Origin of the sequence: Streptomyces sp. A0958, assembly GCF_004795035.1 — a bacterium.
GTDB lineage: Bacteria > Actinomycetota > Actinomycetes > Streptomycetales > Streptomycetaceae > Streptomyces.
The window spans coordinates 1-56837 of record NZ_SSBK01000027.1; the positions used below are offsets into that span (position 1 = coordinate 1).

51 protein-coding genes (1 of these 51 running past the window's edge) are annotated in these 56837 nt (G+C 72.5%); 31 read left to right on the forward strand and 20 right to left on the reverse strand.

The annotated features are described in order from the left end of the window. From E6P78_RS23615 to E6P78_RS23635, 5 genes are all read left to right on the forward strand, one after another. On the forward strand, nucleotides 1-1405 hold a 1405-nt coding region (locus E6P78_RS23615), incomplete at its 5' end, for a radical SAM protein (RefSeq protein WP_240799350.1). After that, entirely contained in the window at nucleotides 1405-1998 is a 594-nt protein-coding gene (locus tag E6P78_RS23620; protein WP_136205637.1) for a flavoprotein, read from the forward strand. The genes E6P78_RS23615 and E6P78_RS23620, both read left to right, overlap by 1 nt. A 26-nt stretch (nucleotides 1999-2024) precedes the next feature. Beyond that, nucleotides 2025-3401 (forward strand): MFS transporter, encoded by a 1377-nt coding sequence (locus E6P78_RS23625; protein ID WP_240799351.1) that lies wholly within the window; start codon nucleotides 2025-2027, stop codon nucleotides 3399-3401. Next, nucleotides 3398-5602 carry a radical SAM protein gene (locus E6P78_RS23630; protein WP_168712688.1) on the forward strand — a complete coding sequence of 735 codons (2205 nt, stop codon included), beginning with the start codon at nucleotides 3398-3400 and terminating at the stop codon, nucleotides 5600-5602. Before E6P78_RS23625 ends, E6P78_RS23630 begins: the two co-directional genes overlap by 4 nt. 150 nt (nucleotides 5603-5752) lie before the next feature. Continuing rightward, nucleotides 5753-6979: an acetyl-CoA C-acetyltransferase gene (locus E6P78_RS23635; RefSeq protein WP_136205638.1), complete on the forward strand. Its 1227-nt coding sequence runs from the start codon at nucleotides 5753-5755 to the stop codon at nucleotides 6977-6979. 56 nt (nucleotides 6980-7035) lie between these two features. Here the strand turns inward: E6P78_RS23635 and E6P78_RS23640 are convergent, their stop codons facing one another. Genes E6P78_RS23640 through E6P78_RS23655 form a run of 4 tightly spaced genes read right to left on the reverse strand, consistent with a single transcriptional unit; the run spans nucleotide 7036 to nucleotide 11137 of the window. Beyond that, the gene (locus E6P78_RS23640; RefSeq protein WP_136205639.1) at nucleotides 7036-8493 is read right to left on the reverse strand and encodes a sialate:H+ symport family MFS transporter; all 1458 of its coding nucleotides are present in this window, start codon (nucleotides 8491-8493) and stop codon (nucleotides 7036-7038) included. 60 nt (nucleotides 8494-8553) lie between these two features. Then, complete coding sequence (locus tag E6P78_RS23645; RefSeq protein ID WP_136205640.1) at nucleotides 8554-9234, reverse strand: putative N-acetylmannosamine-6-phosphate 2-epimerase; 681 nt, start codon at nucleotides 9232-9234, stop codon at nucleotides 8554-8556. Further along, nucleotides 9231-10181: an ROK family protein gene (locus E6P78_RS23650; protein ID WP_136205641.1), complete on the reverse strand. Its 951-nt coding sequence runs from the start codon at nucleotides 10179-10181 to the stop codon at nucleotides 9231-9233. The genes E6P78_RS23645 and E6P78_RS23650 overlap by 4 nt, the downstream gene beginning before the upstream one ends. Further along, entirely contained in the window at nucleotides 10178-11137 is a 960-nt protein-coding gene (locus tag E6P78_RS23655) for a dihydrodipicolinate synthase family protein (protein WP_136205642.1), read from the reverse strand. Before E6P78_RS23655 ends, E6P78_RS23650 begins: the two co-directional genes overlap by 4 nt. Before the next feature lie 150 nt (nucleotides 11138-11287). Here E6P78_RS23655 and E6P78_RS23660 point away from each other — a divergent pair, with 150 nt between their 5' ends. Next, on the forward strand, nucleotides 11288-11974 hold the full coding sequence (locus E6P78_RS23660; RefSeq protein WP_136205643.1) for a FadR/GntR family transcriptional regulator: 687 nt from the start codon (nucleotides 11288-11290) through the stop codon (nucleotides 11972-11974). A gap of 124 nt (nucleotides 11975-12098) precedes the next feature. Here E6P78_RS23660 and E6P78_RS23665 read toward each other — a convergent pair whose 3' ends face one another. The 4 genes from E6P78_RS23665 to E6P78_RS23680 all read right to left on the reverse strand — a co-directional run bounded on the left by E6P78_RS23665 (nucleotide 12099) and on the right by E6P78_RS23680 (nucleotide 16826). Next, nucleotides 12099-13535 (reverse strand): sialidase family protein, encoded by a 1437-nt coding sequence (locus E6P78_RS23665; protein ID WP_136205644.1) that lies wholly within the window; start codon nucleotides 13533-13535, stop codon nucleotides 12099-12101. A gap of 72 nt (nucleotides 13536-13607) precedes the next feature. Next, the gene (locus E6P78_RS23670; RefSeq protein WP_240799352.1) at nucleotides 13608-14906 is read right to left on the reverse strand and encodes a GDSL-type esterase/lipase family protein; all 1299 of its coding nucleotides are present in this window, start codon (nucleotides 14904-14906) and stop codon (nucleotides 13608-13610) included. Nucleotides 14907-14921: 15 nt separating this feature from the next. Then, nucleotides 14922-15923 carry an acetylxylan esterase gene (locus E6P78_RS23675; protein WP_136205708.1) on the reverse strand — a complete coding sequence of 334 codons (1002 nt, stop codon included), beginning with the start codon at nucleotides 15921-15923 and terminating at the stop codon, nucleotides 14922-14924. Nucleotides 15924-16106: 183 nt separating this feature from the next. Further along, nucleotides 16107-16826, reverse strand: a complete 720-nt coding sequence (locus E6P78_RS23680; RefSeq protein WP_136205645.1) for a FadR/GntR family transcriptional regulator — start codon at nucleotides 16824-16826, stop codon at nucleotides 16107-16109. Between the two features lie 168 nt (nucleotides 16827-16994). Here E6P78_RS23680 and E6P78_RS23685 point away from each other — a divergent pair, with 168 nt between their 5' ends. The 5 genes from E6P78_RS23685 to E6P78_RS23710 all read left to right on the forward strand — a co-directional run bounded on the left by E6P78_RS23685 (nucleotide 16995) and on the right by E6P78_RS23710 (nucleotide 23589). After that, nucleotides 16995-18590, forward strand: coding sequence for an ABC transporter substrate-binding protein (locus E6P78_RS23685; protein ID WP_136205646.1), 1596 nt, complete (start codon nucleotides 16995-16997; stop codon nucleotides 18588-18590). 137 nt (nucleotides 18591-18727) lie between these two features. Continuing rightward, nucleotides 18728-19678, forward strand: a complete 951-nt coding sequence (locus E6P78_RS23695; protein ID WP_136205647.1) for an ABC transporter permease — start codon at nucleotides 18728-18730, stop codon at nucleotides 19676-19678. Nucleotide 19679: 1 nt separating this feature from the next. Beyond that, complete coding sequence (locus tag E6P78_RS23700; RefSeq protein WP_136205648.1) at nucleotides 19680-21653, forward strand: dipeptide/oligopeptide/nickel ABC transporter permease/ATP-binding protein; 1974 nt, start codon at nucleotides 19680-19682, stop codon at nucleotides 21651-21653. After that, nucleotides 21650-22657, forward strand: a complete 1008-nt coding sequence (locus E6P78_RS23705) for an ABC transporter ATP-binding protein (RefSeq protein WP_136205649.1) — start codon at nucleotides 21650-21652, stop codon at nucleotides 22655-22657. The genes E6P78_RS23700 and E6P78_RS23705 overlap by 4 nt, the downstream gene beginning before the upstream one ends. Next, nucleotides 22654-23589 carry a dihydrodipicolinate synthase family protein gene (locus tag E6P78_RS23710; RefSeq protein WP_136205650.1) on the forward strand — a complete coding sequence of 312 codons (936 nt, stop codon included), beginning with the start codon at nucleotides 22654-22656 and terminating at the stop codon, nucleotides 23587-23589. The genes E6P78_RS23705 and E6P78_RS23710 overlap by 4 nt, the downstream gene beginning before the upstream one ends. 85 nt (nucleotides 23590-23674) lie before the next feature. Here E6P78_RS23710 and E6P78_RS23715 read toward each other — a convergent pair whose 3' ends face one another. Then, nucleotides 23675-24484 carry a chaplin gene (locus E6P78_RS23715; protein WP_136205709.1) on the reverse strand — a complete coding sequence of 270 codons (810 nt, stop codon included), beginning with the start codon at nucleotides 24482-24484 and terminating at the stop codon, nucleotides 23675-23677. Nucleotides 24485-24865: 381 nt separating this feature from the next. Between E6P78_RS23715 and E6P78_RS23720 the strand changes: the two genes are divergently transcribed. The 6 genes from E6P78_RS23720 (at nucleotide 24866) to E6P78_RS23745 (ending at nucleotide 27833) form a co-directional block, all read left to right on the forward strand. Continuing rightward, entirely contained in the window at nucleotides 24866-25267 is a 402-nt protein-coding gene (locus E6P78_RS23720) for a rodlin (RefSeq protein WP_136205651.1), read from the forward strand. Nucleotides 25268-25597: 330 nt separating this feature from the next. Beyond that, nucleotides 25598-25789 carry a chaplin gene (locus E6P78_RS23725; protein ID WP_276607230.1) on the forward strand — a complete coding sequence of 64 codons (192 nt, stop codon included), beginning with the start codon at nucleotides 25598-25600 and terminating at the stop codon, nucleotides 25787-25789. 233 nt (nucleotides 25790-26022) lie between these two features. Beyond that, on the forward strand, nucleotides 26023-26313 hold the full coding sequence (locus E6P78_RS23730; protein WP_136205653.1) for a hypothetical protein: 291 nt from the start codon (nucleotides 26023-26025) through the stop codon (nucleotides 26311-26313). Nucleotides 26314-26476: 163 nt separating this feature from the next. Next, a complete protein-coding gene (locus E6P78_RS23735; RefSeq protein WP_136205654.1) occupies nucleotides 26477-26887 on the forward strand; it encodes a rodlin in 411 nt (136 codons plus the stop codon). A 235-nt stretch (nucleotides 26888-27122) separates the two neighbouring features. Beyond that, nucleotides 27123-27302, forward strand: coding sequence for a hypothetical protein (locus E6P78_RS23740; protein ID WP_136205655.1), 180 nt, complete (start codon nucleotides 27123-27125; stop codon nucleotides 27300-27302). 123 nt (nucleotides 27303-27425) lie between these two features. Continuing rightward, entirely contained in the window at nucleotides 27426-27833 is a 408-nt protein-coding gene (locus E6P78_RS23745; RefSeq protein WP_136205656.1) for a rodlin, read from the forward strand. A 142-nt stretch (nucleotides 27834-27975) separates the two neighbouring features. Here the strand turns inward: E6P78_RS23745 and E6P78_RS23750 are convergent, their stop codons facing one another. Beyond that, nucleotides 27976-28476: a DUF5949 family protein gene (locus E6P78_RS23750; RefSeq protein ID WP_136205657.1), complete on the reverse strand. Its 501-nt coding sequence runs from the start codon at nucleotides 28474-28476 to the stop codon at nucleotides 27976-27978. A 332-nt stretch (nucleotides 28477-28808) separates the two neighbouring features. Between E6P78_RS23750 and rsgA the strand changes: the two genes are divergently transcribed. Together rsgA and E6P78_RS23760 are read left to right on the forward strand one after the other, a co-directional pair. Then, a complete protein-coding gene (gene rsgA / locus E6P78_RS23755) occupies nucleotides 28809-29981 on the forward strand; it encodes a ribosome small subunit-dependent GTPase A (RefSeq protein ID WP_136205658.1) in 1173 nt (390 codons plus the stop codon). Between the two features lie 81 nt (nucleotides 29982-30062). Continuing rightward, nucleotides 30063-31493 (forward strand): DNA-3-methyladenine glycosylase 2 family protein, encoded by a 1431-nt coding sequence (locus tag E6P78_RS23760; RefSeq protein ID WP_136205711.1) that lies wholly within the window; start codon nucleotides 30063-30065, stop codon nucleotides 31491-31493. Here the strand turns inward: E6P78_RS23760 and E6P78_RS23765 are convergent. Then, nucleotides 31418-31900: a DUF456 domain-containing protein gene (locus tag E6P78_RS23765; protein ID WP_168712689.1), complete on the reverse strand. Its 483-nt coding sequence runs from the start codon at nucleotides 31898-31900 to the stop codon at nucleotides 31418-31420. The two genes, E6P78_RS23760 and E6P78_RS23765, sit on opposite strands and share 76 nt — an antisense overlap. Nucleotides 31901-31980: 80 nt before the next feature. Then, nucleotides 31981-32982, reverse strand: a complete 1002-nt coding sequence (locus E6P78_RS23770) for a LuxR family transcriptional regulator (RefSeq protein WP_136205659.1) — start codon at nucleotides 32980-32982, stop codon at nucleotides 31981-31983. A gap of 367 nt (nucleotides 32983-33349) precedes the next feature. On the opposite strand from E6P78_RS23770, the gene E6P78_RS23775 reads away from it, so the two are divergent. Together E6P78_RS23775 and E6P78_RS23780 are read left to right on the forward strand one after the other, a co-directional pair. Continuing rightward, entirely contained in the window at nucleotides 33350-34996 is a 1647-nt protein-coding gene (locus E6P78_RS23775) for a protein phosphatase 2C domain-containing protein (protein ID WP_136205660.1), read from the forward strand. A 111-nt stretch (nucleotides 34997-35107) separates the two neighbouring features. After that, complete coding sequence (locus E6P78_RS23780; RefSeq protein WP_136205661.1) at nucleotides 35108-36850, forward strand: pyruvate dehydrogenase; 1743 nt, start codon at nucleotides 35108-35110, stop codon at nucleotides 36848-36850. Nucleotides 36851-36862: 12 nt separating this feature from the next. Here the strand turns inward: E6P78_RS23780 and E6P78_RS23785 are convergent, their stop codons facing one another. Beyond that, on the reverse strand, nucleotides 36863-38389 hold the full coding sequence (locus E6P78_RS23785) for an immunity 49 family protein (protein ID WP_136205662.1): 1527 nt from the start codon (nucleotides 38387-38389) through the stop codon (nucleotides 36863-36865). A 93-nt stretch (nucleotides 38390-38482) separates the two neighbouring features. Between E6P78_RS23785 and E6P78_RS23790 the strand changes: the two genes are divergently transcribed. The 7 genes from E6P78_RS23790 to E6P78_RS23820 all read left to right on the forward strand — a co-directional run bounded on the left by E6P78_RS23790 (nucleotide 38483) and on the right by E6P78_RS23820 (nucleotide 47453). Then, nucleotides 38483-39745: an FAD-binding oxidoreductase gene (locus E6P78_RS23790; protein ID WP_240799353.1), complete on the forward strand. Its 1263-nt coding sequence runs from the start codon at nucleotides 38483-38485 to the stop codon at nucleotides 39743-39745. A gap of 143 nt (nucleotides 39746-39888) precedes the next feature. Continuing rightward, nucleotides 39889-40227: a (2Fe-2S)-binding protein gene (locus E6P78_RS23795; protein WP_136205663.1), complete on the forward strand. Its 339-nt coding sequence runs from the start codon at nucleotides 39889-39891 to the stop codon at nucleotides 40225-40227. Then, nucleotides 40208-41647: an NAD(P)/FAD-dependent oxidoreductase gene (locus E6P78_RS23800; RefSeq protein WP_136205664.1), complete on the forward strand. Its 1440-nt coding sequence runs from the start codon at nucleotides 40208-40210 to the stop codon at nucleotides 41645-41647. The genes E6P78_RS23795 and E6P78_RS23800 overlap by 20 nt, the downstream gene beginning before the upstream one ends. Before the next feature lie 149 nt (nucleotides 41648-41796). Then, the gene (locus E6P78_RS23805) at nucleotides 41797-42705 is read left to right on the forward strand and encodes a dihydrodipicolinate synthase family protein (RefSeq protein ID WP_136205665.1); all 909 of its coding nucleotides are present in this window, start codon (nucleotides 41797-41799) and stop codon (nucleotides 42703-42705) included. Between the two features lie 36 nt (nucleotides 42706-42741). Next, nucleotides 42742-43746, forward strand: coding sequence for a proline racemase family protein (locus E6P78_RS23810; protein ID WP_136205666.1), 1005 nt, complete (start codon nucleotides 42742-42744; stop codon nucleotides 43744-43746). A gap of 69 nt (nucleotides 43747-43815) precedes the next feature. Continuing rightward, the gene (locus E6P78_RS23815) at nucleotides 43816-44538 is read left to right on the forward strand and encodes a GntR family transcriptional regulator (protein ID WP_136205667.1); all 723 of its coding nucleotides are present in this window, start codon (nucleotides 43816-43818) and stop codon (nucleotides 44536-44538) included. A gap of 473 nt (nucleotides 44539-45011) precedes the next feature. After that, nucleotides 45012-47453 carry a M9 family metallopeptidase gene (locus E6P78_RS23820; protein ID WP_136205668.1) on the forward strand — a complete coding sequence of 814 codons (2442 nt, stop codon included), beginning with the start codon at nucleotides 45012-45014 and terminating at the stop codon, nucleotides 47451-47453. 76 nt (nucleotides 47454-47529) lie between these two features. On the opposite strand, the gene E6P78_RS23825 is transcribed toward E6P78_RS23820, so the two are convergent. The 3 genes from E6P78_RS23825 to E6P78_RS23835 form a co-directional block, all read right to left on the reverse strand. Beyond that, on the reverse strand, nucleotides 47530-47919 hold the full coding sequence (locus E6P78_RS23825; protein WP_136205669.1) for a barstar family protein: 390 nt from the start codon (nucleotides 47917-47919) through the stop codon (nucleotides 47530-47532). Between the two features lie 82 nt (nucleotides 47920-48001). Then, the gene (locus E6P78_RS23830; protein ID WP_136205670.1) at nucleotides 48002-48394 is read right to left on the reverse strand and encodes a ribonuclease domain-containing protein; all 393 of its coding nucleotides are present in this window, start codon (nucleotides 48392-48394) and stop codon (nucleotides 48002-48004) included. 153 nt (nucleotides 48395-48547) lie between these two features. Continuing rightward, entirely contained in the window at nucleotides 48548-49138 is a 591-nt protein-coding gene (locus E6P78_RS23835) for a TetR/AcrR family transcriptional regulator (RefSeq protein WP_136205671.1), read from the reverse strand. A gap of 221 nt (nucleotides 49139-49359) precedes the next feature. On the opposite strand from E6P78_RS23835, the gene E6P78_RS23840 reads away from it, so the two are divergent. Both E6P78_RS23840 and E6P78_RS23845 read left to right on the forward strand, forming a co-directional pair. Continuing rightward, nucleotides 49360-51420, forward strand: a complete 2061-nt coding sequence (locus E6P78_RS23840; RefSeq protein WP_136205672.1) for a serine/threonine-protein kinase — start codon at nucleotides 49360-49362, stop codon at nucleotides 51418-51420. Between the two features lie 156 nt (nucleotides 51421-51576). After that, complete coding sequence (locus tag E6P78_RS23845) at nucleotides 51577-51942, forward strand: ATP-binding protein (RefSeq protein ID WP_136205712.1); 366 nt, start codon at nucleotides 51577-51579, stop codon at nucleotides 51940-51942. Nucleotides 51943-51994: 52 nt separating this feature from the next. Here E6P78_RS23845 and E6P78_RS23850 read toward each other — a convergent pair whose 3' ends face one another. Both E6P78_RS23850 and E6P78_RS23855 read right to left on the reverse strand, forming a co-directional pair. Next, a complete protein-coding gene (locus E6P78_RS23850) occupies nucleotides 51995-53074 on the reverse strand; it encodes a DUF2637 domain-containing protein (protein WP_136205673.1) in 1080 nt (359 codons plus the stop codon). A 192-nt stretch (nucleotides 53075-53266) separates the two neighbouring features. Then, entirely contained in the window at nucleotides 53267-54115 is an 849-nt protein-coding gene (locus E6P78_RS23855) for a (2Fe-2S)-binding protein (protein ID WP_136205674.1), read from the reverse strand. A gap of 145 nt (nucleotides 54116-54260) precedes the next feature. Between E6P78_RS23855 and E6P78_RS23860 the strand changes: the two genes are divergently transcribed. Beyond that, complete coding sequence (locus E6P78_RS23860) at nucleotides 54261-55031, forward strand: GntR family transcriptional regulator (RefSeq protein ID WP_136205675.1); 771 nt, start codon at nucleotides 54261-54263, stop codon at nucleotides 55029-55031. 31 nt (nucleotides 55032-55062) lie between these two features. On the opposite strand, the gene E6P78_RS23865 is transcribed toward E6P78_RS23860, so the two are convergent. Further along, nucleotides 55063-55848, reverse strand: a complete 786-nt coding sequence (locus tag E6P78_RS23865) for a hypothetical protein (RefSeq protein ID WP_136205676.1) — start codon at nucleotides 55846-55848, stop codon at nucleotides 55063-55065. A gap of 244 nt (nucleotides 55849-56092) precedes the next feature. Beyond that, a protein-coding gene (locus tag E6P78_RS23870; protein WP_136205677.1) for a PucR family transcriptional regulator ligand-binding domain-containing protein crosses the window boundary here: on the reverse strand, nucleotides 56093-56837 show its 3' end. Its footprint extends 989 nt past the window's final position; the window shows 745 of its 1734 coding nt (coding positions 990-1734); the start codon falls outside the window, past its right edge; its stop codon occupies nucleotides 56093-56095.

A 56837-nucleotide genomic window follows, 5' to 3' on the forward strand; every position in this document is an offset into this window, starting at 1 on the left:
CGGACCGCCGTCCGCCCGGACACCCAGTGGGAGCGTGATGATGGACCAAGTCAGCAGATACCTGGTGCTGAGCGACCGTGCGTACGCCGACACCACCGGCGTACCGGTACGGCTCGCCTACAGCACCCGCACCGCGAGCACCGTCGCGGTGGACCTCCCCACCGCCCGGGCACTGGAGGCCGGCGACGCCGCCGCGCTCACCCCGGCCTGGACCGGCGCCCTGCGCACGGCCCAGCTGCTCGTACCGGCCGGCGAGGACGAGCTGTCCGCCGTACTCGACCGCAACCGGCGCGCGTCGGCGGACCGTTCGGCGGTGCACATCGCCCTGTTGCCGACCTCCTACTGCAACATGGGCTGCGCCTACTGCGGCCAGGAGCACACCCGAGGCGGCCTGTCCCACACCCACCGCAGCCGGGTCCGCGACCGCGTGCTGCGCGCCGTGACCGCCCCGGAGACCCGCAGCGCCCGCATCGACTGGTTCGGGGCCGAACCGATGATGGGCTACGCGGTCATCCGCGACCTGGCCCCCCGGTTCGTCGCCGCCGCCGCCGAGCACGGGGTCGCCTATTCCTCGGTGATCGTCACCAACGGCTCCCTCCTCACCCCCGCGAAAATCAACACGCTCATCCGCTCCTGCGGGGTCACCCATTTCGAGATCACGATCGACGGGCCGCCGGAAATACACAATGAACACCGGCCACTGAAAAGCGGCCGCGGATCTTTCTGGAACATCGTGCGCGCCGTGCGTTCCGTACTCGACGAACCGGATCTCGGCACCACCCATTTCGCGCTCCGAACGAATGTCGATGTGCACAACCAGGACGCCGTCCCCCGCTATGTCGAGCTGATGGCGGAGCTGGGTTTCAGCCATCCCCGCGTCTCCTTCTCGATCCTTCCCGTCCACTCGTGGGGAAACGACGTATCGGCGATCGAGGTGTCCAAGCACGCGTTCGCCGAACGCGAGACGGGGTGGCTCAGGCTGCTCGCCGAGCACGGGCTGCACACGCAGCTGCTGCCGACCACCGTGCGGAAGGTCCTCTGCCCCGCCACGACCCGCTCGTCCGAGATCATCAGCAGCACCGGCAACATCTTCTCGTGCAGCGAGTACCCCCTCGTCCCCGAGGCCGAGCGCACCCTCGCGCTGACGCACATCGACCGGGCGGGCACCGAACCGATCCGGCCGCTGGGCCCCTTCGACGGCTGGAACGACGAGATCGCCGAGGGCACCACCTGGTGCAAGAGCTGTGTCTTCATGCCCACCTGCGGCGGCTCCTGCCCCAAGGCCTGGCAGGAGGGTCATCCGCCCTGCCCCGGCTACAAGTACAACGTCCAGGACAGACTCGATCTCATCGCCGCCCAATGCGGCCTGCGCGACGTGGCCGGTGAACCCGCCGGAGCCCGGTGATGACGGCGCAGACCGGCCCGGACACCCCGCGCCGGCTGCTCATCGGGGTGTGCGGCTCCGGCAACGTACTCGCGGTTCCGCAGTACCTCATGGCCCTGCGCACCGGCCTCGGACCCGGCGTCGAGATCCGTATGGCCATGACCCGCTCCGCCGCCGCGCTCGTCCCGGCCGCGACCATGCGGCTGCTGTGCCGGGACGTCTACTGCGACGGCGAGGACGAACTGACGACCGGCCATGTCGCCCCCGCCGTCTGGGCGGACCGGTTCGTCGTCCTGCCCGCCACCGCCAACATGCTCGGCCAGGCCGCCAACGGACTCGCCTCCGGACTCCTCAGCTCCGCACTGCTCGCCCATGAGCGCCCGGTGGTGTTCTTCCCGAGCATGAACAGCCTGATGTGGGAGCGCCCCGCCGTCCGCCGCAACGTGGACCGGCTGCGCGCTGACGGCCACGCCGTCGTGGACCCGGTGCTCGCCCCCGCCTGGCAGATCGCCGCGGGCGACGTACGCAAGAACCTCGGGCTGCCGCCGCCCACCACCGTGACCGCGGTGATCGGCGAGTTCCTGGACATGCCGGTCGGCCCGCTCGGCGGCTGAGCACCCACCCAGCAGAAGGAGGAGACGTGGCAGCAGCCGGACACAGGCTCCGTACGGCACTGGCGAGCGGACCGATGTCGGTGCGCGGCTTCCGGCTGCTGCTCGCCGGGCAGCTCTCCTCGACGGTCGGCGACTACTGCTACGCCGTCGCGCTGCCGTGGCTGATCCTCTCCGGCGACGGCGGCCCGGTCCTGCTCGGCACGGTCCTGGCCTGCTACGGCATCCCCCGCGTCGTCACGATTCCGCTGGGCGGCGTGGTGGCCGACCGGATCGGCGGCCGGCGGGTCATGCTCATGGCCGACCTGGTCCGGGCCATAGCCGTCGGCACCCTCGCCGTGCTCGCCTCGACCGGGACACCGACACTGGGCCAGCTCGCCCCCATCGCCGTCGTCCTGGGTGCCTGCTCCGGCATGTTCATCCCCGCCTCGTACACCCTCCTGCCGGCCCTGCTGCGCAAGGAGGACCTCGGCCGGGGCAACGCCCTGTCGACCATGGTCAACCAGGTCGGTGGGCTCCTCGGACCCACCGCGGGCGGCGCCCTGGTGGCCGTCTTCGACGCGGGCCCGGCGCTCACGGTCGACGCCGTGTCCTTCCTGGTGTCGGGGCTGGTGCTCGCCCGGATACGCACCGGCGCGGAAGCCGCGGCGGACGCGGCCGAGCAGGACGGTCCCGCCGAAGGCGAAGCCCCCGCCCGCGAGACGTCCTTCGTCGAACTCCTGCGCCACGGACGGCTGCTGCACGTCGTCCTGCTCGTCGCCCTGATCTGCAACCTGGCCTTCAACGGCACCATCGAGGTGGCCCTGCCCGAACTCGCCCACCACAGCATGGGCGCCACCGGCTACGGCGTGCTGTTGACCTGCCTGAGCCTGGGCGGTCTGGCCGGCTCCCTGGTCGCCGCCCGCAGCCGTCCGGTGGAGTCGCCCGCCTATCTGTTCGCCACGCTCGCGGTCGTCATGGGCATCGCCCTGGGCGCCGTCCCGTACGCCGGGGGCCTGGTCGGCGCCGCGGTCTGCGTCTGCGTCTACGCCCTGGCCAGCGGCTGGCAGAACATCGTCGTGGTGACGATGCTCCAGGTCTGGGCGCCGTCCGCGCTCATCGGCCGGGTCATGAGCCTGGTCATGCTGGCCGTGATGGGCACCTTCCCGATCTCCGTCGCGGTGGCCGGCCTCGGGGTCCGCCACCTCGGGGCGGCCCCGTTCTTCCCGGTGGCGGGCGCGGCCATCGCCCTGTCCGTCCTGGGCGCGCTCACACAGCGCGCCTTCCGTGACCACCGCGCCGACACCGAGTACGCCCCGCCGGTCCCCGTACCGGCCGCAGCCCCGGCCGCCGGGCCCGCACCCGGCGTGCCGGCCGCCCGCTCCACGCATCCACGGCAGGACAACAGTCAGGAGTCACAGCGATGAGCGTGTTCGTCCCGTTGGGCATGCCGCGGTTCGAGGGCGAACCGGACCACGGCCCGCGGGCGGGCCGGGGCACCGGCAACACCGCGTACCTGCTGATCAACCCGCCGGTGACCGACCCGACGACCGCCTACCACTCGATCCCGTACCTCGTGGGCGCCGCCAGGGCGGCCGGCCACACCGAGTACGCCTGCGTGGACGCCAATCTCGACGCCTTCACCTACCTCGCCGACCCCGCACGCTTCGGCGCCGCGCTCACGGTGGCCCGCAGCCTGCGCGCCGAGATCGAGGCCAGGTCCGCCGCCCCCCGCCGCCACGACGAGATCCGCTACCGGCAGGCGCTGGCCGCCGAGGGCCTGACCGCCACATCGGCGCGCGACGCGATCGCCGTGTTCCAGGACCCCGAGCACTTCTACCACCTCCCGACCTACGCCCAGGCGGTCGCGGTGATGAGCCGCTGGTGGGAGCTGCTCGCCCTGGAGATGCCGCCCGGCACGGCGGACGGCTTCTCCATGCGGGTGAAGGCCGCCGTCAACCTGTGCAGCACGCGGGACCTGTCCGACCCGGAGGTCCCGGCGGCCGTGGCCCGGCCCTTCGAGGGCTACTTCGCCGACGAGTTCGTCCCCAGGCTGCGCGAACGCCCCTGGGCCGTGGTGGGCCTCTCGGTCAACTACGTCAGCCAGCTGCCCGTCGCGCTCAGGATGGCCCGCCTGATCCGGACCGTGCTCCCGGACACGGTGATCGTCTTCGGCGGCACCGAGGTCGGCGACGTCGTCAAGTACGCCCCGGAGCCGGCGGCCGCCTGGCGGATCTTCCAGGACGCCGACCTGATCGTCCCCGGCGAGGGCGAGACCGCCCTCATCGGCATCCTCGACGCCGTCGGGAACGGCGCGGTCAGGGACGGCGACGCCTTCGAGGGCATCGGCGGGGTCATGACCCGCACCCGGCCGGACCCGGACATCGCCTACGGCAGCGTGGCGACGCTCGCCTCCCCGGCGTACGACGTATGGGACTGGGAGCGGTACTGGGCGCCCGAGCCGGTCATCCTCTACAGCCCGACCCGGGGCTGCTACTGGAACAAGTGCACCTTCTGCGACTACGGCCTGAACACCGACCGGCCGACCTCGCCCTCGCGCGAACGCCCCGTCGCCGCCGTGCTGGAGGACCTGCGGGAGGCCGGCCGCTACGCCAGGACCCTGTACTTCGCCGTGGACGCCATGTCCCCCCGCTATCTGCGCACCCTCGCCGCCGCCCTCGTGGAATCCTCCCTAGACCTGCGGTGGGCCGCCGAGCTGCGCCTGGAGCGCACCTTCCCGGAGCGCGCCGTCGGGGAGCTCCTCGCGGCCTCCGGCTGCGTCGCGGTCTCCTTCGGCTACGAGTCCGGCACCCAGCGGGTCCTCGACCTCATCGACAAGGGCGTCAAGATCGACCTGGTCCCGGACGTCCTGGCCGAGCTGGCGCGCAACGGCATCGCCGCCCAGATGATGGGCTTCACCGGCTTCCCCACCGAGACCCGGGACGAGGCGCTGGCGACGTACGAGTTCCTCCAGCACCACGAGAAGCTGTGGACCACCTCTGGCATCGGCGTGTTCTCGCTGACACCCGGCTCCATCGTGGCCAAGGAGCCCGGCCGCTTCGGCGTCGAGCTGTTGCCGCTGTCCGCGTCCGACGACATCCGGCGCTACGTCCCCTGGCGGGACCGGCAGACGGGCGAGGTGCACTGGCCGGAGCCGGAGGACGACCGCATCCCGCGCGAGTACGTCACGGGCAACCGCAAGGTCAGCTTCGACCGGCCCTTCGTCGGCGGCATCGACTCCGCCCACAGCCTGCTGTACTACGCGCGCTTCGGCCGGGGACTGCTGCCCGAACCGCCGGCCGAGGGCCCCGGCCGCGAGGAGGAGCCCCGGGTCCGCCTGGTCGAGGAGCCGGTGGTGAGCATCCCGTTCGCCTCCGTCGACGAACTGGTCGGCGTCGACGACCTGATGGCGGAGGTGAGCCGCAGGAGCAGGGCGCACCTGGACACCACGTCGGGCGCGTACGGGGACTGGCTGGACGGGACCGGAACGGCCCGCCCCGGTTCCTGCGGGGTCCTCGTCCTCGCCCACGGCGGCCTCGTCGAGGTGCCCGCCGGGGTGGACTTCGCCGCGGACAACGCCGTGACCCGCGCCCTGCGCCTGATGCTCGCGACGCAGGCCCGCGTCTGAGGCCGTCCGGGGCGGCCGAGCCGGCCGATTGAGACGCCGGGCGTCTCGAATCCAGGGAAACTGGGTATTGGACCGGCTCGGTCACCGGGTGCGAGGGTCGTGCCGGACCCTTGTCCACAGTCGCCCCGCCGCCCCCGGAAGGCCCCCGCCGTGCCCGACCCCCTCGATGTCGTGATCTGCGAACCCCTGCGCACCCCCATCGGCCGCTACGGCGGGGTGTTCGCCGGGCAGAAGCCGGCCGCCCTCGCCGCCCGCGTCATCGCCGAGGTCGTCGCCCGCACCGGGATCGACCCCGACCGGGTGGACGAGGTGATCCTCGGCCACTCCTACCCCTCGGCCGAAGCCCCCGCCATCGGCCGGGTCGCCGCCCTGGACGCCGGGCTCCCGCAGACGGTCACCGGCATCCAGACCGACCGCCGCTGCGGCTCCGGGCTCCAGGCGGTCCTGGACGCGGCCATGCAGATCCGCGCCGGATTCAGCGAGGTCGTCATCGCCGGCGGCGTCGACGTGATGAGCGCCGCCCCCTACTACACGCACGACGGGCGCTGGGGCATCAAGGGCCCCGGCCTCCAGCTCCACGACGCGCTCGCCCGGGGCCGGGTCACCGCGGGCGGCGTCAACCACCCCGTACCCGGCGGCATGATCGAGACCGCCGAGAACCTGCGCCGCGCGTACGGAATCAGCCGCGCCGACCAGGACGCGCTGGCCCTGCGCTCGCAGCGGCGGGCCGGCCGGGCGGCGGCCGAGGGCCGGTACGCGGCCGAGACCGTCCCCGTCACGGTGCGGACCAGGAAGGCCGAGACGGTGGTCACCGCCGACGAGCACCCCCGCCCCGACACCACCGCGGAACAGCTCGCCGCGCTTCGCCCGGTCATGGTCGAGACCGACCCGGAGGCCACCGTCACCGCGGGCAACGCCAGCGGCCAGAACGACGCGGCGGCCGCCTGCCTGGTCACGAGCGCCCAGACCGCCGAACGCCTCGGCCTCACCCCGCTGGTGCGGCTGGTCTCCTTCGCCCGGGCCGGAGTCCCCGCCGCCACCATGGGCCTCGGCCCCGTCCCCGCAACCCGCGCCGCACTCGGCCGCGCCGGACTCACGCTCGCCGACCTCGACCTGATCGAGCTCAACGAGGCGTTCGCCGCCCAGGTGCTGGCCTGCACCCGGGAGCTGGGCCTCGGCGAGAAGGACCACGGGGAGCGGATCAACGTGAACGGCTCCGGCGTATCGCTGGGCCACCCCGTCGGCGCCACCGGCGCCCGTATCCTCGCCACGCTCACCAGGGAACTGCACCGCCGCGAGGCGCGCTACGGCCTGGAGACCATGTGCATCGGCGGCGGCCAGGGCCTCGCCGCGGTCTTCGAACGCGTCGCGGCCTGAGACCGCCGTAGCGCTGCCGGGACCACGGCCCCGGCAGCGCTACGGACCGGTCGGCGCTACCGCTTCACGGCGACCGGCTCGGCCGCCACCGGCCCCGCCGCCAGGTGGTCGTCCTCGGCGTCCGGGTCGGCCAGCCGGTTCAGCCGGGCCGGTACGTCGAGGCCGACCAGCAGGACCACGATCACCGTGCCCGCGAACGTCAGCACGGCCAGCGCCTGGCCCAGGTCCATCCCGGAGGCGAGATGGGCCCCGAGCACCGGGGCGACCGCCCCGCCGAGAGCGCCCACGTTGTACGTGAAGCCGAGCGCGGCGCCCCGGCTGCGGGTCGGGAAGTGGCCGCCGATGTAGCGGGGGAGCAGGCCGGAGATGCCGAAGCTCGTCGCCTGGAGCAGGAAGAGGAGGATGCCGAGCAGCAGCAGGTTGTTCTCCACCGCGAAGACCGGGTAGACGAAGGCGAGCGAGGCCAGCAGCGTCAGCGCGTACGCCTTCTTCGTACCGATCCAGTCGCCGAGGAAGCCGGCCATCCAGCAGCCGACCATGGTGCCGAAGCCCGCGAAGTACAGCACGTCGGTGACCTGGCTCGTGGTGTAGCCCAGCTCCGTCTTCAGGTACGTCGGCAGCAGGGCCTGGATCGGCCACGAGTACAGGAACGCGAAGAACAGCGTCACGATCATCGACAGGTACAGCACCCAGCCGCGCTTCCCGCCCAGCTGCACGGCGAGCGCGGCGAGCGAGAGACCGGCGACCACCGAGAGCACCGGCACCATGCCCGCGCCGCCCGGGGTGAAGACGAGGAACAGCGAGAGCGTGGCGACAACCACCAGGACCGTGTTGGCGGTGGCCCGGCGCGGGGTCAGGAACAGCGGCCGGAACGGGTTGGGCTTCGCGCCCTCGTCCGCGACGGACTCCGTCCACTCCTCCGCCTCCGGCAGCGCCCTGCGCATCCACAGCGCGATGGCGATCGGGATCAGGCCGAGGTAGAACATCCAGCGCCAGCCGAGCGAGGGCACCACCCAGTCGTACACCTGGGCGGCCAGCACCGAACCCACCGAGAAACCCGAGATCAGGAAGCCGCTGGCCCGGTTGCGCAGACCGGCCGGCCAGCTCTCCATGACGTACGTGGAGCTGGCGCTGTACTCACCGGCCATGCCCATGCCGATGGCCAGCCGGGCGGCGAACAGGCTGGTGTAGTTCCACGCGAACCCGCAGGCGAAGGTGCCCACCGAGTACAGCAGGATGCTCGCCACCATCGACAGCTTGCGTCCGTAGCGGTCGCCGAGGGCGCCGAGCACGGCACCGCCGAGCCAGCGGGTGATGAACGCGCCGGAGATCAGGCTGGCCGCCTGCATCGTGCTCAGCCCGAAATCGTCACTGATCTCGGTCAGGACCAGGGTGATCAGCACGAAGTCGAAGCCGTCGAGTACGTAGCCGATCCAGGCGGCGAAGAACGACTTCCACTGGGTGCGGCTCACCTGGCGGTACCAGGGGGGCGTGGGGGGTGTGGTGGTGTGCACGGTGACTCCAGGATGCGGGACGGCGCTCGTCGTTGAACAGCCGCCCCGCGTGGTGGGGGATCAGGGCCGGGCGATACCCGCGACGAAGCGGGCGGTCAGGGCCGTCGGAGCGGTGATGGCGGTGCCGACGACGACGCTGTGCGCGCCGCGCGCCAGGGCCTCGGCGGCGTCCTCGGGGGTGTTGATGCGGCCTTCGGCGACGACGGGTACGTCGACGGCGGCGGCGAGGGCGGCGACCAGGTCGAGGTCGGGGCCGGTCTGCTTCGGCTGCCCGGGGACGTAGCCGGACAGGGTCGTGGAGACGAAGTCCGCGCCGAGCCCGGCGGCGGTGACGCCCTCGGCGAGGGTGGAGACGTCGGCCATGACGAGGGCGCCGGCCGCGTGGACCGCCTCGACCAGCTCGGCGAACGTCGAGCCGTCGGGGCGCGGCCGGTCGGTGGCGTCCGCGGCGACGACGGCCGCGCCGGCCTCGGCGACCGCCAGGGCGTGCCGGACGGTCGGCGTGATGTACACCCCGACGTCGCCGTCCTTCCACAGGCCGATGACCGGCAGGTCGACGGCGGCCGTGATCGCGGCGACGACCTCGGGCTCGTTGGCGCGGATCGCCGCGCCGCCGCCGGCCACGGCCGACTGAGCGAGCCGCACCAGGGTGGAGGTCTCGCGCATCGGGTCGCCGGGGGGCGCCTGGCAGGACACGATCAGCTTGCCCTGGAGAGTGGTGGCCAGTTCCTGTGCGCTCATCGGAGGGCTCCCGGGTGGTGGAGGGGAAGGGTGGTGGTGAGGGCGGCCGCGCCGAGCACGGCGGCGTCGTGGCCGAACAGCGGGGCGCGCGGGACGAGCCCGCGCAGCGGCCCCATCAGCTCCGCGGCGAACGCGGCCCGCAGCGCGTCCTCGTACAGCGGGCCGATGCGCGGGACGCCGCCGCCGACGACGACCCGGTCGGGGCCGAGCGCGTTGGCGAGCCCGCCGAGGACGTGGCCGGCGGCCGCCGCGCCGGTGGTGATGGCGGTGACGGCGTCGGCGTCGCCCTCGGCGGCGCGCGCGGCGACGGTCTCCAGACGGTCCACGGGGGCACCGGTCAGCCGGGCGTAGTGGGCGGCGATGCCCGGCCCGGAGGCGATGACCTCCAGATGGCCGGTGGCCCCGCAGGTGCAGGGCAGCCCGGCCGCCTCGGGGCTCGGCAGATGGCCGAGGTGCCCGGCGATGCCGGACGCGCCGTGCAGCATCCGCCCGTCGACGGCGATCGCGCCGCCGACCCCGGTGCCGATGGCCGCGAAGAGCAGCGAGGCGTGGCCGTTCCCCTCGGCGCTCAGCGCGTCGAGTTCGGGCCCCGCGGTGGCGCGTACGTCGTTGTCGCAGGCCACCGCGTACCCGGTGCGGTTCGCCAGGCCGACGCCCAGCGGGGTGCCGGCCCAGCCGCGGATGGAGTCCGTGGCGCTGGTGACCATGCCGGTACGGGGGTCGATCACACCGGCCGCCGCGATGCCGAGCACGGTCGCGGTGCGGCCCGGGTCGACCTCCGCGGCGGCCGCCGCGAGCGCGTCGAGCACCGCCGCCGCGCCGTCGCGGGCCGGGGTGGGCCGGCTGTGCCGGGCCACGACCGTGCCGTCCGCGCCGAACAGCGCGGCGGCGATCTTCGTACCGCCCAGGTCCAGGCCGACGACCGGGCGCCGCATGGGAGCCGTCATCGGACCGGCGGCAGACCGGCGTCGCGCAGCCGCCCGGAGACGAACGCGACGGACTCCGCGGACAGCTGGATCTGCGGGAAGACGGTGTCGCCGCACTCGATGATCCCCAGCAGCTGGAGCGCCGCCTTGAACGAGCCGAGCGCCGAGGAGCTGCGGCCCATGTCCGCCTCCGGACCGGCGTCGACCATCGCGAACAGCTCGACCAGCCGCTCCTGCTCCTTCGCGGCCAGCGTCCAGTCCCCGGCGCGCGCGGCGTCGTAGAGCCGTACGTAACCGGCCGGGTCCACGTTGCCGATGCCCGGGACGACGCCGTCGGCGCCGGCCAGCAGGGCCGCGTCCACGGTCAGTTCGGAACCGGTGAGGATGCTGAAGTCCGGGACCGGGCCCTGCGCGCGGCCCTCGCGGCCGCCGAGCTCGACCACCATCCGGCGCAGTCCGCCCTCGTCGCCGCTGCTGTCCTTGAGGCCGGCCAGCGTGCCGTCCTCGGCCAGCTCGCGGACCAGGGCCGCGGAGAGCTTGCTGTGCACGGCGACCGGGATGTCGTACGCGAACAGCGGCAGGTCCACCTCGGCGCGCAGCCGGCGGAAGTGCCCGGCGATCTCCTTGGGGTGGGTGCGGGTGTAGAAGGGCGCGGTCGCGACCAGGGCGTCCGCGCCCAGCGCGGCGGCGGTCCCGGCGTGCTCGGCGACCCGGGCGGTGGTGGTGTCGATGACCCCGGCGAGGACCGGGACGCGGCCGTCGGTGGCGTTGACGACGGTCTCCAGGACCGTGCCGCGCTGCTCGTCGGTGAGGTAGGCGACCTCGCTGGTGGACCCGAGCGCGAACAGACCGTGCACGCCTGCGCCGATGAGGTGCTCGACGAGCCGGGCGAGGGAGGCGGTGTCGACCTCCCCGCGGGAGTCGAGCGGGGTGCAGACCGGCGGGACGACGCCGCGCAGCGGTGCGGTCAGAGACATGGTGGAAGGCTCCAGCTGATCGGGATGCCGGTCCGGGGCCGAACGGCTACCCGGATCGAGACGTGAGACGTAAGATGTCCTATGTCTGCTTCACCTTAATCAGATGCTCCTGCGACCGGTCAAGGGGCAACGGCACCTCGGGAGGACGTTGTGGCGCGGCCCACCATGGCTCAGGACATCGAGCGCAGGATCAAGGAACTCATCCTGGAGCGCCGCCTCGCGCCGGGCGACGCGCTGCCCACGGAGAGCGAGCTGATGGACCTCTTCGAGGCCGGCCGGGTCTCCGTGCGCGAGGCCCTGAAATCGCTCCAGGCGGTCAACGTCGTGGAGATCCGCCGGGGCTACGGCACCTTCGTGGGCTCGCTCTCCCTGTCGCCGTTCGCCGAGGGCCTGGCCTTCCGCGCGGCCGTCCGCCACCGCCAGGGCGAGCCGGGCCTGGCCGAGCTGATGAAGGTGCGCGAGGCGCTGGAGGCCGGGCTCGTAGGGGCCGTCGCGGCTGGCGTCCCGGACGAGGACATCGACGTGCTGCGCGCGCTCGTCGCGAAGATGGAGGCGGAGGCCGGCGGCGGCCGGGTCGCCCGCGCCACGGACCGCGCCTTCCACCTCGCCCTGTACGCCTCGCTCGACAACCACCTGCTCAGCGAGGTGCTCGACGCGTTCTGGGCGGCGATGGACCGGGTGCGCGAGGACTTCGACGACGGCCACCAGGACCCGTCGGTCACCTGCTCCCAGCACCGGGAGATCGTGGAGGCGGTCGCGGCGGCCGACGGCGAACGCGCGGTCCGGGCCATGCGCACCCACTTCGACGGCATCCGCGACCGGCTCGAAGTCGGCTGAGGGCCGGGCAGACCGACCCGTGAGGCCGGGCGGCGTGAGGCGGGGCCGGCCCAGGCCGCCCGGAGGGGACGGGTCCGTGCGCCGCCCTTCCCGGCGGCCCACGGACCCGTCCCGGCCCTCCCGGTTACGGCGTGACCGTCACCGTCCTGCTGCCCGACGCCGTTTTGCCGTCCGACCGGAACGTCGCGGTCAGCGTCGCGGCGCCCGACGCGGCGGCCGGGATCGTGACCGGCACCTTGATGTTGGCGCCCTCGCCCGGACGCGTCGCCGGGAACGCCACCTGCCTGGTCGTCCAGCCGCTCGGCACGCTCAGCTCGACCGTGCCCGCGCTGCGGGTGACGTCCATCCGGTTGACGACCCGGACCGTCACCTCCGCGGTGGTGCCGGCCTTCAGAGTGGCCGGCGGGGTGATGGTGATGTCCGCGCAGGTCCCGCCGAGCCACTTCAGGTCGAAGGAGTCGTACGTGATGTGCTCGGCGTTGCCCCGCTCGTACAGCAGGCCGAGCCGGCCGTCCGGCAGCCGGGTCAGCGTCGAGTAGGCCGCGGCGCCCGGGTCGACCACCTTCTTGATCGGCCAGGTCTTCCCGTTGTCGCAGGACATCTTGACCGTGAGGTTCTTCCGCGACGTGGCCTCGGTGTTGCTGAACAGCAGCCAGGAGGACTGGGGGTTCGAGGCCGGCGCGTCGGGGGCGTAGCGCATGATCGAGCCGTTGTTCGCGGGGTCGGGGAGCTGGGTGTCCTGGACGAACGGGGTGTACGTCACCCCGCCGTCCGAGGAGTACGCGATCGTCCGGTAGGGCGCCGAGCGGTTGTTGAGCATGATCCGGCCGTCGTTCAGCTCGACGGTCTTGTTCTCGTCGCCGCCCGGACCGACCGGCGTGCCCGTCTTCCAGGTCTCGCCGTGGTCGTCGCTGTACGCGCTGACCGCGTAGTTGGCGCCGTTGTTGCGGATGGCGTACTGCTGGATCAGCCGGCCCTTGTGGGCGCCGTTGCGCAGCTGGATGCCCTCGCCCGACGCCGCGAACATGCCGCCCCAGGCCGGGTTCTTGATCTGCTTGGTGATCCGGCGGTGGGTCCAGGTGAGCCCGTCGTCGTCGGAGTAGCTGTAGTCCGCCTGCAGGACGTTCGGGTCGCTCTCGTCGTTGCCGGTGGCCGAGCCGAAGAAGCCCTGGTTCTCGCCTGCCGCGTAGAACAGGAAGATGCGGCCGGTCGTGCGGTCGACGAGCAGGCTCGGGTCCCCGTAGCCCTTGGGGGCGGCGTCCTTGCGGACCACCTGCTGCGCCTGCCAGGTCGTACCGCCGTCGGTGCTGCGGCGCAGCACGACGCCGATGTTGGAGGGGAGGTCGCCCAGGGTGGGGCGGGCGTCGTACGCGGCGAGCAGGGTGCCCTTGTTCGACGTGGTCAGGGCGGGGATGCGGTAGTGGGGGGAGCCGACTCCGTCGACGGTCAGGTCCTGGGACGTGAGCGTGCCGGGGGCGGGCGTGGCGGCCTGCGCGGTACCGGTCGCGGCGACCACCATGAGGGTGGCGCCGATCAGTGCGACAGGGACGGTTCGCTGCATGGACGATCTCTCTTCTCGGAAGGTTGGTGCTTCTCGAAGGGTGGGAGATTGCTGGAGGCGGACGGCCGCCGGCTACGGGATGTGCAGGGAGCAGACCCGGCTGTCCGCCTCGAAGATCCGCAGGTCCTTGATCATCTTCAGGACGACGCGGTGGTGGCCCCGCTCGTTGGGGTGGAGCCCGTCGCTGAGCAGGGACAGGGGGACCTGGCCGCCGTTGCCGGTCAGCCAGTCGTTGTAGTGGTCCACGAAGACCGTGTTCTGCTGGGCCGCGACCTCGCCCATGACCCGCGCATAGCCCGAAAGCCCCACCCGCCCCGGCCACTTCGCCGGATCGACGGGGTTGGGGGACTGGAGCACCGGCACCGGGGAGCCGGGCAGGGCGCGCACGGAGCGCACCAGCGAGACGAGGTTGGACCGGTAGGTGTCGAGGCCGAGGCCCGACGTCGCGATGTCATTGGTGCCGATCATGATCGAGACCACGTGCGGCGAGAAGGCGGTGACCCGCTGGACGAACTGCGCGACGAGTTCGGCGCTGGACGCGCCGCTCACCCCGGAGTCGATCACGAAGTCCCGGTTCTTCGGCTTGCCCAGCTCCCAGCGGACGCGCTCCGTCCAGTGCTCCGGGTAGCTGCGCCAGCCGTTGGTGTGCAGCGCGCCGTGCGTGATGCTGTCCCCGGTGATGACCCAGGTGGCCGGGGAGTTGCTGTTGAGGATGACGGAGAGCCGGCCCAGGTCCGCGAGGTCGGGGCGCGGGCACTGCGCGACGAGTTCGCTCTCGCTCAGCACCCGGTCCCAGACCGCGGCCCGCTCGATGGTGCCGGTGCAGAACCACTCGCCGCCGGGGTGGTCGCTGTCGGTGTTGCGGCCCAGCGACAGGGCGGTGAGCTTCGAGACGCTGCCGAAGAAGGGGTGCGAGGCCGTCTCGAAGACCGTACGGCCCCCGGCGTGCAACCGGGTGCCCGAGGCGTCGACGGTCACGGCGACGGTGTGGAGTTCACCGTCGTCATAACGTGTCCTGGTCATGACATTCACGAGGATCGCGCCCTTCTCGCGCACGGAGAACTGAAGGGCGCCGCCGCTCAGGTTGAGCGTGATGTTGGAGGAGGGGGCGGTCGGGTCCGATGCGCTGATCAGCGTCATCGCCTGGTTGTGGCTGGTGGTGCGGAAGGTGACGACGATGGTTCCCGTCATGAGCGGGGCGAGTACGCCGGCCTGGTTCGACAGGTCGACGTACTCGCTGCCGTCCAGGTCCACCGGGGTGGCGTGGTCCAGGATCGGACCGCTGCCCGAGGCAGCGGCGAAGGCGCGGCCGCCGAGCTGGGTGCTCAGCGCTGCCGCGCCCGCGGCGAAAAGCATGGATCGTCTGCGCACGGAAGGTGCCTCCGGTCAGGAGTGGCCGGCCTGCCCCGATGACAGGCCTGCGAACAGGGAGGCCACCCAGGCCAGTTGCTCCCGCTGCTGGTATTCCGCGCCGCCCTCGTGCCCGTTGAACGGGTAGACCCGTACGTCCTTGGGTCCGGCGTAGCCGTTGTAGGCGGTGAAGCACGTGGAGGGCGGGCAGATGTCGTCCATCATCGCGATGGAGAACAGCGCGGGGGCCGTCGCCCGGGTGGCGAGCAGTGCGGCGTCGAAGTACGAGAGCGTGGTGAAGACCGACTCGGTGCGGTCCCGGTGCAGCTTGAGGTATTCGGCGATCTCGGTGTACGGCGGGCGGCCCGCGATCCGGGCGCCCCGGGGGATGTTGCACAGGAACGGCACGTCCGGCATCACCCCCGCGAGCCCCGGCACGAGCCCGGCGACGGCCAGGGTGATGCCGCCGCCCTGGCTGACGCCGGTCACCACGACGCGGTCCGGGTCGATCTCGGGGTGCTCGCGGGCCGCGTCCACGCAGCGCACCGCGTCCGCGTACAGCCGCCGGTAGTAGTACGTCTCGGGGCTCTCGATGCCCCGGGTCAGGAAGCCGGGTACGACTCCGGAGGCGCCGCCGTCCGGGTCGGCGGTGGCCCCGCCGGCCGCCGACCAGCCCTGGCCGCGGGTGTCCATCAGCAGGTGCGCGTAGCCGGCCGAGGCCCACAGCAGGTTCTCGTGCGCCAGGCCCCGGCCGCGGCCGTACCCCAGGAACTCCACGACGCAGCCGAGCGGTTCGGTGGACCCGGCCGGCATCCGCAGCCAGCCGCGCACCGGCTGCCCGGCGAACCCGGGGATCGTCACGTCGTAGGTGCGGACCTGGGTGAGCCCGGTCTCCACCTCGGTGAACACGGGCTTGTCCGCCGCGCAGGAGCGGGCCTCGTCCAGCGTCCGGGACCAGAAGGCGTCGAAGTCCGCCGGAGCGGGCAGCGGCGGCAGGTAGTCGCGGCATTCGTCGAGCGAGAGGTCCGTCAACGGCATGGAGGTGCCCTCCTGGGGCGCGGCGGGAAGTGCCATGTGCGAGGTCGTGCACCGGTCATCAGACGGATGACGTCAGATGTCCTGTCGGCACACGGACCCTAGGCACCGCCTGCGGCGGCCGTCAAGGGTCGTCCCGGGGTCCGTCCGTGGGCGCCGCCCGCCGCGAGACGCGCGCCCGGCGGCTCAGCGCCGGGCGCGGGCCTCGGAGATCCGGCGCCGCACGGGCGCGTAGTGCTCGCCGAGCGCCTTGATGAACCCGGCGCTGTCACCGGCCCGGGCGGCATTCACGATGTTCTGGTGGGCGGTGATCGTCTCGGTCTCGTCGGCCTGCGTGAAACCGTCCAGGTGCGGCGCGACGATCGTGTACACGTCCCAGAAGGCCATCGAGAGCTGGCCGATCAGCTCGTTGCCCAGCGGGGCGACGAGCAGGGCGTGGAAGGCGCGGTCGGCGTCGACGAAGCCGTGGCCCTCCTGCGCGCCCGTCTCGCGCATGGTGGCCACCAGGGCGTCCAGCGAGTCCAGCTGTTCGGCGCTGAGCCGCGAGACGATCCGGTCGGCCATCCCGCGCTCGAAGAGTTCGCGCACGTCGACCAGGTCGGCCATCACCTGGAAGTCGTCGTCGGGGGAGAGCAGGCCCCGGAAGGTCAGGCTCTCCACCAGCGCGGACAGGCTCAGCCGGCCGACGTAGGTGCCGTGGCCGTGGCGGACCTCCACGATGTCCAGCGCGTTGAGGATCTTGACGGCCTCGCGGACGCTGGAGCGGCTGGCGCCGAGCGCCTCGCACAGGGCGGGCTCGGTGGGCAGCGGGTCGCCGGGACGGAGCCGTTCCTCGAGGATGTACCGCTTGATGCCGTCGACGACTTCCTGCCGGAGCAACTGCCGGCCGGGCCTCGTTCCGGACATATGTGAACTCCCCACCTCTTGACCCCTCTCGATTGTCAAGCTACGTTCCCACGCTATCAAGGCATCAGACATCTGACGTCTGATGCTCAGGTCCCGCGGTCCCCCGTGAACCTGCGCCAGCCCCCTTTTCCCGTCCACGACGCCCCACCTCAAGTCCCTGGAGGACCCGTGCCCGAGCTGAGATCAGCCGGTGTCGAGCGCCGCACCTTCCTGCGTTACACCAGTGCCGTCGGTGCCGCGGCCGCCATCACGGCAGGCCTGTCCGCCTGCGGCGGTCCGTCCTCGACCACCAACGGCTCGACGGACAAGGGCAGCGGCAGCGACCTCATCGAGGCCGGTCTGTCCTACCCGCTGTCGACCGGCTTCGACCCGATGATCACCTCGGGCGCGACCCCGTACGCCGCCAATATGCACATCTTCGAGGGCCTGGTGGATCTCGATCCGACAACGCTCGTGGCACGGCCGGCTCTCGCCACCGAGATGCCGAAGAAGATCAACGCCACCACCTACCGCGCCACGCTGCGCAAGGGCGCGACCTTCCACGACGGATCGGCCGTCACCGCCGACGACGTCGTCTTCAGCTTCGAACGCATCCTGGACCCGAAGAACGCCTCCCTCATGGCGCAGTTCGTGCCCTTCATCGACGCCGTCAAGGCCGTCGACGCCTCCACGGTCGAGTTCAAGCTCAAGTACCCCTTCGCACTGTTCCCGTCCCGCATCGCCGTGGCCCGGATCGTTCCGAAGAAGATCGTCGAGCCCGACCCCAAGGCCTTCGACGCCAAGCCGGTCGGCTCGGGCCCGTACAAGTTCGTCTCCGCCACCCGCGAGGACAAGATCGTCTTCGAGGCGTACGACAAGTACAACGGCTCGCACCCCGCCAAGGCCAAGAAGATGATCTGGCGCCTGATATCGGACCAGTCGGCCCGTGTCAGCGCCATGCAGTCCGGCCGCGTCCAGGCCATCGAGGACGTCCCCTACATCGACGTCAAGGGGCTCTCCGGCACCGCGAAGACCGAGTCCGTGCAGTCCTTCGGCCTGCTCTTCCTCATGTGCAACACCGCGGACAAGCGGTTCGCGGACAAGCGGGTGCGCCAGGCCCTGCACTACGCGCTGGACACCGAGAAGATCATCAAGACCGCCATGGTCGGCAACGCCACCGCTGCCACGGGCTACGTCCCCGCCACGCACCCCGACTACCACAAGGCCGCCACCGTCTACACGCACGACGTGGCCAAGGCGAAGAAGCTGCTCGCCGAAGCGGGCGTGAAGGACCTCAGGTTCACCCTCCTGACCGCCGACACCGGCTGGGTCAAGGACGTCGCCCCGCTGATCAAGGAGAGCTGGGCCGCCGCCGGCATCGAGGCCACCCTCAACATCGCCCAGTCCGCCGCCCAGTACGCCAAGGTCGACAAGGGGGACTTCGAAGTCCTCGTCGCCCCCGGTGACCCCTCGGTCTTCGGAAACGACGCCGACCTGCTGCTGCGCTGGTTCTACTACGGCTTCTGGCCCGAGAACCGCTACGGCTGGGCCAAGTCCGCCGCCTACAAGAAGGTCAAGCAGACCCTCGACAAGGCCGCCCAGGCCGCCGACGAGACCAAGCGCAAGGAGCTGTGGGCCGAGGTGACCGACCTCGTCGCCGACGAGGCCGCGCTCTACCCGATCCTGCACCGCAAGCTCCCCACCGCCTGGAACGAGAAGGCGCTCCCCGGCTTCAAGCCGCTGCCCACCACGGGCCTGTCCTTCCTGGACGTCGGCCGCGCCTGACCGGCGCCCGGCCCACGGCCGCCGCCCCCCCGGCCACCCGAACGGCGCGGCCCGCCCGCGCCCCACACCCCGGTCCGGGACCCCGACCACCCCGGTGTCCCGGACCGGACGACCGCCCAACCGCAAGGAACCCGACGATGGTTGCTTTTCTCCGGCTCGCGCTGCGCCGCGTCGCGATGATGCCGGTGATGATCCTCGGCATCGCGCTGCTCGTCTTCGTGGTGCTGCAGTTCTCGCCGGTCGACCCGGCCTTCAACGCGCTCGGGGAGAGCGCCACCCCCGAGGCCCGGGAGGCCTTCGCCGAGGCCAACGGGCTCAACGACCCGCTGCCCGTACGCTACTTCCACTTCCTCGGCCAGCTGCTCCACTTCGATCTCGGCTCGACCGTCCCGCCGAGCCAGCCCGTGATCGACCGGATCACCGCCGCCTTCCCGCTCACCCTCCAGCTCACCATCCTCGGGCTCGTCATCGCCATCGTCCTCGCCGTCCTCGGCGGCGTCCTGGGCGCGATGTACCGCGACCGCTGGCCCGACCAGCTCTTCCGGGTCCTGTCCATGGCCGGGGTCGCCATCCCGTCGTTCTGGCTCGGCGTCCTGCTCATCCAGCAGTTCGCGCTGAACACCCAGCTCTTCCCGACCGGCGGATACACCAACATCGCCGACTCCTTCGGCGGCTGGCTGCGCACGATGTTCCTGCCCGCCGTGTCCCTCGCGGTGCCCGTCGCGGCGTCCCTCGCCCGCCTCATCCGCACCGCCATGGTCACCGAACTCGACCGCGACTACGTCCGCACCGCCCAGGGCAACGGCCTCCCCGTCTTCCTGGTCATCCGCTCCGTGCTGCGCAACGCGCTCGTCACCCCGCTCACCGTGCTCGGCGTCAAGGTCGGCTACCTGCTCAGCGGAGCCGTCGTCATCGAAGCGATCTTCGACCTGCCCGGCATGGGCAAACTCATCCTCGAAGGTGTCACCGGAGGCGACGTCGCCCTGGTCCAGGGCACCGTACTGACCATCGCCATCGCGTTCCTGGTGGTCAACGTCATCGTCGACCTGCTCTACCTGCTGGTCAACCCGCGCATCAGGACGGTGTGACATGTTCGCCACGGGCCGTCTGGCCAAGAAGCTCTCCCGACCGGGCGTCGCCTTCCGCGCCCTCCCGGTAACCTCCCGCGTCGCCCTCGGCGTCCTGATCGTCGTCCTCCTCGGCGCCGTACTGGCCCCCCTGCTCACCCAGGACCCGCTGGCCACCGGCAACCCCGTCCAGGCCCCGAGCGGCGAGCACTGGTTCGGCACCGACCGGGCCGGCCGCGACGTGTTCGCCCGCGTCGTGCACGGCTCGCGCTACTCGCTGATCATCGGCCTCGGCGCGACCGCCTGCGCCCTGGTCGCCGGCTCCCTGCTCGGCGCGCTCGCCGCCACCTCGCGCAAGCTCGGCGACGAGTCGGTCATGCGCACCCTCGACGTCGTCATGTCCTTCCCGCCGATCGCGCTCGCGGCCGTCCTCGTCGCGGTGTTCGGCACCAGCATCCCGGTGATCATCTTCACGATCGCCTTCGTCTACACCCCCTCGCTCGCCCGCGTCGTCCGCGCCAACGTCCTCTCCCAGTACGGCGAGGACTACGTCGCCGCCGAGAAGGTCATCGGCGCCCGGCGCGGCTACATCGTCCTGCGCCACGTCGCCGTCAACTGCATGGCCCCGGTCATGGTGTTCGCCACCGTCATGGTCGCCGAGGCGATCATCTTCGAGGCGAGCCTCTCCTTCATCGGCGCCGGTGTGCAGGACCCCGACCCCAGCTGGGGCAGCGTCCTGTCCTACGGCCGGCAGATCCTCCTGGCCGGTGGCTGGTGGGCCACCTTCTTCCCCGGCCTCGCCCTGCTGATCACCGTCCTCGCGCTCAACATCCTCTCCGAAGGGCTCACCGACGCCTCCGCCGCGCCCAAGAGCGCCCGCGCCGCCGCCGACCCCACCGCCACCACCGCACCCGACCCGGTCGAGGCCGCCGCCACCGTCGACATCGACGCCGCCCTCGCCAAGCTCGCCCAGCACATCAACGCCACCGAGCCCACCATCACACCGGTACGCGAGGACGCCGCCGAACTCCTCGTCGTCCGCGACCTGGCGATCCGCTTCCCGGACCGCTACGGCGAGATCCCGGTCGTCGACAAGCTGAACTTCACCGTCCACGAGGGCGAAACCCTCGGGCTGGTCGGAGAGTCCGGCTGCGGCAAGTCCATCACCAGCCTCGCCGTCATGGGCCTCCTCGCCCGCAACGCCGAGGTCAGCGGCGAGATCATGTACCGCGGCCGGGACCTGCTGAAGCTCCCGCCCAAGGAACGCCGCGCCCTGATGGGCCCCGAGATCGCGATGGTCTACCAGGACGCGCTCTCGTCCCTCAACCCCTCCGTGCTCGTCGGCACCCAGCTCAAGCAGCTGACCTCGCGCGGCGGTACGAAGACCCCCGCCGAACTCCTGGAGCTCGTCGGCCTCTCGCCCGAGCGCACCCTGCGCAGCTACCCGCACGAGCTCTCCGGCGGCCAGCGCCAGCGCGTCCTCATCGCCATGGCCCTCTCCCGCAGCCCCCGCCTCCTGATCGCGGACGAGCCGACCACCGCCCTCGACGTCACCGTCCAGGCCCAGGTCGTCGAACTCCTCATCCGCCTCCGCGACGAGCTCGGCTTCGCCATGGTGCTGGTCTCCCACGACCTCGCCCTCGTCGGCGACCTCTCGCACCGGGTCGCCGTGATGTACGCGGGACGGCTCGCCGAGGTCGGCGACACCCGGTCGGTCCTCACCGACCCCGCCCACCACTACAGCCGCGGCCTCCTCGGCTCCGTCGTCTCCCTGGAGGCCGGTGCCGAGCGGCTCCACCAGATCCGCGGCGTCGTCCCCGCACCCCAGGGCTTCGGCGCGGGCTGCCGCTTCGCCGGCCGCTGCGGTGCGGCGACCGACCTCTGCCGCACCACCGCCCCCGTCATCACCGGGCGCGGCGACACGAAGGACCACGGCTTCGCCTGCCACCACCCGGCCCAGGCCGCCGCGAAGAAGCTCGAAGGGAGCGCCCTGTGATCAGGCTCAACGGCGTTCACGTACGCCACAAGGCACGCAGCGGAGGCATCTTCAGCCGCGACGCCGTCCACGCCCTGACCGACGCCACCCTGGAGGTCAAACGGGGCGAGATCGTCGGCCTGGTCGGCGAGTCCGGCTGCGGCAAGTCGACGCTCGCCCGGGTCCTGACCGGACTGCAGAAGCCCACCGAGGGCGAGGTCCTCTTCCACGGGAAGGACCTGTGGGCGATGTCGGGCGCCGAGCGGCGGAACGACTTCGGCTCGGCCGTCGGCGTCGTCTTCCAGGACCCGTCCACCGCGCTCAACCCGAGGCTCACGGTCCGCCAGATCCTGCGCGACCCGCTCGACGTGCACCGCCGCGGCACCCGCGAGGAGCGCGAGGCCCGCGTCGAGGAACTTCTCGACCTGGTCGGCCTCCCCGGACACACCCTGGCCGCGCTGCCCGGCCAGCTCTCCGGCGGCCAGCGCCAGCGCGTCGCCATCGCCCGCGCCCTGGCCCTCGAACCGGAGCTGATCGTCGCCGACGAACCCACCTCCGCGCTCGACGTCTCGGTCCGCGCCCAGGTCCTCAACCTCCTGGTGGACCTGCGCGAACGCCTCGGCCTCGGCATGGTGTTCATCTCGCACGACATCCAGACCGTGCGCTACCTCGCCGACCGCATCGCCGTCCTCTACCTCGGCCGCATCGTCGAGGAGGGCCGCGCGGCCGACGTCGCGGGCGCCCCCTCGCACCCGTACACCGAGGCACTGCTCTCCGCGACGCCCAGTCTCATGGAGGCGACGGAACGCATCGTGCTCACCGGCCCGGTGCCCTCCGCCACCAACCCGCCGCCCGGCTGCCCGTTCAGCACCCGTTGCTGGAAGGCCGACGACGCGTGCACCACCGCCTTCCCGGCGGAGACCTTCGGGCCCCGGGAGCACCGCTGGCACTGCGTCCACCCCCAGACCCCCGCGTCCCCCTCCGGGGACCCGACCCCCGTACCGTCCGCAAGGAGCACCGCATGACCGCCCGAACCCCCCGCTACACGGGAGTGATCCCGCCCGTCGTCACCCCGCTCACCGCGGACGGCGAGCTCGACATCCCCTCCCTGGAGCGGGTCGTGGGGCACCTCATCGACGGCGGTGTCACCGGGCTCTTCGCCCTCGGCAGCTCCGGCGAGACCGCCTACCTCACCCCCGGTGAGCAGGACCGGGTCATCGAGGCCATCACCGCCGCGGCCGGCGGCCAGGTGCCGGTCCTCGTCGGCGCGATCGAGACCACCACCAACCGGGCGATCGAGCGCGCCCGGCGCGCCGCGGAGCTCGGCGCCGACGCCGTCGTCGTCACCGCGCCGTTCTACACCCGCACCCACGACACGGAGATCGACCGGCACTTCAGGGACGTCGCCGCCGCCCTCGACCTGCCCGTCCTCGCGTACGACGTGCCGGTCTGCGTGCACAGCAAGCTCGACCCGGAACTGCTGCTCCCGCTCGCCGCCGACGGCGTGCTGGCCGGTGTGAAGGACTCCAGCGGCGACGACGGCTCGTTCCGGCGGCTGGCCATCGGGGCCCGCGAGCTCCCGGAGTTCTCCGTGCTCACCGGTCACGAGCTGGTCGTCGACGCGATGATGCTGGGCGGCGCCGACGGCTCGGTACCGGGACTCGGCAACGTCGACCCGCACGGGTACGTACGGCTCCACGAGGCAGCGGTGCGCGGCGACTGGGCCGCCGCCCGGGCCGAACAGGACCGCCTCGTCGCACTGTTCGACATCATCCGCGCCGCCCGCCCCGGCACGGCCTCCGCCACGGCGGCCGGGCTCGGCGCGTTCAAGACCGCGCTGATGCTGCGCGGCATCATCGCCACCAACGTGATGAGCCCGCCGATGCGCAGGCTCGATGCCGAGGAGACGGCCACGATCGCCGCCTGCCTGGAGCGCGCGGGGATCGCCACCATCTGACGGGACGGCACGCCGGACGCGAAAAGGTCCGGCCGGACAGCGAAAGCTGTCGGGCCGGACCTTTGGTGCGTGGGGGAGCGTCAGCTCACTTCTGCGCGGCGCGGGCGCGGCGCATCAGCAGGCCGCCACCGAGCACCATCGCGGCGCTGGCGCCACCGGCGATGCCGAGGTTGCCGTTGGCACCGGTGTGCGCCATCTGCGGCGGCTTGTGGTGCTTGGGGGTGTGGTGCCAGGTGTGGGTCGGCGGGTTGTGCGGGTGCCACGCGTGGGTGGGCGGGTTGTGCGTGGGCGGGTTGTGCGTCGGGGGCTTGTGGTGCGTCGGCGGCTTGTGCGTCGGGGGCTTGTGGTGCGGGGGCTTGTGGTGCGTGGGCGGGGTCGGCGGGTTGTGGTGGTGTCCGGGCGGGCAGTCGTCGTCGTGGTGCTTCGGCGGCTTGTGGTGCGGCGGCTTGTGGGTGGGCGGGTTGTGGTGCGGCGGGTTCTCGACCTCGCCGCCGCTGTTCTCGCACTCGTTGCCGGCGGCCGGGTTCAGCAGGCCGACCACGTTGACCGTGTTGCCGCAGGCGTTGACCGGGATGTCGACCGGGGCCTGGACCACGTTGCCCGAGAGCACGCCGGGGGAGCCGACGGCCACGCCGTCGGCGTCCGCACCCTGCGCGTGGCCGGGGGCCGCGTCGCCGCCCTCGTTCTCGCACTCGTTGCCGAAGGCGGGGTTCAGCAGGCCGACCACGTCGACCGTGTTGCCGCAGATGTTGACGGGGACGTGCACGGGGACCTGCACGACGTTGCCCGACCCGACACCGGGCGAACCGACAGCGGCGCCGTCGGCCGAGGCGTCGGCGAAGGCGTAGCCGCCGGAGGCGGTCAGGATGCCTGACGCCGCCGCCATGACGAGCACGCTTTTACTCAAGGCTTTTCGCATTGGGGCCCTTCCTAGGGACATTTCTCGCGGACGCGCGGCCGCAGTTCGTTCGTCAGGCGGTGCAGCAGCCGTCGGTTCTGACCGTGATGCTTGGGGAGCCTCCCGGCGGGCGAGCTTGACGACACCCATAACGACGCCCGCGTGCGTGAGAAACGTGAAACCAGTGAATTTCCTGTGACCACCCGTACGGGCTACGCGTAAGGAGGCCGCTGTCGATTTCCGTCAGTATGTCTCGATCGCTTTCGCACGGGCGTCCGCCACTTCCCAGCATTCGGGTGAATGGTGATAACCAAACGCCCGGGGGCGAGTTGGGCAGGGCGCTCCGGTACGGGGCTTCCAGTACGAGAAGGGTTCATCGTGATCAAGAAGGTCCTGGCTACGGGTGCTGTCGCCGCCTCCATCCTCGGGCTCGGCGCCGCGCAGGCGATGGCCATCGGCAACGACGGCGGCACGACCTCCGTGAACGGCAACGGCGCCTCGCAGTCCTTCGGCAACGCCGTGACGCACGGCGACGGCAGCCCGCAGTTCGACCTGGTCCAGGGCTCGCTGAACAAGCCCTGCGTCGGCCTGCCGCTCAAGGCCAACGTCGGTTCGCTCATCGGTCTCGTCCCGGTTACGGTCCAGGACGTCAACGTCCTGTCCAACCCGCAGAACCAGCAGTGCACCGAGAACTCCACCCAGGCCAAGGGCGACGAGCCGCTGTCGCACATCCTGGACGGCATCCCGGTCCTGTCGGGCAACGGCGTCGGCAACAGCTGATCCGGCCGTCACCAGGCCCGGGCCGCCGGCGTTCCTCCTCCGAGCGGCCCGGGCCTGCTGCTGCCCTCCCTGTGTCCGCCCGGAATCGGCTGATTCCGGCGGGAACGTCGATCGCTGACCGGAACTGCATCATTCGGGCGGTCTTCGAAGAATCTTCTGGTTGAAGAGTTTCGCTTACCGTCCGAAATCGTTACGAATGACAACGGCGGGGTTACGAGCCATCAGGTCCGCGCTCGTGCGGCACGAAAGCCGTGGCCGCTCCGGACTCCGTCGAAGAAAGGGTTTCAAGTGAAGTACACCAAGATCGCCGCCGTCGCCGCCGGTACCCTCATGGCCATGGGTGCCGCTGCCCCGGCCTTCGCCGACTCCGGCGCCGAGGGTGCCGCCGTCAACTCCCCGGGCGTCCTGTCCGGCAACGTCGTCCAGGTTCCGGTTCACATCCCGGTGAACGTCTGCGGCAACACCATCGACATCATCGGCCTGCTGAACCCGGCCTTCGGCAACGTCTGCGCCAACGGCTGATTCACCCCGCCGGATTCTCCTCGGCACGGAAAGCCCCGGAGCGCACTCCCCGCGCTCCGGGGCTTTCCCGCGCGCCCGGATTCGGAGATTTCGAGAAAGGCCGGGCCTTCCAGTTGCCCGGCCGCAATCGGGTCGTTAGTCAGGGGGAAAGCGGCGGAAGTCACGGCTAAAGAAGGCTCGTGCGGCGCGGGGACGCGACCGAAACAGACGCCGCTGCAGAAGGGAACCCGAAAGTGAAGTACGCGAAGTCCGCCGCGCTCGTCGCCGGTTCCGTGGTTGCGCTCGGCACGGCTGCCCCCGCCTTCGCCGTCACCACCGCCACGGCCCCCAGCTTCAGCCTCGACGGAGGCGTCAACCAGGTGGTGGCGGCCGCGCCGCAGGCGGTCGACCCGGTCCTCGACACCGTCAGCGGCGCCGCCGACAGCCTGCACAAGAACGGAACCGTCACCAAGGTCGCCGACCAGGCCACCGGAGCGGCGAAGGACGCGGCGCCCCTGCTGGGCGGCCTCCCGCTCGCCCGCTGACCTCGCACCGACGGCGTGGCACCCGCACCGTTCGAGTGCGTACGCACCTTTCGAGTGTGCGCGCACCTTTCGAGTGAAGTGCCACAACCATTCCCCCCGCGCCGAGTTGATCAGGGCGCTCGGCACCGGCGGGCATCACAGAGAAAACCAGAAGGGCAGTTTCATGATCAAGAAGATGATGGCCTCGGCAGCCGTAGCCGCATCGATCGTCGGCGTCTCCGCCGCCGTCGCTCCGGGGGCCATGGCCATCGGCAACGACCAGGGCACCACGACGGTCAACGGCAACGGCGCCATGCAGTCGTACGGCAACTCCGCCACCCACGGCGACTGGAGCCCGCAGTTCGCGCTCATCCAGGGCTCGCTCAACAAGCCCTGCATCGCCCTGCCGGCCAAGGCCAACGTCGGTTCGCTGCTCGGCGTCGTCCCGATCTCGGTCCAGGACATCAACGTCCTGTCCTCGCCGCAGAACCAGCAGTGCACCGAGAACTCCACCCAGGCCAAGGGCGACGAGGCCCTGTCGCACATCCTGGACGACATCCCGATCCTCTCGGGCAACGGTGCCGCCAACAACTGAGCGGTGCCTGAACGGGTCCTGACACACGGGTAGTTCCCGAAGTGCCTCGCCCTTCCTGACGCACCTGTGGGGCCGGTGGGTCCGGGCAGCCGCCTAGCCGGCAGCCCGGAACCCACCGGCCCCACGCGTGTGTCCCGGCGGGGCGCGGCCGTCCGCTCGCTCGAACGGGCGGCCCGCTGGGCCGGTTGCCGTAGCCGGGGCGGCCGGATTCCGGTGTAACGGGTAGGGCCTGCTCATGGACCAGTACGACAGTCGGCACCCGGAAAGCGCCACCCCGATCTACGACCGGCTCCTCGCCGAGTGGCAGGCCGCGCGGGCCGAGCCGGTCCCGGCCGAGCCCGCGGCGCCCGGCCCGTGCCACGCGGGCGGTTTCGTGCCCGCGGCGCGAAGCTCGGGCGACGCCGGCCGGGGCTGACGGCGGGCTGGTTGTCGAACTTATGCGGGATCGAACCCATTTGAGTGGATCAGCGGAACCGAAACGTCCGCGCGGGGTTGATCAGTACGTTCCAGAACGGAACGCTCCGAAAGGTGAAGCGTGATGAAGAAGATGATGGCCGGCGCGGCAGCGGCCGTGTCCCTGGTCGGCCTGTCGGCCGCCCTGGCCCCCGCGGCCATGGCGATCGGTAACGACGGGGGCACGACGTCGGTCAACGGCAACGGCGCCGCCAGCTCGTTCGGCAACAGCGTGACCCGGGGCGACGGCAGCCCGCAGGCGCAGCTCATCCAGGGCTCGCTGAACAAGCTGTGCGTGGGTGCCCCGATCAAGGCCAACGTGGGTTCGCTCATCGGTCTCGTCCCGGTTACGGTCCAGGACGTCAACGTCCTGTCCAACCCGCAGAACCAGCAGTGCGCCGACAACTCCACCCAGGCCAAGGGCGACGAGCCCCTGTCGCACCTGGTGGACGACATCCCGGTCCTCTCCGGGAACGGCGTCGGCAACAACTGATTCCGTACACCGACGGCGGGCGGTCCGGCCTCCGGGCCGCCCGCCGTGCGTCGTCCGTCCTGTGCGACGCGTGTGTACATACGGAATGACCGAGGCCCACCACCCCTCGCGGGTGGTGGGCCTCACCGATGGGGGCCGGGGGTCAGCCGAGGCTGCGGACCGGGAGTACGCAGTGTGCCGAGGTCGCGATGACCTCGGGGTCACCGGCGAAGGCCCGCAGCTCCGCCTCGCCGATCGGGAGCCCGGGGGCGCCCTGCGGCCACGGGCGGGTGGCGAACATCGCGTGCACCTCGCCCTGTTCGTGCGCCGCCGCCAGCCACTCGGGCGGCACCGGGTACTGGGAGGTGAAGTGAGGCAGCGTCAGAACGGCCTGGCCGGCCTGGACGAGGAGCTTCACGGGGAGCCCCGGCGTCTCGTCGGCGCGCACCGGGGCGCCGCCGACGGTGAGCCCGCTGCGCTGCAACGCGAGGTGCATGGCGTGCTCGCCGGCCGCCGGGCCGTCCGATCCGTCGCCCAGCGAGTAGGCGAGCAGGAAGGCGGCGTCGCGGCCGCTCTGCTGGTACTCGCCGCTCCAGCCGATCAGGATGAGGGTGCCCAACTGGGCCTGGGTGAACGTGCCGGTGGCTGTCTGGGGGGAGGTCATGTCCGGCACCCTAACCGTCCGCGACCGGTCGAACTCCATGCGTATCACCCGATCGGGGGATGACTGGTGACAACCCGGAGCCGGGCCGAATAATGCGTTGACGCACCCGGAGTACCGGGGGCTATCGTGTGCGGCGAGACGGACGGCGGACAGGCTGCCGGTACCGGACACGGACGAATGCGGAGGTGAGGACATTGACGACGGTCGTTGCGATGGGCGCTGCCCACAGGCCGAAGTTCCCTGTTCCCACCCCCGTGGCCACCGGCTGACCTCCTTCAGGACCTTCCGCGCCGACGCGCGCACCGCCGGGGCCACCCTGTGAAGGGTTTCCCTTGTCTTTCCCGTCTTCCTCCTTCTCCTCCGCCACCTCCCGCTCCACCGCTTCGCACCCGCTCGCCGCGTACGGCTGGGACGACGACTGGGCGGCCGAGTTCGCCCCGTACGCCGCCCAGGGGCTGATGCCCGGCCGCGTGGTGCGGGTGGACCGGGGCCGGTGCGACATCGTCACCCCGCAGGGCACGGTCTGGGCGGACACCGCGTTCGTCATGCCCCGCGACCCGATGCGGATCATCTGCACGGGCGACTGGGCCGCCGTCGACGCCGACGGTGACCCGCGGTTCGTCCGTACGCTGCTGCCGCGGCGCACCGCCTTCGTCCGCTCCACCTCGTCCAAGCGCTCCGAGGGCCAGGTGCTGGCCACCAACGTCGACCACATCGCGATCTGCGTCTCGCTGGCCGTGGAGCTCGACCTGGGCCGGGTCGAGCGCTTCCTCGCCCTGGCCATGTCCAGCGCCGGCGGCGACGCGCTGCTCGGCGACGCCGCCGGGGCGGGGGAGCGGACCGCCGAGCCGCTCGTCGTCCTCACCAAGGCCGACCTGGTCCCGGACGCGGTCACCCTCTCCCACCTCGTCCAGGACATCGAAGACATCGCACCCGGGGTGCAGGTGCTGCCGGTCAGCTCCGCCACCGGCGAGGGCGTCGACGTGTTCGCGGCGATCGTCTCCGGCGGTACGAGCGTGCTCCTCGGGGCCTCCGGCGCGGGCAAGTCCACCCTCGCCAACACGCTGCTCGGCAGGGAGGTGATGGAGGTCCAGGCGGCCCGCGACGTCGACGGCAAGGGCCGGCACACCACCACCACCCGCAACCTGCTGGTCCTGCCCTCGGGCGGGGTCCTGATCGACACCCCCGGCCTGCGCGGGGTCGGCCTCTGGGACGCCGGGGTCGGCGTCGGGCAGGTTTTCTCCGAGATCGAGGACCTGGCCGAGGGCTGCCGGTTCCACGACTGCGCCCACGAGGCCGAGCCCGGCTGCGCGGTGCTGGCCGCGATCGAGGACGGCACGCTGCCCGAGCGGCGCTTCGACAGCTACCGCAAGCTGCTGCGCGAGAACGAGCGCATCGTCGCCAAGACCGACGCCCGCGTCCGGGCGGAGATCCAGCGCGACTGGAAGCGCAAGGGCGCCGAGGGCCGGGCCGCGATGGAGGCCAAGCGCGGCCGGATTCGGTAGCCGCGCGGTAGCCGGGCGCCCTGGTCGACGTCCGGAAACCGCGAGGCGGTGTGCCCGCCGGGGCGCACACTGGACGGTGTGATGGACGAGGAGACCAGGTACGAGGCGGTGAGCAGCCGCGACGCGCGTTTCGACGGCGAGTTCTTCTTCGCCGTCGAAACGACCGGCATCTACTGCCGGCCGAGCTGCCCCGCCGTCACCCCCAAGCGGAAGAACGTCCGCTTCTACCCGACGGCGGCGGCCGCCCAGGGCAACGGCTTCCGGGCGTGCCGCCGCTGCCGCCCGGACGCCGTCCCCGGCTCCGCCGAGTGGAACGTGCGGGCCGATGTGGTCGGGCGCGCCATGCGCATGATCGGCGACGGTGTGGTGGACCGGGAGGGCGTCCCCGGCCTCGCCCACCGGCTCGGCTACAGCCCCCGTCAGGTGCAGCGCCAGCTCAACGCCGAACTGGGCGCCGGACCCGTCGCCCTGGCCCGCGCACAGCGCGCACACACCGCCCGGGTCCTGCTCCAGACGACCGCGCTGCCCGTCACCGAGATCGCCTTCGCCGCCGGGTTCGCGAGCGTCCGCCAGTTCAACGACACCGTCCGGCAGATCTACGCCCGTACCCCGAGCGCCCTGCGCGCGGAGGCCGGCACAGGGCTCGGCGCGGCGGTCCGGGAGGCGCGCACCACCGGCATCCCCCTCCGCCTCGCCCACCGGGGCCCCTACGCGGCCGGTGATGTCTTCGACCTGATCGCCGCCCATACGGTCGCCCGCGTCGAGGAGGTCAGCGGGGAGCCGGGCGGCCGCACCTACCGGCGCACCCTGCGCCTCCCGTACGGCACCGCCATCGCCGCCGTGGACGAGCGGTCCGCCGGGAACTGGCTGGACGCCCGCATCCACCTCACCGACCTGCGCGACCTGACCACGGCGGTGCAGCGGCTGCGCCGCCTCTTCGACCTGGACGCCGACCCGTACGCCGTGGACGAGCTGCTGGCCGCCGATCCGCAGCTCGCCCCGGACGTCGCCGCCCGGCCCGGCCTGCGCTCGCCGGGCGCGGCGGACGCGGAGGAGTTCGCCGTACGGGCCCTGGTGGGCCACCCGGCCGCCGGGGAACTCGTCGCCGAGTACGGCAAGGCCCTGGACGTGCCGTGCGGCGGGCTGACCCACGTCTTCCCCGAGCCGGGTGCGCTCGCCGACGCGGACGTCGACCCGTCGCTGCGGGCGCTCACGGCCGCGCTCGCCGACGGCGGCCTACGGCTCGACGCGGGCGCCGACCGGGACGAGGCCGAACAGGCACTCCTGCGGCTCCCCGGCATCGGCCCGACCACCGCCGCGCTGATCCGGATGCGCGGCCTGGGCGACCCCGACGTGGACCCGTACGAGACACCCGGCGCGCACCGCTGGCGGCCGTGGCGCTCCTACGGCGTACGCCGGGCGCGGCGCCAGGACGGTCAGCCCCGGACCACCGCGCCCAGCCACGCCCCCGTCACCAGCAGGCACGCGAAGAGTTCGACCAGCACCGAGTAGCCGGTCGCCCGCATCACAGAGCGCACCGACGCCCAGCCCGCCCCCCGGCTGCCGAGGCGCAGCCGCTCCGCCCCGTAGATCACGCCGACGTACCCGATGACCGCGCCGACGACCGGGACGACGAAGAAGCCCGTGATCGCGCCGAGCCCGCCCAGCGTCAGCGTCCGGCGCGGCGCCCCCGACTCACGGGGCCGGCGCGCCGGGAGCAGGGCCTTGAGCGCCTGGTTGAGCAGGAGGAGCACCGTGGCCCCGATCAGGACGCCCCAGGCGACCGGCGTCCTGTCGGTGAGCGCCCACCACAGGACGGCGGCCCAGACGATCGCCTGTCCTGGCACACCCGGTACCAGCACACCGATCAGGCCGAGCAGCATGACCAGTCCGACGGCGACGAGCTGCCACACACTCATCTGACCAGCCTGCCGGAGACCGGCCGGTCCCGCCCGTTCGCGCCGCCGCCCCAGGAGCCGTCGGCGCAGCTCAGAGGCGGTTACGGCAAGGAGCGCGCGCGGGGTTCGCGGGCGACCCAGCCCCGCTCGTAGGCGTGCCAGCCGAGCTGGAGGCGGGTCGAGACGCCGGTGAGCTCCATCAGGCCCTTGACCCGGCGCTGCACGGTCCGCAGCCCGAGGTCCAGCTGCTTGGCCACGCTCGCGTCGGTCAGGCCGGCCAGCAACAGCGACAGGATCTCCAGGTCCGTCGGGTCGGGGCCGCCCGCTTGCGCCTGGACCGCGCCGCTCTCGCCGAGCCGCAACGGCATCGCCTCGCGCCACACCGCCTCGAAGAGCCCCGTCAGCGACTCCAGCAGCCCCGAGGCGTGCACGACCAGCGCCGCGGGTTCCGCACCCCGGCCGGTCAGCGGCACCATGGCCAGTGCCCCGTCGGCGATCACCAGTTTCGTGGGGACGCGGTCGACGACCCGGCACTGCTCGTTGCGGCTGAGCGCCGCCGACAGCTCCAGGATTCCGGACTCCAGGCCCAGCACCTCGCGCTCGATCACCACCCGGAACGACACCCCGCGCGTGGCCGCCTGTTCCTCCGACTCGTTGTCGAGACCGCTGACCGCGATCGGCTTGCCGGTGACCAGGGCGCACACCTCGCTCACCGCCCCCAGCTGGAGCTGGTGGAAGCGGTGGGCCACCGCGCTCGCCCCGGTGACCACCTCGACCAGGTCGTGGACGGCCGGTTCGGCGGCGTCCGCCCGGTACTCCTCGGCCAGCAGCACCGCCGCGAGTTCCGCCTGCTCCAGCTGGTGGCGCTGCTGGGTGAGCAGCGCGCCCAACGCGACCCCGGGCGGCGCCGCGACCCACCGGCCCGTGCGGGCGGAGGACTGGGCGGCCAGACCGTGCTGCTCCAGCTGGCGCAGCGTCCGTTCCGTGTCCCGTTCGGGCAGCGCCAGCCGGTGCGAGAGATCGGAGACCTCGGCGGCCCCCAGCGCCACGAGCGCGCGGTAGGCCGACTCCTGCCTCTCGTCGAGACCTATGGCTCCCAGCATCCCCGATCCCTCCCCGGACGCAGCATTTCCGCGTGTTGGCGTGACCTCGGCCGGCCGTCCGTGGCGGAAAGCGGCCACGGCGTAAACCCGCCGCGCACATCATCCCCGTACCGCACGTCACTCTGCCAAGGTGGCGGCACAGTGGCCCCGACAACCCCCGGAACGCGTACGTTTGCCCCCGCCTCGCCCGGTTTAGTACGGGGAGGTCGATATGTCCGCCGGGTCCAAGGCCACTGCTCGCGCCGGGCGCTGACGCCCGCTCACTGACCGGTCCGCCGGGCGTCCTTCCCGTGGGGGGTGGGGTCGCCCGGCGGACCATTTTCCCGATGCCCGTTTTCGCGCGGCCCGCGCGGTGGACAATAAGGGCATGAGTCAGCAGGGGGAGAGGCCCGCCGCCCACGAGGACGACTGGTGGCGCAGGCTGTACGACGAATCCGCCCCGGACACCGGGGCGAGCCAGGCGGCCGACAGTCTCGACGACCGCTTCGACTCGGCATCCGACACGGTGGCGCCCGGCGGCCGCCCGTCCCACGAGACCGTCCCGGAGGTGCCGGAACCTCGGGAGGAGCCCGAGCCGGAGCTGAGGGAGGTGCCCGCGCCGGAACCGCGGGAGGCACCCCAGCCTGAGCTGAGGAAGGCACCCGAGCCGGAGCTGGGGGAGGCGGTTGAGGCGGGGGAGGCGTCGGAGCCGAGAGAGACGCCTGGGCCCGGAGAGACGTCCGTGCCCGGGGTGGCTTCCGGGCCGTCGGTGGCGCCGTCGCCCGTCACCCGGATGGCGGACAGCTCGCCGCGGGAGCCCGTGCGCGCCCCGTGGGAGCCGTTGGCCGGCCCGGTGAAGCCGCGTACGTTCCCGGGGCCGCCGCCCCCCGAGCCCGAGCCCGAGCCCGAGCCGCCCGCCCCCGCCGATCCCCGCATCGCCGGGGCCCCTCCGCTGCCCAGGCGCCCCGTCCTCGACCGGCCGGCAGGTCCCGGGCAGACCGCCGAGGAGGCCGCCGACGACGGGCCGGCCGGTGACGCGGCCCCCACGCCCCGGCCCCTGGTCGCCCATGTGGGCGCCCGGCCGCCCACCTACGACGCCGAGCCCACGGCGCTGCCCGCCACCGACCCGTACGAGCTCGACAGGCTCGGTCCCGACACCGTGCTGGACGGCGCCCGGTACGGGACGTACACCCTGCGCGCCGCGTCCGTGCGCGGTGACTCCGCGCGGTTCCGGGGCGAGCCGCGCCGCGACGCATTGCTGACGGCGCGCTTCGGGACCGGTGACAGCGCCCTGGTCCTCGTCGCCGTCGCCGGCGCCACCCGGGGCGCGGAGGGGGCGCACCCGGCCGCGGCCGACGCCTGCCGCTGGATCGGCGAAGCCGTCGGACGCAGCCACGCCCGGCTCTCCGACGACATAAGGGCGGGCCGCCGCGCCGACCTCAAGTCCGGGCTGCACCGGCTCACCGACCGGGGCTACGGCAAGCTGCGGGCCCGCGCCGCCGAACTCGGCCTGGAGCCGGACGCGTACACCGCGAGCCTGCGCTGCCTGCTGCTGTCCGCCGACCCCGACTGCCGCACCCGGGTCTTCTTCGGCGTCGGCAACGGCGGGCTCTTCCGGTTGCGGGACGGCAGCTGGCAGGACCTCGAACCGGATGTGCCCGCGGTGGCCGCGCTCACCGGGGAGCCCGTGGTCGGCTTCGGCTCCTCCGCGCCCGAGAGCGGGCCCGACGGCGACCGGCTGACCATGGACCTGGGCATCCCCACCGGCCCGGCCCCGTACGTCGAGGACCCGCTCCCGCCCCCTGCCGAACCGTTCCGCTTCCGGGCCTCCGTCGCCCGGCCGGGCGACACCCTGCTGCTGTGCGGCACGGGTCTCGCCGAGCCGCTGCGGGGCGAACCGGCCCTGGCCGACGAACTCGCCGCGCGCTGGTCACCCGTGGCCGCGCCCGGCCTCGGGGCCTTCCTCGCCGACACCCAGATCCGGGTGACGGGGTACGCCGACGACCGGACGGCGGTCGGCGTCTGGGAGGCGTAACAGCGCACGCCGTGGGTTGATGGACTCCGAAGACCGTCCGTCCGGGGTTTCGCGCCCCGCGTCCCGGACAGCCGAACGCCACGGAGCCCAGGCAGAGGGAGTGCGACACCCATGGCCAAGCAGAACGTGTCGGAGCAGTTCGTCGACATCCTCGCCCGGGCGGGCGTCAAGCGCCTGTACGGGGTCGTCGGCGACAGCCTCAACCCAGTCGTCGACGCCATCCGGCGTCGCGCGGGCATGGAGTGGGTCCAGGTCAGGCACGAGGAGACGGCGGCGTTCGCGGCCGGCGCGGAGGCGCAGATCACCGGCACCCTGGCGGCCTGCGCAGGGTCCTGCGGCCCGGGCAACCTGCACCTCATCAACGGCCTCTACGACGCCCACCGCTCCATGGCCCCCGTGCTCGCCCTCGCCTCGCACATCCCGTCGAGCGAGATCGGCCTCGGCTACTTCCAGGAGACCCACCCCGAGCTGCTCTTCCAGGAGTGCAGCCACTACAACGAGATGATCTCCAACCCGCAGCAGATGCCCCGGCTGCTCCAGACCGCCATCCAGCACGCGATCGGCCAGGGCGGGGTCAGCGTCGTCTCCATGCCGGGTGACGTGGCCTCGCAGCCCGCCCCGGAGAAGTCCATCGAACACGCCCTGGTCACCTCGCGGCCCACCGTGCGGCCGGGGGACGACGAGATCGACAAGCTCTGCCGGATGGTGGACGAGGCCAAACGGGTGACGCTGTTCTGCGGCAGCGGCACGGCCGGCGCGCACGCCGAGGTCATGGAGTTCGCCGAGCGGGTGAAGGCCCCGGTCGGGCACGCCCTGCGCGGCAAGGAGTGGATCCAGTACGACAACCCGTTCGACGTCGGCATGAGCGGGCTGCTCGGCTACGGGGCCGCCTACGAGGCCACCCACGAGTGCGATCTGCTGATCCTGCTCGGCACGGACTTCCCGTACAACGCCTTCCTGCCCAACGACGTGAAGATCGTGCAGGTCGATGTGCGCCCCGAACGCCTCGGGCGGCGGTCCAAGCTCGACCTGGCCGTCTGGGGCGACGTCCGCGAGACGCTGCGCTGTCTGACGCCCCGGGTCAAGGTCAAGAGCGACCGCAAGTTCCTCGACCGGATGCTCAAGAAGCACGCCGACGCCCTGGAGGGCGTGGTCAAGGCATACACCCGCAAGGTCGACAAGCACATTCCGATCCACCCCGAGTACGTGGCCTCGGTGCTGGACGAACTCGCCGACGAAGACGCGGTGTTCACCGTGGACACCGGCATGTGCAACGTATGGGCGGCCCGCTATCTGTCGCCCAACGGCAAGCGGCGGGTGATCGGTTCGTTCAGCCACGGCTCGATGGCCAACGCGCTGCCGCAGGCCATCGGCGCACAGTTCACGGACCGCGACCGGCAGGTCGTCTCGATGTCGGGCGACGGCGGATTCACCATGCTGATGGGCGACTTCCTGACCCTCGTCCAGTACAACCTGCCGGTCAAGGTCGTGCTGTTCAACAACTCCTCGCTGGGCATGGTCGAACTGGAGATGCTGGTCGGGGGACTGCCGTCCTTCGGTACGACCAACAAGAACCCGGACTTCGCCGCTGTCGCGCGCGCGGCGGGGGCGTACGGCGTACGCGTCGAGAAGCCCAAGGAACTTCAGAGCGCCCTGAAGGACGCCTTCAAGCACAAGGGGCCGGCGCTCGTCGACATCGTCACCGACCCCAACGCCCTCTCCATCCCGCCGAAGATCAGCGCGGACATGGTGACCGGCTTCGCCCTCTCCGCCAGCAAGATCGTGCTGGACGGCGGGGTGGGCCGGATGGTCCAGATGGCCCGCTCCAACCTCCGCAACGTGCCCCGCCCTTAGGGCGGCTCGCTCCTAACCGGGGATCGTCTCGACGCGCTGCCGGTCGAGCAGGTACGCGGGCAGGTACGGGCGCTTCGTGGCGACCGGGAAGCCGTGGTCGTACGCCAGGCACGCCATCGCCAGCGGGCCGAGCGCCACCCGGGCGCGCGGCGCCGCCGAGTCGCCCCAGTAGCTGCCGTGATGGGTGACCGCCTCGCTGAGCGCTTCGGCGAAGGCCGTCTGCTCGCCCGTGAAGAGGCGGTGGAACAGGGCGACCGGCTGATAGTCGATCAGGTTCACGAAGTCCTTCGGCGCCCGGGCCAGGGACTCCGGCGCGGACGTCTGCATGGTGGCGAGCAGCTTCTCCACGACCTCGTCGGCCGGGCGCTTGCCCCAGTACGTCCGCAGCGTGTCGATCCAGTGCAGGACGTAGGCGTCGACGGAGTCGTCCGCGCGCAACGCCTCCAGCGGAACCCGGCAGAGCCGGCCGGTCCGGTCCCGGTCGCGGCACACCAGGCTCAGGTAGAAGGCGTCGAGCCAGGCGCGGGCGTCCGCCGGCGGCTCGGCGGGCGTCGCGGGCAGCTTCCGTACGACGTCGTCGGCCAGGTAGCACTTCTGGGCCCGCGCACCGGTGAACAGCGCCGAGCCGAGCTGTACGGCGGTGGCCCACGCGTTCCAGCCGTCGAGGCGCGCCAGGTCCGGGTCGGCGGCGCAGTGGGCATGGCTCAGCACGAGGGTCGATGCGAAGGCGTCACCGAGTCCGGCAGGCGCCTGGGCGAGCCGGGCCACCGCGTCGGCCGTGGTGCGCGCCGACTCCCCGACGTCCGGGGCCGTGGCGCGTCCGGCGAGCCGCCCGGCCCGGTCGAGACGGACCAGGCCCTTCATGAGGTCGAGCAGTTCCGGGGACGGCTGGACGGAGAAGGTCCGGGTCTCCTCGTCGATGGCCGTCAGCGCGGTCAGGCCGCCCCGGTGCCACCAGTAGAGCCGGGGGGACAGTTCGCCGGGGCCGTCCTCGTAGGCGCCGAGCGCGTACGCGGCCAGGTCGTTGACCGCGTCGGCCACGGTCCCGTCGGTGATCGGGTGGAACGCCAGGAGGTGGCGGGTCGGGACGACGACCAGGGCTCCGGCGTCGGGCAGCGGCCGGCCGGTGACCTGGTGGGACAGTTCGGACAGGAACAGCGCCTTGCTCGCGACGAAGTGGGAGTCGCCGTACACCGAGTGCAGCGGCGCCCGACCCTCGACGGTGATCTCCTCGTGTTCGACGGGGACGCGCATCAGGTTCGCGTACGCCGCCTCGCCCAGCTCCTCCAGACCGACGCGTGCCACATCCGGGTCGGTGACGATGCGTACGGACGTCGGAGTGTCCACGGCATAGGCGAAGACGAGGCCGTCGGCCACCACGCGGGCGTAGCGCATGGCGCCGGCGATCTCAGGCGTCAGCGCAGCGGTGGGCAGCAACCGTGCGTGCACACCGCGCAGCAGGTCCGCCGCCGACAGAGTGTGGCCGGGGCTGTCCGGGAGGGGGAGGTCAGGGGCGTGGTGACGGTCGTCTCGGTTCACCTGGTGACCCTATAAACCACTCCTGACGAGGCGTCATGTGGAGCCTGGGGCCGCCCTCTTGGCACCCTCGGCGCCATGTGACATATTACTGGCGTGTTCACGAGACAGCCCTTGGACGTTGTCGTCGTCGGAGCCGGTGTGGTCGGCGCCGCCTGCGCGTACTACGCCACCCGGTCCGGACTCTCGGTCGCGGTGGTGGACAGCGGACCTGTCGCCGGCGGCACCACGGGGGCGGGGGAGGGGAACCTCCTGGTCTCCGACAAGCCGCCGGGTCCGGAACTCTCCCTCGCACTGCTCTCCGTCTCGCTCTGGCGCGAGCTGTCCGAAGTCCTGCCGAAAGCGGTGGAGTTCGAGCAGAAGGGCGGGCTGGTCGTCGCGTCGGACGAGGTGTCCCTCGCCACCTTGACCGCGACCGCCGCCGGCCAGGCCCGTGCGGGGGTACGCACCACGGCCGTCGCCCCGCACGAACTGCCCGAGCTCGAACCGCACCTGGCGTCCGCACTGGCCGGCGGCGTCCTCTACCCGCAGGATGCCCAGGTGCAACCCGCCCTGGCCGCCGCCCATTTGATCCGCGCCGCCCGTGACGCCGGGGCGAGCCTGCACCTCGGCGCACCGGTCACCGCCGTGCTCACCGGCCCGACGGGCGCGGTGCGCGGCGTACGCACCGGGGCGGGGGACCTGCTCGCGCCCGCCGTGGTCAACGCGACCGGTGTACGGGGCGGGGAGTTCGCCGCACTGGCCGGGGCGGAACTCCCGGTCCTGCCCCGGCGCGGCTTCGTCCTCGTGACCGAGCCCCTGCCGCCCCTGATCCGGCACAAGGTGTACGCGGCAGAGTACGTGGCCGACGTGTCGAGCGTCTCGGCCGCTCTCCAGACGTCACCGGTCGTGGAGGGCACCCCGTCCGGGCCCGTCCTGATCGGTGCCAGCCGGGAACGGGTGGGCTTCGACCGCACCCTGTCCGTGCCGGTGATCAGCAGGCTGGCCGCTGCGGCGGCCGCGCTCTTCCCGGTCCTCGGTGACACCCGGGTGCTGCGCGCCTACCACGGCTTCCGCCCGTACCTTCCCGACCACCTCCCCGCGATCGGCCCCGACCGCCGCGTCCCCGGTCTCTTCCACGCCTGCGGCCACGAGGGCGCGGGCATCGGACTCGCCCCCGCGACGGCGGTCCTGGTCACGGCGGCGATCCGGGGCGAGGAACCGCCCCTCGACCCGGCGCCGTTCAGCCCGGACCGGTTCGGAGAAGGGCCGGGGCCAGGCCGTGGTCCTGGTCCTGGCCGTGGTCCTGGTCCCGGTCCTGGCCCTGATCCCGGCCGTGGTCCCGGTTCCGGGCCTCGGGGTGAGCCGCCCGGCATGTGACATGGCGACCGGCCTGCCCTTCCCGTATCGCCTGCCTCTCCCATACCACCTCGCCTCTCCCGTACCACCCGCCTTTCCCGTACCACCCGCCTTCCCCGTACCCCCCCTCCCCGTACCGCGCGACCGACGAGACAGGAGCCCCGGTGAGACGAGCACGCCGACGCCATTCCGCACGGACCCCGGCCGGTCTGGCCGGTGCCGAGCCCGGGCCCGGGTTCGAGATCACCTTCGACGGCCGGCCGGTCCGCGCCCTGCCCGGCCAGAGCATCGCGGCCGTGCTGTGGGCCGCGTCCGTCCTCAGCTGGCGCACCACCCGGGTCAACGGCCGTCCCAGGGGCGTCTTCTGCGGCATCGGCACCTGCTTCGACTGCCTGGTCACCGTCAACGGGGAACCCGGCCTGCGTGCCTGTCTGTTGCCCGCGCGCCCCGGCGACGCCGTCACCACCCAGGAAGGGACCGGACATGCCGCTCTCCGCCCCTGAACGCGCCGGGCTCGCGGTGGTGGGCGCCGGCCCGGCCGGGCTCGCGGCTGCCGTGACGGCCGCCGACGGTGGCCTCGACGTGGTCCTGATCGATGCGGCCGACGCCCCCGGCGGTCAGTTCTACCGCGCACCCGCCCCCGGCCTCGGTGCCACCCGGCCGGAGGCCCTGCACCACGGCTGGGCGGCCTTCACCGCTCTCACCGAGCGTCTGGCGCGGCACCGCGAGTCGGGGCGTCTGTGCCATGTCACAGGTCACCAGGTGTGGGCGGTGCGGCGGACCGGCGAGGACTGGACCCTGCACGCGGTCACCGGACGAGACGGCCGCGACGGTGTGACCGTGCGCGCCCGCCGCCTCGTCGTCGCGACCGGCGCCCACGAACGCCAACTGCCCTTCCCCGGCTGGACTCTCCCCGGCGTGGTGGGCGCGGCCGGTGCGCAGGCCATGCTCAAGTCCGGTCTGGTGCTGCCGGGCCGGCGCGTCGTCGTCGCCGGAAGCGGACCGCTGCTCCAGGCCGTCGCCCTCTCCCTGGCCCGGGCCGGGGCCCGGGTGCCCGCCCTGGTGGAGGCCGCCGGGTACGGGGCGTACGCCCGCGCGCCCCTGGTCCTGGCCGCGAACCCGGACCGGCTCGCGGAGGGCGTACGCCACCGCGCGGGCCTCGCCCGGCACGGGGTGCGGATGTTCACGCGCCGGGCCGTCACCGCCGTCCACGGCACCGAGCGCGTGGAAGGTGTCACGGTCAGCCGGCTCGACCGCGAGTGGCGCCCGGTGCCGGGGACCGGGCGGCGCATCGACTGCGACGCCCTCGCCGTCGGGCACGGCCTCGTCCCGCAACTGGACCTGGCCCTCGGCCTGGGCTGCGCCACCTGGTCCGGCACCGACGGCTCGGCCGCGCTGGAACTGGACGAGGAGCTGCGCACCACCGTGCCCGGCGTCTGGGCCGCCGGCGAGACCGGCGGCATCGGCGGCGTGCAACTCGCGCTGGCCGAAGGCGAGCTGGCCGCCCTCTCGGTGATCGCGGACGCCCGGGACGGCCGCCCCGGCCGGGGCACCGCCCGCGTGGCCGCGCTGCGCCGCAGCCGGCGCCGGATGCGCCGGTTCGCCGGGCTGATGGGCGCGGTGCACCGGCCGGGACCGGGGTGGACCGCGTGGCTCGCGCCGGACACCGAGGTCTGCCGGTGCGAGGAGGTCACCGCCGACGCCGTCCGCACCGCCGTGGACGAGCTCGGCGCCGCCGACGGCCGTACCGCCAAGCTCCTCACCCGCGCCGGTATGGGCTGGTGCCAGGGCCGCACATGCGGCTTCACCGTCCGGGAACTCGTCGGCGGGGCCACGGACGGCGCCGCCCCCGACCGGCGCCCGCTCGCCTGCCCCGTGACCCTCTCCACACTCGCCCGGGCCGCCCGCCCCGAGGACGCGTGAGCGCGCACCCGAACCCGAACTCGTACTCGCACCCGAACCCGAACTCGCACCCGAGCACGAACTCGTACCCGTACCCGCACCCGTACCCGCACCCGCACCCGAACTCGTACCCGCCCCCGCACTCGCACCCCATCTCCCAAGGAGCCCTCATGACGACCGACTGCACCGGCAACGGGGCCCCCTGGCGGGGCGTCATGGTCGCCACCCCGCTCACCCTGCGCGAGGACCGGTCCATCGACTTCGACGCGTACGCCGCCCACGTACGCGACCTGATCGCCGCCGGCTGCGACGGCGTGGTGCCCAACGGATCGCTGGGGGAGTACCAGACCCTCAGCGACCGCGAACGCCGGGACGTGGTGCGCGTCGCCGTCGAAGCGGCCGGGGACGGGACCAGGGTGATGCCCGGGGTCTCCTCGTACGACAGCGCCCAGTCGCGGCGCCGTGCCGAGGAGGCCGCCGACGCCGGGGCCGGCTCCGTCCTGCTGCTGCCGCCCAACGGCTACCCCTGCGAGGACGCGGCCGTCCGCACCCACTACGCCGAGGTCGCCGGGGCGGGCCTGCCGGTCGTTGCGTACAACAACCCGTACGACACCAAGGTGGACCTGGCACCCCGGCTGCTCGGCCAACTCCACGCGGACGGTTCGATCGTGGCCGTCAAGGAGTTCAGCGGTGACGTCCGCCGGGCGTACGAGATCGCGGAGGAGGCGCCCGGCCTCGACCTGCTCGTCGGTGCCGACGACGTCCTGCTGGAACTCGCCCTGGCCGGAGCCGTGGGCTGGATCGCCGGCTGCCCCAACGTGCTTCCGACCGGCTGCGTCACCCTGTACCGGGCGGCGGTGTCCGGGGACCTGGAGGCCGCCCTGCCGCTGTACCGGCGGCTGCACCCGTTGCTGCGCTGGGACTCCAAGCCGGAGTTCGTCCAGGCCATCAAGGCCTCCATGGACATCGTCGGGAGGCACGGCGGCCCCACCCGGCCGCCGCGCCTGCCGCTCGACGCCGACGCCCTGGCCGCCGTACGCGCCGCCACCGAGAAGGCGCTCGCCGAGGGCCTGGACTGAGACCCGCAGGTCCCACCGAAGCCGTAGGAGGACCCCTTGCGCAGCCGCCACATCTTCCACGCCGTCGACTCGCACACCGAGGGCATGCCCACCCGCGTCGTCACCGGCGGGATCGGTACGCTCCCCGGCGCCACCATGGCCGAGCGCCGGACCCACTTCATGGCGCACCGGGACGCCGTGCGCACCCTGCTGATGTACGAGCCGCGCGGCCACGCCGCGATGAGCGGTGCCATTCTTCAGCCGCCGACCCACCCCGACGCCGACTTCGGGGTGCTGTTCATGGAGGTCTCCGGCTGCCTGCCGATGTGCGGGCACGGCACCATGGGGGTGGCCACCGTGCTGGTGGAGACCGGCATGGTCACGGTCACCGAACCGGTCACCACCGTACGGCTCGACACCCCCGCCGGACTCGTCACCGTCGATGTCCGCGTCGAGGCCGGCGCCGCCACCTCCGTCACCCTCACCAATGTCCCGGCCTTCAGCGCCGGCCTCGGGCTCACCGCGAAGATCCCGGGACACGGCACCGTGCCGTACGACCTCGCCTACGGCGGCAACTTCTACGCGATGGTGCGCCTGGAGGACCTGGGCCTGCCGTTCGACCGGTCGCGGAAGAACGAACTGCTGGCTGCGGGACTCGCGTTGATGGAGGAGGTCAACGCGTCCGACGACCGGCCGGTCCACCCGCTGGACCCGGCCATCCACGGGCTCAAGCACGTCCAGCTGATCGCGCCCGGCTCCGACGCCCTCCACTCGCGGCACGCCATGGCCATCCATCCCGGCTGGTTCGACCGCTCGCCGTGCGGCACCGGCACCTCCGCGCGCATGGCCCAGCTGCACGCCCGGGGCGAACTCCCCCTGGACCGCGACTTCGTCAACGAGTCCTTCATCGGGACGCGGTTCACCGGCCGGCTGGTCGGCGAGACCACGGTGGGTACGCTGCCGGCGGTCGTCCCGACGGTCACGGGCCGCGCCTGGATCACCGGGACCGCGCAGTACTTCCTCGACCCCGCCGATCCGTTCCAGGAGGGCTTCCTGCTGTGAACCCGCACCCCGGTCACGGGCAACGTGACATTGTAGTCTGGGGCTCCGCACGGTGCTGGAGGAACAGACATGGCCCGCCTGACGTCGCTCAACGTGATCTCGGCGCAGGAGCACCTGCGCGACCAGGTGGCGCACGCGCTGCGGGCGGCGCTCATCTCGGGCGAACTGCAGCCCGGCACGGTCTACTCGGCGCCCGCGCTCGCCGCCGAGTTCGGTGTCTCCGCGACCCCCGTCCGTGAGGCGATGCTCGACCTGGCCCGTGAGGGCCTGGTCGAGGCCGTCCGCAACAAGGGCTTCCGCATCACCGAGCTGACCGAGCAGGACCTCGACGACTTCACCGAGTTGCGCGCGATGATCGAGGTCCCCACCGTCGGCCGGATCGCGCGGATGGGCCTGACACGCGAGCTGGAGGCGTTGCGGCCCGTCGCGCTGGAGATCGTCGAGGCGGCGCGCCGGCACGACATCCTGGGCTACCTGGAGGCCGATCGGCGCTTCCACCTCGCCCTGCTGGGGCTGGCCGGCAACCGCCGGCTGGTCGAGCAGGTCGGTGAACTGCGCAAGCGCTCCCGCCTCTTCGGGCTGAACCGCCTCGCCAAGTCCGGGCAGTTGACCGCGTCGGCCGAGGAGCACGTACAGCTGCTCGACCTGGTGGTCGCCGGCGATGTCGAGGGCGCCGAGGCGTGCATGCTCGCTCATATGTCACATGTCCGCTCCCTGTGGGCCGGCGGCGGCGAGGGCGCACCCGGCCGGCTCCAGGTCGAACCGGCGACGTCCCCGGCCGGCCAGGCATAGAGCAGTCCCCGCCCGAGACGACCCTGGCGGCCCGCGTGACCCCGGGGGCCTGAGCGACCCCGGCGGCCTGAGTCAGCTCCGGCAGCCCGGGCCTTAGGCCCTGCGGCCTCGGCTTACGACTCACTGCTTACGCCTCACTGCTCACTGCCTGCGACTCACGGCTTTCCGCTCACGGGCCCGCGTCCACTCGGACGCGGGCCCGTGAGCCGTGCGTCGGCGCGTCAACCCTGCTCGAACAGGCGAGAAGCAAGCAGGGCGAAAGCAACGGGAGTTGGCGCTCGGATGAATGTGCGCCCAGCGCCTTCCTAAGAACATGTGACATGTGCCATTGTACAGACGGTCGCATCTGAGGTCGTGTCCATGCCAGACCGTTCCGGTCATCCCCGTCCGGTCATCCCCGTCCGGCCTCACCGCGCACCATCCCCCACGGCCGCGCAGCGTCGCGCGGCCACCACACCGCTGGGAGGCGGCACGTGAAGAACCGTACGGTCCGACAGAGATTCACCGGACTAACCACCGCGGCCCTGGCGGCCTGCCTGGGCGTCGGCATGCTCGCCGCACCGGGCCGCGCCGCCGAGCCCCGGCCCTCCGCCCCGGCTGCCGCGAGCGCGACCGCCTTCGCGCACCGGGCGGCCGGCGCGGAAACCCCCGAGCCCGGCGGTCCCGCCGCTCAGGCCCTCACCGCGCCCGTCCAGGACGCCGCCCACCTGGGCGACAATGCCCTGAGCCCCGCCGACCGGGCCCCGCTCAGCGCCTCCAAGGACGCGCTGAAACGCGACTACGACGACCCGCACGCCGCCGCACCGAGCCACCCCGCCCCCTCGATGAAGGCGAAGGCCCGCGCCACGGCGAAGTCGGCGAAGTCGGCGAAGTCGGCGAAGGGTGACGCATCAGCCACCTCCGCCACAGCCTCCGCGGCCGCCGCCTGCTCCGTCGCCGACTTCACCAGCCGTACCGGCAGCGCCCTCGTCCAGCAGATCAAGTCGTCGACCACCGACTGCGTCAACACCCTGTTCGCCGTCAAGGGCAACGACGGCTACCTCGCCTTCCGCGAGGCGCAGATGGTCAGCGTCGCCAACGCCCTGCGCGACGGATCGGCCGCCTACCCCGGCGACAGCAGCACCGGCATGCCGCAGCTGGTGCTCTTCCTGCGGGCCGGCTACTACGTGCAGTACTACGACCCCGGCACCGTCGGCAGCTACGGGGCGCCGCTGCGCACCGCCATCCAGGGCGGCCTGGACGCCTTCTTCGCCTCGGCGCACTCCCGTGACGTCACCGACGCCAACGGCGAGACCCTGGCCGAGGCCGTCACCCTCATCGACAGCGCCGAGCAGAACGCCCGCTACCTGTCCGTCGTGAAGCGGCTGCTGGCCGGCTACAACTCCTCGTACAACAGCTCCTGGTACATGCTCAACGCGGTCAACAACGTCTACACCGTGACCTTCCGGGGCCACCAGCTGCCCGCGTTCGTCAGCGCCGTCGAGGCCGATCCGAGCCTGCTCGACGCGCTCGCCGGCTTCGCCCGCGACCACCTCGACCTGCTGGGCACGGACCAGTCGTACCTGACCTCCAACGCCGGCCGCGAACTCGCGCGCTTCCTCCAGGAGGACAAGCTGCGGCCCAAGGCACGGCCGCTGGTCACCGACCTCCTCGGCCGCAGCTCCCTGACGGGGCGCACCGCGCCGCTGTGGGTCGGTCTCGCGGAGATGACCGACTACTACGACGGCGCCAACTGCTCCGCGTACGGCACCTGCGACCTGGCCGCACGCCTCAAGAGCGCCGTCCTGCCGGTCTCGTACACGTGCAGTGACAGTATCCGCATCCTCGCCCAGCAGATGTCGTCGGCCGACCTGACGAAGGCATGCACCAGCCTGCGCGGCCAGGACGCCTACTTCCACCAGGTGGCCAAGGACAACGGGCCCGTCGCCAACGACCACAACACCACCATCGAGGTGGTCGTCTTCGACTCCAGCACCGACTACCAGACCTACGCCGGAGCCATCTACGGCATCGACACCAACAACGGCGGCATGTACCTGGAGGGCGACCCGGCGGCGGCCGGCAACCAGCCGCGGTTCATCGCCTACGAGGCCGAGTGGGTCCGGCCCGACTTCCAGATATGGAACCTCAACCACGAGTACACGCACTACCTCGACGGCCGGTTCGACATGGCGGGCGACTTCGACGCCGGTGTCACCATCCCGACCATCTGGTGGATCGAGGGCTTCGCGGAGTACGTCTCCTACTCCTACCGCGGTGTCACCTACGACGACGCCGTCACCCAGGCCGCCGCGCACACCTACACCCTGCGCACGCTGTTCGACACCACCTACGAGAACGCCGACCAGACCCGTATCTACAACTGGGGCTATCTGGCCGTCCGTTACATGCTCCAGTCGCACCGCGCCGACGTGGACAAGCTCCTGGGCCTCTACCGCGCCGGTGACTGGAGCGGCGCCCGCACCCTGCTCACCTCCACCATCGGCAGCCGCTACGACTCCGACTGGAACACCTGGCTGACGGCGTGCGCGGCAGGCAACTGCGGCTCCATCACCAACCCGCCCACCGACCCCACCGACCCCGCCACCCAGTGCACCGGCGCCGACGTCCGCGAGCTCGGCCAGGACTGCGCCCGGGACGGCCAGCAGGCCACCCGGGGCAACTACGCCTACCTCTACGTCTACATACCCGCCGGCACCGACCGGTTGACGATCACCACCAGCGGCGGCACGGGCGACGCCGACCTCTACTACAGCGCCAACGGCTGGGCGACCACCGGCTCGTACACCGCCCGGGCCACCGGCAGCGGCAACGCGCACACGCTCACGGTCGACCACCCGGCGGCAGGCGCCCACTACATCAGCCTGTACGCCGTGCAGGACTTCGGCCGAGTGAGGGTAGCCACGCGGTACTGACCCGGCAGGACGGCACGGCCCCGCGGCGGGCACGTCTCAGAGCAGACGCAGTGTGCTCAGAGCAGATGCAGTGTGCTCAGAGCAGATGCAGTGTGCCCGGCCGCGTCCGGTCCCGGATGATCTCCACCAGCCGGTCGAAGAGGGTCGGACCGAGCCCCAGAGCCGCCTGCGCGGATTCCTCGCGCAGGCGGCTCCGGTTGCTCTCATCGGCGCGGCCGGCCAGCCGGTCCAGGTACCGGGCGGTCTCCTCGTGCCCCAGCGCACGGGCCGACAGGGCGTGGTCGCGCCACTCGATGACGTAGTCGTTGTCGTCCGGCGTGCCCATACCGCCGCTCAGGCAGTCCGCGAAGGCGTCGAGATTCCGGCCGAAGTAGCCGCCCGGCCCGTTCAGCGCCTCACCGATCACGGTCCAGAAGCTCTCCGGGCCGGTGACCCGGGAACCCTCGATCACATAGGTCACGGTCATGGGGCGAGCGTACAAGCCGGGCGGTCCGGTGGTCCGCGCCGCAGGTGGGGGACTGCGGCGCGGACCGGACCGGGGGAAGGGGTCAGCAGTCGTGGTCGACCAGGTCGAACGTCTCGTAGTGGTCGGCGGTGTAGTAGTCCTCCTGGCTCTCCTCACCCGTGACGATGCGCCGCGCGCCGCGTGTCGAGGAGCCGGGGGTGACCACGGTGTACTCGTGGTAGTAGCCGGTGCCCTGCGAGGGCAGCACGCCCTCGCGGTTCTGGAAGACGGTGCCGTCCTGGTCGTACGGGAACGGCCCGCCGGCGTCGATGAGGTCGAGGGTGTCGTGGGCCTGGGAGGGCAGGGCCGAATAGCAGACGCTGCCGACCGAGGTGGCCGAGGCGGTGGCGGTCGCCGTGAGGGGGCCGCCGACGAAGAGAGCGGACAGGAGGGCGGCCGTGCCGCCGAGCGTGGTGATCCGTGGGGGGATTCGCATACTCATCATGATGACGCGCGTAGACACCGCCGCGTCAACGCCAACTGGGGTGAAATTTTCGATAGTTGACCGAGGAGACGGAACACATCCCTCTCCCGGGGGCGGTGCGGTGCCACGGAGGTGCGGCGCTCGAACGACAGTCCGGGGTAAGACTCAGGGGCTGACGGAACGCCAGATGTGGTACGGGACCGTGCGGGCGGCCTCCTCGATGTCGATGTCCCCGACGGAGAGCCAGCGGCGCGCGATGCCGGTCACCGGGCCCAGGATCAGCGACTCCAGGACGGGCAGCGGGAGCGCGACGAGCTCGCCCGACTGCTGGTGGGCGTGGAGCCAGGCCGCGAGCGGGGCGAGCCGGGCCTCCTGGGCGCCGCGGATCTGCCGGGCGTGCTCGGTGATCTCGCGGTCGGCGGTGACCGAGTGCATGAGCCGGGCCGCGTCCGGGTGCTCCTGTACGAAGCGGAGGTAGGCCCGGGTCACCGCGTGGACGCCGCCGCGCGCGTCCTCCACCTTCTCCAGGGCGCCGGCCAGCTCTTCGAGGAGGCGGCCGAGCCAGGACTGGGCGAGAGCGAGCGCGACGCCCTGAAGGCTGCCGAAGTGGTGGTAGATGCTTCCCGCGCTCACCCCGCTGGCCGAGGTGATCGCGCCCAGTGTGAGGCCGTCCTCGCCCCGGGACGCGTACAGCTCCAGGGCGTGTTCGAGTACCTGGGCGGCCGTGGCCTCACCGCGTTGTTGCTTCGGACTCATCGACGCCGCCCCAGCTTTCGGAAGTGGTGGCTCCTCATGGTGCCGCCGGGGACAGGGTAGAAGAAAGTTCTGGAATTTTTTCCGGAAGTTGTTCCAATTGGCGCCCGTTCTGCTTCACACTGAACGATCGGCGCGTCAAGTCGCGGCCGTACATGGGGATTTCAGCTGACGGAGGCGGTCCCGGGGGACCGCTGTTCGGGACATACGGGGAGCGCTCGAACATGACCGGCGTGAACAACGACGACCACGTGGACGACGAGGACTACCTCGACGGCGGCATCAAGCCGCTGACGTCGACGGACCCTGCGCGCACCGGGCCCTACCTGCTGCTCGGCAGGCTCGGCGCGGGCGGCATGGGCCGGGTCTACCTCGCCCGCTCCGACGGCGGCCGTACGGTGGCGGTCAAGGTGGTGCACGCGGAGCACGTCGCGGACCCGCAGTTCAGGGCCCGCTTCCGCCGCGAGGTCGAAGCGGCCGGGCGCGTCGGCGAGCGCTACACCGCGCCGGTCGGCCGCGAGGTCGAAGCGGCCGGGCGCGTCGGCGAGCGCTACACCGCGCCGGTCCTGGACTCGGCGCCGGACGCCGAGTTCCCCTGGGTGGCCACGGGGTACGTGCCCGGCCTCTCCCTGGAGCAGGTCGTCCGGGGCCATGGCGCGCTGCCCGTCGCCTCCGTGCTGGCCCTGGCCACCGGGCTCCTGCGCGCGCTGAAGGACATCCACGAGGCGGGCATCGTCCACCGCGACCTCAAGCCCTCCAACGTGATGCTCACGATCGAGGGCCCCAAGGTCATCGACTTCGGCATCGCCCGCGCCGTCGGGACCTCCGTCGAGTCCCTGCTCACCAGCACCGGCATGATGATCGGCTCGCCCGGCTTCATGGCCCCGGAGCAGATCCGCGGGGAGAGCGCGGGCCCGAAGAGCGACGTGTTCACCCTCGGCTGCGTGCTGACGTACGCGGCGACCGGCACGCTCCCGTTCGGCCACGGGGTGAGCAACCAGCACGCGGTGATGTACAACATCGTCGAGGCCGCACCCGAACTCGGCCGGGTCCGCGACCAGGGCCTGCGCGCCCTGATCGAGCGCCTGCTGGCCAAGCGGGTGGACGACCGGCCCTCAGTGGACGAGCTCCTGGCCGAGCCGGAGCGCGAGGCCGGCCCCGTGGCCTCCACGTGGCTGCCGGCCGCCGTGGTGAGCCACCTGGCACGCCAGTCGGCACAGCTGCTCGACGCGGAGGCGAAGCCCATGCGGCAGGAGGCCGACCGCGCCACGGTCGACCTCCGGCCGGAGCCCCCCGTGGCGCCGGCGACCCCCGTGGCGGTTGGGGAGGGCGAGCGGACGGCGGAGAAGCCGAAGCGGGAGAGGCGCCGCCCGTGGGTGGTCGCCGTCCCCCTGGTGGTGGTCCTGGCCGGGGGTGGCGGCACGCTGGTTGTGCTCCAGCCGTTCAGCCACGAGGGCGGGGCGCACGCGGCGGCTCCGCCCGTCGGGGCGACGAGCCCGTCCACCACGTCGGCGGCGCCGTCGGAGGACGGCAGCGCGTCCCCGGCCGGCGCCAAGAGCCCGCAGGCCTCCCCCGGCAAGTCGAAGAAGGCCAAGGACGGCAAGGACGGCAAGGACGGGGAGAAGGGCGAGGACGGGGAGAAGGGCGAGGACGGTCGCGACGCCGGCAGCCCGGGCGGCGGTTCGGGGTCCTCCGGTGGCGGTGGCGGGGGCACGTCCTCCGCAGGCGGCTCCGGCTCCGGCGGCTCGTCCTCGGGCGGTGGCAGCAGTGCGAGCGGCGGGAGCAAGAGCAGCGGCGGGGGCAGCTCGACCACCAGCGGCGGGAGTTCGGGCGGCAGCACGTCCGGCGGTTCCACGGGCGGTGCGAGCAGCGGGGGCTCAGGCGGCGGGGGTTCGAGCAGCGGGGGTGCGAGCAGCACATCGGGCGGCTCCTCCGGCGGCTCCTCCGGCGGATCGGGCGGCGGCAGCACGGTCCCGGCGTCGTTCGCGGGCACCTGGAAGTACGGCGAGTTGTTCAACGTGGGCCAGCCGGAGTCCATCACCATCACCGCGGCCGGCACGGTGCGCATCTCCGGCTTCCCCTACAGCACTTGTTCGTACGAGGCCAAGGTGACGTCCAAGGCGAACAACAACAGCCGCATCAACGTCAGCGCCGCCAAGCTGGTCGGAGCCGCCAACCCCATGTGCTCCACCCTCGGCGCGTCCTACTTCACCCTCAACGGCAGCGGCATCCAGCACAACGTCGGCGCGGCCGCGGGCGACGGCTACTACTACAAGCGGGCCTGAGCCGCGCCGGATTCCCTCCGGTCCGCAGGGCTCCGCAAGCGTGACAGCCCGTAGGCGGGGCATGCATTGCGTGAGCACCTTTGAGACTGGGGGCGAATGACCGTGTGGGCGGGGGAAACGATGGAGCGTCACGAAGTGGCCCGGATGCACCGCAGAGTGTGCCGGTCCGATCTGGCAGCCGTGGGTGAAGTGCGTGGAGCGGTGCGGGAGTTACTGCGCTACCGGTGGAAGGAGGAGCCGGCGCAGGTGGCCGAGCTGCTGCTCAGCGAGCTGGTGACCAACGCCCTGGTGCACACGGACGACGGCGCGGTCGTCGCCGTGAGCGTGGCTCCCCGGCGCCTGCGCGTCGAGGTGCGGGACTTCGTCACCGGCATGCCTCCCGAGTCGCACGTACCGCCCGCCGACGACGGTACGCACGGCAGGGGGCTGATCCTGGTGGAGAGCCTTGCCGACTCCTGGGGGGTCAGGCCGCACGCCCTGGGCAAGGTGGTCTGGTTCGAACTGGACGGCGAACGGCCCTGACGGTCCGGGAAGGACCGCCAGGGCCGTTTCTGCGAAACCGCCGTCCTGCCTGTCAGCCGAACTGCTGCTCCAGGTCCTTCAGCTTCTGCTCCAGCGTATCGAGCCGGGGCAGGGCCTGGGTGTCGTCCTCGGCGGTGAGATCGACCGCTTCCGGTTCACTCGCGCCCAGTTCCGGGACGCTTGCCGAGTTCGAGTGGTTCACGGCTTGCAGGGAGGGCCGGGGTCGCAGGGGCAGCTGACCCGGCTCGGATATGGCAGGCTCCGCGACGGACTGCGATGAGCCCGTCGCGGGCGCGAGCGCGGCCACGTCCACCGGGGGGCCGCCCCGGCCGACCCGGCTCCAGGCCCGGTTCTGCCGGTTCAGGGCCTTGATGTGCGCCCGGTCCAGCTTCTCCTGGTCCTTCCTGCGGAGACGGTTCTGCTCCTTCTCCCGGCGGTCCTCACGTACCTCGTCGACCGCCTCGTCCAGCGTGCGTACGCCTTCCAGGAGCATCAGCGACCAGGCGCCGAAGGTCTCCCGGGGCGCGCGCAGCCAGCGCACGATGCGGATCTGCGGCAGCGGCCGGGGCACCAGGCCCTGTTCGCGCAGCGCGGCCCGCCGGGTCTGCTTCAGCGCCCGGTCGAAGAGCACGGCGGCCGAGAGGGACATCCCCGCGAAGAAGTGCGGGGCGCCCGCGTGGTCCACGCCGCGCGGTGCGTGCACCCAGTTGAACCAGGCGGCGGCACCGGCGAAGGTCCACACCAGCAGCCGGGAGCCGAGCGCCGCGTCCCCGTGGCTGGCCTCCCGTACGGCGAGGACCGAGCAGAACATCGCCGCCCCGTCCAGGCCGAAGGGCACCAGGTACTCCCAGCCGTTCGAGAGGCCGAGGTTCTGCTCGCCGAAGCCGACGAGCCCGTGGAAGGAGAGCGCGGCGGCGACCGCCGCACAGCAGAACAGCAGAACGTACGAAGCGGTGGCGTACAGCGCCTCCTTGCGCCGGCGCCGCTCCTCGCTGCGTTCCCAGGAGTCGTCGGCCGCGGATGTCTCAGGGGCGCGCTTGCCGCGCGCGACCACCGCCACCGCCGCCATGACCCCCACGAGCAGCACGGCGCCCGGAAGCAGCCAGTCAAGCGATATGTCGGTCAGTCTCATGCGCGGTCCCTTGCGTCGCGTAGGGCGTTTTCCGCGCCATCGTGGCGGAGATTCCCTCACGTCCAGGCGGTTTCGGGGCAAGAGAACGCCAATGGGGTGCCGGAGCCCGCCGATATCCGCGATCTGGTCGAACACGCCTCGGTGGACCGCGCAGTATGTTCGAATCTAAGCCACCCTTCCGGGCGGTGTGGATCAGGGAACGGGCGTCAGCTTGCGAATCCGCTCCGTGTCGCACGTGCGCGGGCAGGTGACGCAGGTGTCCTCGGGGCGCAGCGTGTAGAACAGGCAGCAGCTCGCCCGGTCGCGGGTGGGCAGCGACTCCCCGTTCGGACCGGTCAGTTCGCGGAAGCCGGCCGTGCCGACGTACGGCTTCGTGGTGCCCGGCAGGAGCGCCTCCAGCTCCGTCATGGCGCGCTGCTCCTCGCCCAGCAGATGGGCGATGTACCACAGGCCCTCGACGATCTCGTCGGTCGCCATGCCCCACAGGGCCCGCTTGCCGCGCCGCATGCGCGGCCGGAAGCCGTCGAGCACCGGCCCGAGGTGTTCGGCCACCGCATCCAGCACCTCGGCGCGCAGCGCGGCCTCGTCGGCCACCACCCGGGCTCCCGGCAGCGCCGCGGCCGGGTCATCGGGCAGGCACGCGAACTCCCGCACCCGCAGCGTCAGGTGCCCCAGCGCCCGCTGGAACGAGACGTCCTCGACCGGGATGCGAGGCACCCGGCGGTGCAGGAACCACGGCACCGTCACCAGCAGGCAGGCCGGCCACGCGTAGCGGTGCAGGCCGAAGCTGGCGATCACGTCCGGGCGGGCCCGCTGCCCGTAGTCCCGCTGGACCTGGGCGTCGTCGAAGGAGAGGAAGGTGTCCAGGGCGTCGCCGCCGGCCGCGAGCTCGTGCGCGCCCACCCAGCCGGGGCCGCCGGGGGCGCTTTCGCCGTCGGCGAGGATGTCGGCGCGCAACCCGGGGAAGACTTCGGTCAGGCGCGCGTACGCGTCGGCCACGGCCGAAATCGTCACTGCGGGAAGCAGGGCGGGCAGGGTCATGCGGGGACCACCGAATCACGATGTCAGCAGGTAAGCCTTACCTTACCCGACCGGATCGATGTTTGAACTGAGGCCTCCTGCCCCTATCGTGCACACAGGGCGCGGGACGCGCGAGCCGCGCCCCTGACCGGCCGAGGAGGTGCCCGTGGAGCAGGGCAGAGCGCGTGAGGAGGTGCGGCCGCCGTACGGGACCGCCGCAGCCGTGCCCGCCGCCTCCTCGTCCCTGCGGGTGCCCGAGCAGGCCCGCGGTGAGCACACCCACTGCGAGGAACCGCCGTCCGCCCCCCGGGCCCAGGTGCGCCGGCACTCGGTGCGCGGCCAGATCCTGGACGCCCTGCGCGCCGCCCTCGTCGACGGCGAGCTGGTCCCCGGGCAGGTCTACTCCGCCCCCGCGCTCGGCGCCCGCTTCGGGGTCTCCGCGACGCCCGTGCGCGAGGCGATGCAGCAGCTGGCCGTCGAAGGCGCCGTGGAGGTCGTGCCGAACCGGGGCTTCCGGGTCGCCGAACGCGGACCGCGCGAGCTGGCCGAGCTGGCCGAGGTGCGGGCCCTGATCGAGGTCCCCGTCATGCTGCGGCTCGCCCGCACCGTCCCGGCCGCCCGCTGGTGCGCGCTGCGCCCGCTGGCCGATGCCACCGTCGCCGCGGCGGCGATCGGCGACCGGGCGAGCTACGCGGAGGCGGACCGGGCCTTCCACGGGGCGGTCCTCGCCCTCGCCGGGAACAGCAGGCTCGTCATGGTCGCCGACGACCTGCACCGCCGCTCCCAGTGGCCCCTGGTGGACAACCCGGTCACCCGCCGCGCCGACCTGCTGGCCGACGCCTCCGAGCACACCGCGCTGCTCGACGCGCTGATCGCCCAGGACGTGACCGTCGTGCAGTCGCTCGTACGGGAGCACTTCGCGGGCGCCGACGGCTGACCCCGTACGGGGTACGGGCCGGCGCCCGGTCTCAGTTCGCCTCGACGGTCTCCGGCGGGGGCGGGTCCAGATGCGGGCCCAGCCAGGTCGGCACACCGCCCAGCAGCCGGAAGAGCCGGCCCGCCTCGGCCCGCAGCCGGGTCGCCGCCTCGGGCTCGGACTCGGCGTCGGCCAGCGCGATGAGCGCCGGTGCCGTACCGACCAGGTAGCCCAGCTCCTCCCTTATCCGCAGGGACTCCGCGAAGCCGTGCCTGGCCTCCGCCAGCTCGCCCTCGCGCAGGGCGATCAGCGCGAGATGGCGCCAGGTGGACGAGAGCAGCAGCGCGTCGCCCTGCGCGGTGGCGCCGGCGTGCGCCCTGCGGTAGGCGGCGCGGGCGGCCTGCGGGGAGTCGGCGATGTTCTGCGCGATCAGACCCCGCCGGAAGTCGAGCAGCGGCCGGCCCGGGGCGGAGGGGGAGAGCAGGGCGGCGGCCCGGCTCAGCGCCACCCGCGCCTCGTCGGCCCGGTCCCGCACTCCGAGCAGGGTCGAGGCGTACGCGAGGTAGCCGCGTTCGCAGGCCGCCGCGCCGCGCTCGGCGTCGTCGTGGGCCATGGCCTCGGCGGTGCGCAGGGCGTCCTCGGCGTCGGTCCAGCCCTGCCCGGTGTACAGGCACCGCTCGGTCAGCAGGGCCGTCCGCTGGAGCGCCGCCGCCGGGTCGGTGGCGGCGTCGTGTTCGAGCAGAGCCGCGGCGTCCGTCCAGCAGGCGCGTGAGCGCAGCCGCCATACCGCGGTCTGGAGCGGCGGATCGTCATCGGCTGTCGTTCCGGAACCAGACATGGCGGGTTGCGCCACATTGCCCTCCCCGAGCGCGCCATCGAGCTGTGGAGAGCGTCCGGCCGTCGGGGGGCGGCGTCACGGGGCTGGGCACGCACCTTCACCCACCCCCCAATGGCCGGATGCTCTTGGGTATGGCCCGCATCACAGCACGGAATGGCACGCCGGGCCAAGAGGTCGAGGCAATGTCAGGTGAAACTTTTCACAATCGGCGGCGGGGTGCGAGGACCCCGCCGGGCCGGGAGATTCAGCTCATACGCAGGGCGAGGAAGAAATCGAGCTTGTCCTCCAGGCGCGAGAGATCACGCCCCGTCAACTGCTCGATTCGCCCGACCCGGTAGCGCAGCGTGTTGACGTGGAGGTGCAGCCGGGCCGCGCAGCGGGTCCACGAACCGTCGCAGTCCAAGAACGCCTCCAGGGTCGGGATCAGCTCCGCGCGGTGGCGCCGGTCGTACTCGCGCAGCGGGTCGAGGAGCCGTGCGGTGAACGCCCGGCGCACGTCGTCCGGGACGAACGGCAGCAGCAGCACGTGCGAGGCCAGCTCGTGGTGGCCGGCCGCGCAGACCCGGCCCGGGCGGGCCGCCGCGACCCGGCGGGCGTGCCGGGCCTCCTCCAGGGCGCCGCGCAGCCCCTCGGCCGAGTGCACCGAGGCGCTGACACCCAGTGTCAGACGGCCGTCGTCGGCGAGCCCCGCGGAGAGCGGGGCGCGGACGGCGGCGAGCAGGGCGTCGGCGTGCAGAGCCGGGCCCTCCCGCAGGGCGGCCGCCTCCGGCCCTCCCTCGGCGTCCTCCGCGTCGGCCGGCCCGTCCGGGGCGGCGGGCAGCGGCACCAGGGCGATGGCCTCGTCACCCGTGTGGGCGACGGCGATCCGGTCCGCCGAGTCGGGGCCCGTCACGGCCGGGTCGACCAGGATCTCCTCCAGCAGCGCCTGCGCGACCGGGCCGCCCGCGACCCGGGAACCGGCGCTGCCGGGTGCGCCGTCCTCGTCCCAC

Excerpts from the sequence above, each read along its gene's own strand:
- E6P78_RS23740 (WP_136205655.1), top strand. The coding sequence starts at position 27,123 with ATGGACCAGTACGACAGTCGGCACCCGGAAAGCGCCACCCCGATCTAC.
- E6P78_RS23865 (WP_136205676.1), bottom strand. The coding sequence starts at position 55,848 with ATGTCTGGTTCCGGAACGACAGCCGATGACGATCCGCCGCTCCAGACC.
- E6P78_RS23805 (WP_136205665.1), top strand. The coding sequence starts at position 41,797 with ATGACGACCGACTGCACCGGCAACGGGGCCCCCTGGCGGGGCGTCATG.
- E6P78_RS23770 (WP_136205659.1), bottom strand. The coding sequence starts at position 32,982 with ATGCTGGGAGCCATAGGTCTCGACGAGAGGCAGGAGTCGGCCTACCGC.
- E6P78_RS23630 (WP_168712688.1), top strand. The coding sequence starts at position 3,398 with ATGAGCGTGTTCGTCCCGTTGGGCATGCCGCGGTTCGAGGGCGAACCG.
- E6P78_RS23850 (WP_136205673.1), bottom strand. The coding sequence starts at position 53,074 with ATGAGACTGACCGACATATCGCTTGACTGGCTGCTTCCGGGCGCCGTG.
- E6P78_RS23650 (WP_136205641.1), bottom strand. The coding sequence starts at position 10,181 with ATGACGGCTCCCATGCGGCGCCCGGTCGTCGGCCTGGACCTGGGCGGT.
- E6P78_RS23680 (WP_136205645.1), bottom strand. The coding sequence starts at position 16,826 with ATGTCCGGAACGAGGCCCGGCCGGCAGTTGCTCCGGCAGGAAGTCGTC.
- E6P78_RS23780 (WP_136205661.1), top strand. The coding sequence starts at position 35,108 with ATGGCCAAGCAGAACGTGTCGGAGCAGTTCGTCGACATCCTCGCCCGG.
- E6P78_RS23855 (WP_136205674.1), bottom strand. The coding sequence starts at position 54,115 with ATGACCCTGCCCGCCCTGCTTCCCGCAGTGACGATTTCGGCCGTGGCC.
- E6P78_RS23700 (WP_136205648.1), top strand. The coding sequence starts at position 19,680 with ATGTTCGCCACGGGCCGTCTGGCCAAGAAGCTCTCCCGACCGGGCGTC.
- E6P78_RS23800 (WP_136205664.1), top strand. The coding sequence starts at position 40,208 with ATGCCGCTCTCCGCCCCTGAACGCGCCGGGCTCGCGGTGGTGGGCGCC.
- E6P78_RS23750 (WP_136205657.1), bottom strand. The coding sequence starts at position 28,476 with ATGACCTCCCCCCAGACAGCCACCGGCACGTTCACCCAGGCCCAGTTG.
- E6P78_RS23765 (WP_168712689.1), bottom strand. The coding sequence starts at position 31,900 with ATGAGTGTGTGGCAGCTCGTCGCCGTCGGACTGGTCATGCTGCTCGGC.
- E6P78_RS23695 (WP_136205647.1), top strand. The coding sequence starts at position 18,728 with ATGGTTGCTTTTCTCCGGCTCGCGCTGCGCCGCGTCGCGATGATGCCG.
- E6P78_RS23745 (WP_136205656.1), top strand. The coding sequence starts at position 27,426 with ATGAAGAAGATGATGGCCGGCGCGGCAGCGGCCGTGTCCCTGGTCGGC.
- E6P78_RS23710 (WP_136205650.1), top strand. The coding sequence starts at position 22,654 with ATGACCGCCCGAACCCCCCGCTACACGGGAGTGATCCCGCCCGTCGTC.
- E6P78_RS23665 (WP_136205644.1), bottom strand. The coding sequence starts at position 13,535 with ATGCAGCGAACCGTCCCTGTCGCACTGATCGGCGCCACCCTCATGGTG.
- E6P78_RS23735 (WP_136205654.1), top strand. The coding sequence starts at position 26,477 with ATGATCAAGAAGATGATGGCCTCGGCAGCCGTAGCCGCATCGATCGTC.
- E6P78_RS23620 (WP_136205637.1), top strand. The coding sequence starts at position 1,405 with ATGACGGCGCAGACCGGCCCGGACACCCCGCGCCGGCTGCTCATCGGG.
- E6P78_RS23825 (WP_136205669.1), bottom strand. The coding sequence starts at position 47,919 with ATGACCGTGACCTATGTGATCGAGGGTTCCCGGGTCACCGGCCCGGAG.
- E6P78_RS23775 (WP_136205660.1), top strand. The coding sequence starts at position 33,350 with ATGAGTCAGCAGGGGGAGAGGCCCGCCGCCCACGAGGACGACTGGTGG.
- E6P78_RS23835 (WP_136205671.1), bottom strand. The coding sequence starts at position 49,138 with ATGAGTCCGAAGCAACAACGCGGTGAGGCCACGGCCGCCCAGGTACTC.
- E6P78_RS23725 (WP_276607230.1), top strand. The coding sequence starts at position 25,598 with ATGGCCATGGGTGCCGCTGCCCCGGCCTTCGCCGACTCCGGCGCCGAG.
- E6P78_RS23655 (WP_136205642.1), bottom strand. The coding sequence starts at position 11,137 with ATGTCTCTGACCGCACCGCTGCGCGGCGTCGTCCCGCCGGTCTGCACC.
- E6P78_RS23675 (WP_136205708.1), bottom strand. The coding sequence starts at position 15,923 with ATGCCGTTGACGGACCTCTCGCTCGACGAATGCCGCGACTACCTGCCG.
- E6P78_RS23760 (WP_136205711.1), top strand. The coding sequence starts at position 30,063 with ATGGACGAGGAGACCAGGTACGAGGCGGTGAGCAGCCGCGACGCGCGT.
- E6P78_RS23840 (WP_136205672.1), top strand. The coding sequence starts at position 49,360 with ATGACCGGCGTGAACAACGACGACCACGTGGACGACGAGGACTACCTC.
- E6P78_RS23645 (WP_136205640.1), bottom strand. The coding sequence starts at position 9,234 with ATGAGCGCACAGGAACTGGCCACCACTCTCCAGGGCAAGCTGATCGTG.
- E6P78_RS23815 (WP_136205667.1), top strand. The coding sequence starts at position 43,816 with ATGGCCCGCCTGACGTCGCTCAACGTGATCTCGGCGCAGGAGCACCTG.
- E6P78_RS23830 (WP_136205670.1), bottom strand. The coding sequence starts at position 48,394 with ATGCGAATCCCCCCACGGATCACCACGCTCGGCGGCACGGCCGCCCTC.